Origin of the sequence: Rothia sp. HMSC069C01 (genome assembly GCF_001814655.1) — a bacterium.
In the GTDB taxonomy this organism is placed as follows: Bacteria; Actinomycetota; Actinomycetes; order Actinomycetales; family Micrococcaceae; genus Rothia; species Rothia dentocariosa.
This window is the reverse complement of sequence record NZ_KV817387.1, coordinates 1-57,671: the sequence shown is the minus strand read 5'-3', so window position 1 is coordinate 57,671 and position 57,671 is coordinate 1. Positions and strand designations below refer to the sequence as shown.

The window sequence follows — 57,671 nt, the reverse complement described above, 5'->3', positions numbered from 1 at the left end:
GCAGATGATCACTACGATTGTGCGCTAACGCCCTTTATTATTCCCGAAACCCCCGCAGCGCGTAGACGTTCTCGTGTCTGATGACGAAAACGTCTGTGTCCCTGCGGGATTTGTTATACGGTGGCATGTAATGCTGTATGAGTATGGGGTATTCATGGGGTATGAGCACTATGTGGTACATGGTGGTGATTGGGGAGCCTCGATTGGTCAGCAGATGGCGTTGCGTTATCCGCAGAGTATCCTGAAACTGCACTTGACCGATGTCCCGTTTTCAAACCAGTATTCTCTCGATAAGAGCACGCTTTCGGATGCGGAACAAGATTATCTGAACCGGGTTGCGCGTTGGTCGCAGGTCGAAGGCGGTTACTATATGCTGCTTTCCACGAAACCTTTGACTGTTTCTTATGGCTTTGCCGATTCACCAGTATTTTTGGCTGCTTTTATGGCGGAGAAAATGCAGTCGTGGAGCGAAAACGGGATTTCATGGGATATTATCATCGCAAATACGATGCTGTACTGGATAACGAATACCGGGCACTCTGCCGCAAGGATATATCGGGAGGCTTTGGGGACCGGGAATATACAGCGGGGTAGGGTAGAGGTTCCAACCGCATTCGCGATTTTTCCGCACGATATCAGTAATCCTCCACGCGAATATGCGGAACGGTTTTTCAATGTTGTCAGGTTTACATATCCTGAGCGCGGCGGGCACTTTGCGACCTTGGAGGAGCTGGAGCTTTTCGTTCAAGACCTACTGGAATTTCTGGCAGCCTAATCGGGCTGGTCGTGATCTTTTACCGATTATCTTGCGATGCAGCAAGATATGCTTCCGCATCAGTGCAAAGCATATCGGCAGTGTAGTCCTCCGATAAAAGAATCCGCAGAGCCTTCAGGAGGCGGGATTGCCCTTCACATGCGAAGAACAGCTCGTACTGGGCGCGGGCGACGCGGGAAGCAAGATCAACTTGAGAGTATGCGGGGCTGCTCAATTCACCAAGCGTATCCGCGAGAATGCTGTACTTCTGCATGAGCCGCTCACTGTCGGCAAAAATCTCATTGTCAGACGTGCGAAACAGCTCATGCCAGTCAAGCTTGGGAATACCGACCGGAGTCACCACATCCTCTGAGCCTATTTCCTGAAGGAAGGAACGCAGATCATCCACTGGCCAGGTGACGGATTCAAGAAGACGTATACCAAGGTCCGCGAAGAATGCCAGATCTTTACCCTGATCTGCCAGCTCACGGCAGAGGTCCGGTAGTTTAAGCAGACACGCATGCCGATCAAGGTAATCTTGAAGATCACGTGTGAGGTCTTCAACCGAATAATCTTTTCCCACAAGCCCCTCAATCGCACAGGTAACACGCCTGCGCGGGTCTGGCTCAAAATACGAGCTGTAGTGGGCATTGACGATTTTCCACAGGATGCGAAGATCGTATCCTGCCAGGGTCGTATCTCTTGGCGCGGCAGTGGATATGTGATGGGAAGTTACCGCCTCATCGAAAGCTTCTAGAAGGACAGAATATTTGCCCATAAGCCATTCGCTCTCCAGAAACTTTGGGTTTGTTCGGAGCTCGGCAGGATCGTGTGGAGCTGCCATATCTTCGGGCTCTAAACCCCGCATAAAAGCCCTAACATCCCAACCATGCTTTGGAGACCGCGCAAGCAGACGAAGACAGAGACTTATGTAGAAACTAAAGTCTTCTCCACGCTCTACAAGCTCTTGAAGAAGAGACTCTAATATATCGTGTGATGTTTCCTGCTGTGACTCCATAGAATCCCTTTGATATTGGGTATAGGGGCGGTGCTTTTATGATAGAGATTATCGTGTACAGCTTTCACGAGTTTCTCATGAGGAGATTCCTCCCTGTTTCACTTTATCCTTGTGCTAAGGTTGAGAGAATTCGCGAAAGGAACCCCGCTATGTTCACTATCGTTGTCCCTCCCGACTATACCGAAGAACTACAGCAAATCTGCGGTCTAGATGCATCACAACGTGAGAAACTTATCAGCCTTTTAGCATTGGCGTGGCTTGACTGGAAACAGCAGCACCTTTCAGCGCTTGAGGTGGCTGAGGATATTGTGCGTATAGTGCGTGAGCAAGAAATATTCTCCCACGCCGAACGTCTCCAACAGTGGGCAGAGAGCATGGACGAGATGTACCTTGAGGAGCTCGACGCCGATAAACCGTACGATATTGTACAACCGCTTTTCTACCGTGCCCGGTTTGCCGCCTCTTTATCGTATGCTCAAGACGCTCTTATGGAGGATAAAAGCCTGGATTATCTGCTCTACGAGTACTCCTTCTCACAGGAGACCGATACGGATCACCTGATGCTTGATGCCTTGCGGGTAGCTCGTCAAGGCTCTTAGCGGTAGAGAACTTTCTGAGAGATTTTTAGCGACATCACCGTCTAAGAGACAACTAACATCACCGCTGGCGTATTTTCAGCATGTCAGAGAGAAAACCTATAACTCATGATGAACTTCGAAGATTTTGATCAAGCTTATGATTGGTTTGCGCCGCGTCATGAGCCGATACCATTCAAGGAAATGACTAGAGCCCAACTGCGACAGGTCGTTAAACTATTCAAAGAGGATCAAGGGCCAAGGACCGCGTATGTTGCAGAGTATCTAGGCTCTACAAGTGGCAAAGATTTTCCTACTCTCAGTGATTTAGAACAGCTGTTGCGGTTGGGGAGGGAGTCCTTAGATAGGACAGGGCCGCAGATGGATGATATTTCTGGCACTTTTTTCAGCCTGGCCATTGATTTTGCTTTCTGCCTGTGTACATTCTTGCAGAAATACCGGAGTGATGTGGAATGGGCGGCGTCGAAAACCTCGAAGAAGACACTTACATATAATCGGCCGTTGATAGCTCGTCCTGATTACGAGGCTTCAGAAGGGTATATTGATGGTCTGCAATTTTTCTCTGACTCGTTGAGGTCATCTGTTCGACGGGGGAAAACGGTGGACGATGTGATGAGGCAGTTGAAACGTTCAATAAAAAGGAATTTTGACATAGATTTCAGCTAACGCCTTCAGGCAGCAGGAGGGAAGACACATGCCAGACTTCAGTGAGATGATGCGCCGCAGACCAACCACCCAGGAATTCTATTTTGAGTGGGAGGGTCTGCAGATTTTCGGAGCGATTGATATCACGGATGTCCCGAAAGAGCTGGAAATACGGTTCACGTCACCGCACCCGGCTGGAGAGGTAGCTTTACGATTAAATGCCTTTGGCTGTAAGTTTACCCATCCAGACGGAAAGCTATCGGAGAGAATCAGGCTGGTTCATGGTGATGTGAACCCGACACCGGGCGACGAGAATTACGCCCGAATACCTATTCGTGGTGCCACTCAAGAATCATCAATCCTTGTGTACAACGAGTATTTAGCTGGTCCTCGGGGACTCACGGATGTAAAGCAACTAGAGTCTTTCACTGGTGATAGCGGAATGCTAGTTGAGCGCTGTGAAAACGACATTTTGTTTCGCTGCAATTCGTGGAAACCTGCCGATAGGAAGGCTTTTGTTGATATGCAGGGGAGTATTACTTTGTTGTACTAAGCAAACCAAAGCTGGATCCCGAAGACGTCTTGACGATGCGGAATAGATTTAGCTGGTTATGTAGTTTTATACATGATAGTACTCCAGGTACGTGAAGTTCTTGAAAGGTTCAATTACTTTCAAAACTCCCTACTTCAGCCTGCCAGTATCAAAACGGTTTGATTTTCTTGACCCGTAGTTTGAGGCGTGTGGATTCAAAAGGTTTAAAAAACGCCACCAATACACTACACGTACGATTTCCTCCTAACTTTGTGCCCGAGCAACCGCCTCCGTCAGAATACGGGCGTAGAGCATCTGCCCCTTAACCTCCGGATGCACACCGTCCGAAGTCATCAGGCTTGGATCGCTCCGCACCGCCTGCGTTATTGCACCGTTCCAGTCTGCAATATAGACGCGGGAAGAATTTTTCTGCGCAAACTCACGAATCAGATTATTTGAAGAATCAATCCAGGTGAGGGTTCGCGGACCGTACCCCGTTGCGAGCACCAACTTCGTGTCTGCCGGAAGCGCCCGCAAAACCTCTTCAAGCTGACCGGGCATCAGCGTCGAGTTAGCGGTTACCGAGAGTACTAAAACTTTCCCAATTTTTCCCTGCGATGACCAGGATTTAACCATGGGCAACGCCTGAACAATGGTGCGTCCCTCTGCCGCGTCGATCGTGGCGTCCGGCATCGCATCATAAATATCGGGCTCTGCAGAAAGCACTACAGAATCGCCGATCACGGTTACATCAGCAGAATTCACCTGCGGATATTCATCTGGCACCGCAGAGGTCGCAGCGCTAGGATTTGCTGCTGTCGAACTTGCTGTTGGCGAGGCGCTAGCATGTGCTCGTTGTTCCTCACGCGCTTTTAAACGTTCCTGGGCGCGCTTTTTGCCTTCTTCAACGGCGCGTTGTGCACTAGTTTGATCAGGAGCAGTTCGTACCGCGACAGCAGTCGCTGAGCCTGCGCCCATCACAAGGACTAAAGCAATAACGGGTAGAGCACGATACCTGCCGTAACGAATGCTTCCAAAAAATTGTGCGAACGAGCTACGGAAACCATATCGCCGTACTGGAGTTTCAAGGTAACGATAAGAAAGCTCAGCAATAATGACGGTAACCAGCAGAACAACGACGTTCCACAGCGGTGAACGATCCACACCCAGAAGATAATGCGCCATAACGGCAAGCGGCCAGTGCCAGAGGTAAAGTCCGTAGGATCGCTGCCCAATCCAGGTGAGGGGGCCGAAAGATAGTACCGAACGTAATAGAGACGATGCCCCGGCGAGCATATCCGGCAGGATTCCTTGAATAACTCCAAGTGTCAGCAGCGAAGCGCCGAGGAGCCCCCAGGGGATAGTGCCCGGCGCCTTCTCAGGCATAAGAAGAGCAAGCGGAATGAGAGCAACCAAGCAGAGCCAGCTGAGAATTACACGCAGGAAAGTCACCGCTCCAAAGGGTTGCGCCACTCGATATATAACGTGTTTATCACGAGGTGGATAGAGCGACCACGGGATAGAAAAAGCTAGTAGAACGCCTAGAAGCAGACCGTAAACATGGGTATCGGTACCGTAGTAAATACGGCTGATGGGCGCTCCAAATGCCAGCATAACCGTGCCGCTTGTTAAGGATGCAATGATAGCTATAAAGATAATGAGGCTGAATCGTCTCCACCGTCTGCCGAGGATAACACCCGCCGCCACTAGGAGAAGAGGCCAGAACAGGTAGAACTGCTCTTCAACGGCAAGCGACCAAAAGTTCGTGAAAAGTTCGGGAGAAGTCTGAGCAAAATAGTCGTTACCGCTGAAAATAGAGAGCCAGTTAGATGAGAATGTGCCTGCGCCAGTAAGTTGTCTGCCCAGATTGACCTGTATATCGCCGCCTATGGCTAGTGCGATGGGTCCGGTTATTAAAATAAGCAGCGCGATCGCGGGAAGGAGCCTGCGAGCGCGGCGCTTCCAGAAAAGGAGTAGGCTGATACGCCCGGTTACCGATCCTTCGCGGAGTAGGAGGGCGGTAATCAAATATCCCGAGATGACGAAGAAAATATCAACCCCGATCATACCGCCCGGCACCGAAGTAGGCCAGAGATGATACACAATTACCAGGAGTACGGCGATGGCTCTCAGGCCGTCGAGCCCGGGCAACATAAAAGAGCGGTTAGCCTCATGGGGGCTGACCGCGGACGGAAAAAGTTGCTTCATGATGTGTTGTTACTCCGGGGTGATGAAAGAGTGAAGAAAAATACTGTTTACTAGTATAAAAGTTTATTTGTTATATAGAGACGTTTGGAGCCATCGGGAAGTTTTGTGAAATTTAAGAAACGCGGTTACCAGATATTTTGGTATCTATAAGGGTGTTGTGCTGGTGCTTGAGCGTTGATGGGGCGTAGTACATAAGCAACATAGTGTCTCAATTCGTGCTGTACACCACATGCGATAATAGGGTAGAGATAACTGGGCTATTCGTAATTTTTGGAGGCAACAGAATGGTAGAAGCAACGCAGACTAAAATACGGCGGGTGGCGGTTCTCGGAGCATCGGGGCGTATGGGATCGGAAGCGGTCAAGGCTATTACCGATGCCCCCGATTTTGAATTAGTTGCCGCTTTAGGGCGTGAAGATTCTCTCGAAAAGCTCGTTGAAACTAATGCTGAGATTATGGTTGATTTGACCGTGCCGAGCGCTACCGAGACGAACGTCCGTTTTGCCGTAGAGCACGGAGTGCATGCTGTTGTGGGTACTACCGGCTGGACTGAAGAACGTGTGGAATCCTTGCGTGAGCTTCTTGATGAGTACCCGCAGGTGGGTGTGCTGATTGCACCGAATTTTGCGTTGGGATCCATTTTGGCGACGGAATTTGCGGCTAAGGCGGCACCGTATTTTGAATCGGTTGAGATTATCGAAATTCATCACCCCAATAAGGTCGATGCCCCCTCGGGAACAGCCGCTCACACAGCACGTCAAGTTGCGGCTGCGCGAGAGGAAGCTGGGCTTGGAAACAGCCCGGATGCCACCGAGAGTGATCCTCTGGGGTCTCGCGGCGGTAAAGTTGAGGGTATTAATGTGCATGCGGTGCGGCTTCGTGGCATGGTTGCGCATCAGGAAATTCTGCTGGGCGACCCCGGACAGCTTTTGACAATCCGCCACGATTCTTTCGACCGCGCATCCTTCATGCCTGGGGTGCTTTTGGGCGTTCGGCGGGTCGCGGCGCATCCGGGGCTGAGCGTTGGACTCGATAAGTATATGGATCTGTAGATCGTGCGGATACCGACTCCAATGACCTCAGAACAAGAAACGGTAAAACCCGTGCGGGGCACCTCATGGCTGACATCGTTGAGATTATGGGTTGCGATTGCCTGTCTCTTATTAGTCTGTACCGTGCTTCTGCTGCCTCTGTCGCTGGGTATTCGTGCGTCAATACTGGGCGTGCTGATTTTCAGCGGAGTATTTACGCTGGTGGATGCGGGCGGTAAAGGTAAAATCTTTGCGGCGCTCACAGTGGCGCTCTTGGGGCTGTATCTGCTGTTTACGGCACAGCGTGGGGTCGTGCTCATTGCGTCGGGGAATATCGCAGGTATTCTGCTCGGGGCGGGACTATTGCTTTTGCCCGCAGTGGGTGCATGGGCGCTTGTGCGCGAGGTGATATTTGGTGCGCGTATACAGCGGATGGCTCAGGAGCTTGATGCCCAGGGCAAACTTCCCGAAGATACGCTGCCGCGAAGTCCTTCCGGAAGGGTCGGTCGTGAGGCTGCTTCAGTAGAACTTGAAAAATTTGCCGATGTTCTCGAAGCAAATCCGGACAGCTGGGAAGCCTGGTTTAATCTCTCGTGCATGTACGATGTCTGCGGTGAACGTAAACGTGCCCGCGCCGCTATGCGAAATGCGATTTCTCTGCGCCGCGGTCGTGGTGTGACCGACCTGAAATAGCGTGGCTGTTAGGGGAGTCCATGCGTTTTCATGAAGAGCGCTTGAAGTTGCGTTTTGAGCTCAAGAACGCAGAACTCCACAAAAAAAGTGAAAATTTTCGGGACAAAAGCAAAATTAATGTAGCGTAAGAATAGCTTAAGATAGTACTCTGGGGTGTATGGCTGAGAACGTGATGAACCCCGGTACTTTTGTAAACCCGCCCTTTGGGCGTCTGCTCACGGCGATGGTAACGCCCTTCGCTCAAGACGGATCTGTGGATGAAAAACAGGTTGCACACCTGGCGGAATACCTCATTGACAACGGTCATGACGGGTTGATTGTCTGTGGCACCACAGGAGAATACTCGACCATGACCGATGATGAGAACGAGCGAGTTTTCGCCATCGTCAAAGAAGCTGTAGGAGACCGTGCTTCTATCGTTGCTGGCGTGGGCTCGAACGACACCGCGCACACCATTGAGCTTGCCCGTCGCGCCGAAAAGGTTGGTGTTGACGGTTTGCTTGTGGTGACTCCCTACTATAACAAGCCCACTCAGCATGGCGTTTACGCGCACTTTAGCACCGTAGCAAAAGCCACCAGTACACCCATCATGCTCTACGATATTCCGGGGCGTGCCAGCATCCCGATTGCCCCCGACACCTACCGTCGGCTGGCAGAACTTGATAATATTGTTGCTGTTAAGGATGCGAAGGCTGACTTTGGCGCCGCAACCGACGTTATGGCAACCACAGATTTGCATTACTACAGTGGTGATGATGGTTTGACTCTGCCTTGGATGGCAGTAGGAGCCGTAGGCTTAGTTTCAGTTACCGCGCATGTGGCACCCATGCTCTTCCGTGAGCTTATTGATGCCGTTGTAGCGCAGGATCTTGTGAGTGCGCAGCGCATTAACCTGCAGCTCGTGCCCATTGTGAACGCCACCATGGGACGAGCCCCCGGCGCCGTTGCTGCCAAAGAAATCCTGGCTTGGCAAGGCGTTCTTGGAACACCTGTTGTACGCCTGCCTCATGTACTTTCCGAACCCGAGGTGGCGGAGGCTATCCGAGAGGATCTGCTTTCCTCCACTATCGCGCAGACTCTTAAAAACGCATAAGACTTTCTGCGGCTAGTTTCGGGCGGACCCAGCGTGACTCGTATGTAGCGAGAAGATCACGCGGGTCCGCTTTCCGTGCAGAAGCGGAACGTGAAGGCGTGGACCCCTCCTCTAGAGGCGAGATGCGTCCACGACCTTTAGCGAACGGACTCTCAGCCTCTCAAGCCGCATGAGCAGCACCCGCGAAGCAACCCGATACGCTTCGGAGTTTGATACTCACAGCGGGTGCGCCCTTAGACGACACGAAAAATAGAATCATAGAAAATAAGGAGATACGCATGAGCGTTTTTGAAAATGATCTGCCGGCGCCTCCCAAACTGCAGAAAGACACCCTGCGCGTGGTGCCTCTCGGTGGTCTGGGTGAAGTCGGTCGAAATATGACCGTCTACGAAATCAACGGCAAACTGCTGATTGTAGACTGCGGTGTGCTCTTCCCTGAAGAGTCCCAGCCCGGTGTAGACCTAATCCTGCCCGACTTCAGCTATGTGGTCGATCGCCTGGATGATGTAGTCGCCATGGTTCTCACTCACGGGCACGAAGACCACATCGGGGCGGTACCTTATCTGCTTAAGAAACGTCCCGATATTCCCCTCATTGGTTCCGAACTCACTCTCGCGCTGGTAGAAGCGAAGCTTGCCGAGCATCGCATCAAGCCTTATACGCTCACCGTAAAGGAACACCAGATCGAAAAGTTTGGTCCTTTTGAATGCGAGTTCATCGCGGTTAACCACTCTATTCCGGATGCACTCGCCGTATTTATCCGAACCGCTGCAGGAACTGTGCTGCACACCGGCGACTTTAAGATGGATCAGCTTCCACTGGATGGGCGCATCACCGACCTGCGTCACTTCTCGCGTCTGGGCGACGAAGGTGTGGATCTATTCCTGCCTGACTCCACAAACGCAGAGGTTCCCGGGTTTACACCCACCGAAAAAAATATCGGACCTGTTATATCGAGCGTATTCCGCGATGCGCCCGGTCGTATTATCGTGGCCTCGTTCTCCTCACACGTTCACCGCGTGCAGCAGGTGCTCGATGCTGCAGTCGAGCGCGGGCGCAAAGTTGTGCTGGTCGGACGCTCCATGGTGCGCAACATGACCATCGCTGAGAAACTGGGTTACCTCAAGGTACCCGAGGGCGTTCTTGTAGATTTGAAGAAGGTCGATGAATACCGCCCCGATGAGCTTGTACTCATGTGTACCGGTTCGCAGGGCGAGCCGATGGCGGCTCTGTCGCGTATGGCTAATGGCGATCACAAGGTTCAGCTTGAACCGGGCGATACCGTCGTGTTGGCTTCATCGCTGATTCCGGGCAACGAAACCAGCGTGTACCGCATTATTAATGCCCTGATGAAACTCGGCGTGACTGTTGTGCATAAGGGCAACGCGAAGGTTCACGTTTCCGGTCACGCGGCGGCGGGAGAGCTGCTGTACTGCTACAACATTCTGGAACCGAAGAACGTGATGCCTGTTCACGGCGAGGTTCGTCACCTGATTGCTAACGGGGAACTGGCGAAAGAGACAGGCGTTCCTGAAGAGGGCGTGCTCCTGTGCGAATCCGGTACCGTTGTGGATCTCAAAGACGGCGTAGCGAAGATCGTTGGCGAAGTTCCCTGCGAGTACCTGTACGTGGATGGACGTTCTGTTGGCTCGGTGACCGAGGACGATCTTAAGGCACGCCGCGTTCTGGGCGAAGAAGGATTCGTTTCTATCGTGACGGTCATCGATCGTGCTACCAAACGTGTGGTAACCGGGCCAGATATTCATGCCCGCGGTATCGCCGAAGACGATTCGGTCTTCGACGAGATCACCCCCAAAATTACCGCCGCCCTTGAGGATGCGCTTCACCGCGCGCCCGAGAAGGTGCATACGGTACAGCAGCTTCAGCAGATTGTGCGCCGTACCATTGGTGCATGGATCTCCCGCCGCCTGCGCCGTAAGCCCATGATCGTCCCAGTGGTCGTTGAGACTAAAACGGATGAGGAACCTAAGCCGACGGTGTAGCGAGCGCATAGCCCACGGCGAAAGGCGGTGCGGGCACGCTCTGTGCGAACGTACCCCGCACAATACACGACAAACGGGGCCGATAGCTGCTTGAGCGGTCGGCTCCGTTCCCGTGTACGGTAGCATATGAATACTATGGATGCGTGTCACGTTCTTGCCCCGATTGCATCGGTCGCGAGAGAATGACGGCATCTAGCCCCAAGCACATGGAAGGTTGCTAACCTAGTAAATATGGCTTCACGGAGTAATCAAGGGCGTAAAAGCAAAGCCGGATCAGCTAAGAAAACCTCGGCACGCGGTTCCCGGGGCACATCTAAGCGCGCGAATACCCCCGAAACCAACCCCGTAGCAAATGCTATTGCGAAAGTGTGGTTAAGCATCGCCCACACGGTGGGCGGCGCTGTGCGTGCTCTTGGGGTGCATCGCACAGATTTAGATCCACAGGCACGCCGCGATGGTGGAGCGCTCTTCATTCTGCTTTTCGGCATTATTACGGCTGGGGTCGAATGGTATAGCTGGCGCGTCATGTCTGCACCGGTCGTTATCCATGCCCCAATCTCGGCATGGCACACCATGCTGGGCGGCGTTTTCGGTCAGGGCGCCATTTTGGTACCGATTCTGAGCTTTATCTTGGCATGGTGCGTTTTCCGTACGCCGGATGATGTTCGCCGCACCAATCGAGTCTCGCTCGGCCTGCTGCTCATCCTTATTGCAGCGTCGCTTTTCTTCGCGATGAACGCCGGATACCCCAGTTTTTCGGGCGGTTTTGAGGCCGTATGGGCCGGGGGTGGCGCCATTGGTGCGCTTCTTGGACCTCTCATGCAACGCATAGTATTTGTGCAGTGGCTCGTTATTCTGGCTCTCTTCGTCATGGGGCTCATGGTATTGACGGCTACTCCGGTGCGTCAGGTTATTCCGCGACTTACACATCTCGTTCGCATGGCCTTGGGCGAAAAGCCGGTTGCCTCCACCGATGACGACCCGACCATCGCATACCCGCAGGACGGCTATGATGCGGATTCCACGGCAGCGACTCAGACAGTCGATTTGAGTGCCTCGGAACATGATCGTAGCTATCTTTACGGTGATGAGGAAGAACGCCGTACGCCTCGCGGCGGTATCTTCGGGTCAATTAAGCGGTGGTTCGGATTCGGCCGTTCCCAACAGGCCGATCAGGGATTGGATGAATACGTTGGCGATGAGGCATTCGCCAGCCCCGTGGTTAATACTCATGAAGAGTTTTCCGCAACCTCTGCGGATGTCCCAGCGCCGCATTCTTCGGCATCGTCTCAGGGTAGGTTGAGCCGCCTGCCCAAACGCCGCACCGAGAACACCGTGTTCGATCATGAGGCTTCGGATGCGCCCTCGGCACGCCTGGCTCAGGCGCAGCGTGCCGCCGTTGAACACGGTCGTGTGGCACCAGATGCGCTCTTTGATGTAGAGGCTTTTGATGACACATCGGTTCAGTCGGTTGTGCCCGCCGCATCCGAGCAGAGCGTTGCGACAAAGCAGATAGCAAGCCCTCAGACGCAGCCTCCTCAACGGTCACAGCCGGAAGCAGTGCAGCAGCAAGGTACACCGGCTAAACCGCAGCAAAGTAGTGGTGCATCCCGCATGCCGCAGACGAAGCCGCAAGCTACGGTCAGCGGAGCAGTGGCTGCCGGTACGGGGGCGTCACGACCCCTGCAAAACAATACGCGCACCGCGCATACCGAGCAGGCCCGTCCCGAACAATCCGTCGAGTCTTCGCAGGGCACTTATAACCTGCCCGCAGAACAGATGCTGGTGGCGGGTCCCCCTGCTAAGGAATCATCCGAAGTGAACGAACACGTGGTCGAAGCACTGACCAACGTTTTAGAGCAGTTTAAGGTTGATGCGGTTGTCACCGGATTCTCACGCGGTCCGACCGTGACCCGCTACGAGATCGAGCTGGGTGCCGGTACGAAGGTTGAACGTGTGACCGCGCTGAGTAAAAATATCGCCTATGCAGTCGCCAGCCCGGATGTGCGTATCCTATCGCCTATCCCCGGTAAATCGGCGATCGGTATTGAGATCCCAAATACCGACCGCGAGACGGTATCTCTGGGTGATGTCTTACGGTCCCCGCAGGCTCACTCGAACCCGCATCCGATGGTTATGGGCGTGGGCAAAGATGTCGAGGGTGGTTTTGTGCTTGCGAACCTGGCGAAAATGCCGCATATGTTGGTTGCGGGTGCAACCGGTGCCGGTAAGTCTTCGTTCGTGAACTCGATGATCACCTCGATTCTTATGCGTTCTACACCTGATCAGGTGCGTTTGGTGATGGTGGACCCCAAACGCGTGGAGCTTACTGCCTATGAGGGAATTCCGCACCTGATTACGCCTATTATTACTAACCCGAAGAAGGCAGCAGAGGCGCTTCAATGGGTAGTACGTGAGATGGATGCACGCTATGACGACCTGGCGCATTACGGGTTTAAGCATGTGGACGATTTCAACAAGGCCGTACGCGAGGGCAAGATTCAGCCTGAGCCGGGGAGTAAACGAAAAATTCACGAGTACCCGTACCTGTTGGTTATCGTGGACGAGCTTGCCGATTTGATGATGGTTGCCCCGCGTGACGTTGAAGAGGCGATTGTTCGTATTACGCAGTTGGCGCGTGCAGCTGGTATTCACCTAGTGCTTGCAACCCAGCGTCCTTCGGTTGACGTGGTGACCGGTCTGATTAAGGCGAACGTTCCTTCGCGTATGGCGTTTGCGACATCATCGGTCACGGATTCGCGTGTGGTGCTGGATCAACCAGGCGCTGAAAAACTGATCGGTCAGGGCGATGCGCTCTTCCTGCCAATGGGTGCCTCGAAGCCGATGCGTGTGCAGGGTGCGTGGGTCTCTGAATCCGAGATTCACGCGGTTGTTGAGCACGTGAAGCAGCAGGCTCCGACAATTTACCGTGAAGACGTTATGGTTTCTGCCGCGAAGAAGCAGATTGATGAGGAAATCGGCGATGACCTTGATGACCTGCTCCAGGCGGCTGAAATCGTGATTACCACGCAGTTTGGTTCTACCTCAATGCTTCAGCGTAAACTCCGCATGGGCTTTGCGAAGGCGGGGCGCATTATGGACCTGCTGGAGTCTCAAGGCATAGTTGGTCCCTCCGAGGGTTCGAAGGCGCGCGATGTGCTGGTGCGCCCGGACGACCTACAGAATACCTTGGCACGCATCCGGGGTGAAGAGGTGCCCGAACCCGTTGAGGAAACTTTTGAAGACCCGTATGCGCAAGCGGTGAACCCCGCAGAACCTGCCGAATATGCGGTGGAAGAGAGCGATGAGGGCTCGGAGGACGCCTGGCAGCTCACGGGGCGATAACCCAAACAGTCGTATTCAAAGTAGTTCTCACACCCTAGAGAGATTCCCGCTTCTGCTGGCATATCGTGCTACGGAAGCGGGAATTTTTCTATTACTGCGAGCCCGAACAAGGATTTATCGGAATGCCATTCTTATAGGAACGATACCTCGTATACTGGAAAGATATGAGGCAAGGGCTACGCTCTGGGAGTTCCTTGCAGCCAACAGCGAGTCGTTGGTACCAGACTGTAGAGACGAAGGGTAACAGTGAGTCAGGAATCAGCATCGGCGGTATCGCAGACCGAGCGTCATGTATCTAACTGGAATCTGCCGAATATTCTGACGGTTGTGCGTATTATTGCAGTTCCTTTTTTCGTTGTAGTGCTCCTTGCAGGCGGAACATTCGGAGCTGAAGATATAGCGCAGCGGTGGCTTGCTTTTGCCCTCTTTATCGCCGCGATGATTACAGACTGGGCGGACGGTTACCTGGCTCGAAGCCGTAACCTCATCACGAGCTTTGGGAAGATCGCTGATCCTATTGCTGATAAGCTCCTTACCGGTGCGGCGTTTATTACCCTTTCTTGGTTGGGCGAGCTGTGGTGGTGGGTGACCGCTGTAATTCTCCTTCGGGAGTGGGGAATCACCATCATGCGTTTTTTCGTTATCAAATACGGGGTTATGGCGGCAAATAAGGGCGGAAAGATCAAAACCGTTTTACAAACCGTTGCTCTCGTGGTGATGCTTTTACCCTTAGGACTCCTCGGCAAACCTTGGTTGGTTCCCGGATGGGTTCTTATGGCGGCGGTAACCGCTATTACCGTCTGGACAGGGGCGGTTTATGTGCGTGATGCCCATCAGCTGCGCCAGACATGGCTGGCGCAGCATCCCGCACAGTCATGAGGCTGGGGACGGTTCTAGATGGACTGTCCCGGTATTTTATACGCCGGATATATCTCGTTGGGAGGAGTACTTATGGATGTACTCAAAACGGTACCGCATAGCGCGAAGGAAGCCTCTCAGATGCTTCACGATGCGTTGGTCGGTACAGGTCTGACAATCGCTACGGCGGAATCTCTAACGGGAGGAGACGTCGGGGGTACTATCTGCACCGTTGCGGGAGCCTCGGAATACTACTGCGGCGGGGTTATCTCATATGCGAGCGCGGTCAAGGCATCCGTTTTAGGCGTAAACGAGGAGCTTTTAGCTAAGAATGGTTCAGTTGATCCGGAAGTTGCCCGGCAGATGGCGCAGGGAACCGCACGGATCTGTGGAGCTGACTACGGGGTTTCGACCACTGGAGTTGCAGGGCCAGAGCCGCACGATGGTAAGCCCGTTGGTACCGTATTTTTGGGTGTGCACACTCCAGAGGCAACCTATGCCGTACAGCGGCACTATGAGGGGGATCGGGTACAGATTCGCGCCTCGGCAACGGCGGATGCAATTCTCCTGCTGACCCAGGCTGTGCACGGTACTAAGGACGCATCGTAGTCTTATCTAGAGGTCAGCTGAAGTATCTTTTCACGGGATACTTTAATCAATTTTCCAGGGATTTCCCAGGTGCATGGGAATAAAACTATAGCTTGGTAAGTTTGAATATATACTAGCCAGGCTCATATAAACGGTACAGCACCCGAGGCTAGCCGAGAACTAAAAAATGAGTTAGGCTTAATAACTGTAAGAACCGAACACTGGTTGACCTACGTACGAGGAGGAACAACGCATATGACCAAGAAGCGTGTATCTATTAATGGTATTACCCGGTGGAAAGAAATTAACCCAGCTCCGCAGCAGGTAGCTCCTGTTGTGGAAGAGGCAAAGACTGTACCTCTGCGCCAGGCTATTGGCGAGGTTCTTCGTGACGTTCGTCAGCGCCAGGGTCGTACCCTACGCGAGGTTTCACAGAGCGCACGTGTTTCCCTGGGTTATCTCAGCGAAGTCGAGCGTGGGCAGAAGGAAGCTTCTTCGGAGCTTCTGGCATGGATTTGCCAGGCGCTTGATATCCCGATGTACCAGATGCTCCGTGAAGTTGCCGATCGTATGGCAATTCTAGAGGGTGTACACGTTCCGGATACCGTTCCCGCCGAGCTTGCTGAGCAGTACCGTAACGATTACATGATGGCTTCGCTCTAAGAGACCTATGTGAGCGAACCGCGCATCCGTTATGATGCGCGGTTCGCTTTTTTGTGCACTGACAACGGTAGGGGTCTACTTTCGTAGGGGACTCTGATGAAGCGTTCTCATGATTTTTTCTCGGATGTGCTCTGAAACAGGAGAGCGTAAGGAGGGACGATGAAACTCAGTGAGTTTTGGACCAATATGGACTACGAATTCGGTGCTGGGTATGCCCGAGTTTTGGCGGGAGATTTGGTGCTTGGGTCGCTTGGGAATATGACGGCTTTAGAGGCACTTGAAGCTGGGGTTGCGCCGAAGGATGTTTGGCTTGCGGTCTGTGAGACACAGGATATTCCGGAGGTTCGCCGTTTGGGACCCGACCGTGAGCCGCGCAGGTAGCCGGAATCCATGAATTGCTGCGAGATAAGCCCGGTTAGGGGCTGTTGAGATACCACATGGGGAGAACCTGAGATGGACACGGCGAGCATAAATTCGAAAAAATTTGCCGAAAATTTGTGCGATTTATAGGATTTTTGTTCGAGTCATGCTAATCTATCCACAGAGTAAAAATATCTGTACTTTCTGGGGGATTTTTCCACATTCTTCCGCCGCCGGTCTTAAAGTGTCAGGCGGACTTCGTAGAGTAGTGTGCAGAGGGTGGCGAGAAGCACCTCCCGAAGAATCATTGAGACCTTCTATTGATAGAACGAGGTAACTAACCGTGGCAAAGAACAGCAAGGCACAGGGCGTCGCTCGTGTTCCTGAAGAAGGCCGTGCCAAGGCACTCGAAGCCGTGATGGCTAAAATTGACAAGGATTATGGTAAAGGCGCGATTATGCGTCTAGGCGATAAAGAGACCGTGAAAACGGAGGTTATTTCAACCGGCGCTATCGCTTTGGATGCTGCTCTCGGTATCGGCGGACTGCCCCGCGGCCGTGTGATCGAAATTTATGGTCCTGAATCTTCCGGTAAGACCACTGTCGCTCTGCACGCTGTAGCGAATGTGCAGAAAGCGGGCGGTATCGCGGCGTTTATTGATGCTGAACATGCGCTCGATCCGGTCTATGCTGCCAAACTCGGCGTTGACACCGATGCCCTCTTGGTATCGCAGCCCGATACTGGGGAACAGGCACTCGAAATTATGGATATGCTGGTTGGTTCCGGTGCTGTAGATATCGTTGTGGTCGACTCTGTAGCGGCTCTCGTTCCCCGCGCCGAGATTGACGGCGATATGGGTGATTCTCATGTGGGCTTGCAGGCGCGTTTGATGAGCCAGGCTCTCCGTAAGATTACGGGTCGCCTGGCGTCCACCGGCACTACAGCAATCTTCATTAACCAGCTTCGTGAGAAGATCGGCGTGTTCTTTGGTTCTCCCGAAACCACGACCGGCGGTAAGGCCCTGAAGTTCTACGCCTCGGTGCGTATCGATATTCGACGTATTGAGACCTTAAAGGACGGGGCGAACCCCATTGGCAATAAAACTCGTGCCAAGATCGTGAAGAATAAGATGGCTCCTCCCTTCAAACAGGCCGAGTTCGACATTCTGTATGGTGAGGGTATCTCCGTTGAAGGCGGTATTCTTGACCTCGCGGTAGAGCATGACATCGTCAAGAAGTCTGGCGCCTGGTTTACCTATGATGGCGAACAGCTGGGGCAGGGGCGCGAGAACGTGCGTAAACTGCTCAAGGATAACCCTGAATTGACTGAGGAACTACAGTATAAGGTCCTCGTAAAACTCGGAATTATCGATCCTGAAGGCGAGGAATCTTCGGAAGAAGCTGAAGCCACACCGGTTGAAGCCGATCCTCTCGACGAGCTCGCAGAAGAATTCTAAATAAGATGGCGTGTGCCGTGCATCCACAATAGCTTAGCTTTGAGGATACGCGACACACGCTCTAGCATATCTGAGAACTCTACGCCTTTTGAGGCGTTGTACCTACAGGATTACAGCATCGAACCAGCACAGGAAGGCGGCATGGGTAACGATTGGTTGGCGGATGCCTGGGGTGATAACCCGTTGAGTGACCCTGCGATTTCTGACGCTGAAACAATTTCTGATGCTGCAGAGGACAAAGCCACAGGATTTTCTGATTGGCATCCCGCCGCACACGGATACGTGGAAGACAAACCCGACCCCGATTCTGCACCCTATCGTTCTTCCTCATCGCGCTCGTTCCCACGCACACGAGGGGGAGGGGCGGCAGCTCAACATGATGCAGAACCCCGTACACAAAACGCTTCATCAAAAACCTCAGTAGAGCGTACATCGGGCGCCCGTAAGAAGCGTCGAAACCCGGACTGGAAAAAAGGATTCCGGCGCCCCAAGAACACCGAAAAATCGCCCTTCGCCCCGGCTATTGGGGCTCATCGTGCAGAGGAAGAACATACAGAAAAAGTACGGAAGAAGAAACGGTTATCAGGTCCATTATTTCGTGAGGGGAGTGCCCTCAACGAACCTTTGAGCACAGAAGAAGAAGCTCTTATTCGAGGTATCGCTGCCGAAGAAAAGACGAATGTTCCGGGTACCAATCGCTCAGGACGTTGGAAACAGCGTGAAGAGCCAGATCCGTACACGCAAGCAAAGACTCTGATTTACAATCAACTGGCGTATTCTGCTAAATCCCGCGCGCAGCTGCATAAAAAACTTGCTGATAAAGGGTTTGAAGAAAGTCTTATAGAGCCGCTACTCGATAAGTTTGAGGCGGCTCACCTGATTGACGATGCCGAGTATGCGCGTTCCTTTGTGGAACAGCGGGGAAAACATAAGAAACTTTCCCGAACCGCTCTGCGCCGTGAACTCAAAGAGCGAGGAATTACCGGAGAAATTGCTGAAGATGCGCTCGCTGCACGCACGGACGAAGATGAGCGTCAGGACGCGGCGGAGCTCGTGCGCAAAAAACTGCGTCCTTCTATGAATTTCTCAGATCGTACCGAGAAGGAGAAAATCATGCGTCGGCTAGTAGGTATGCTGGCACGTCGAGGATATTCTTCATCCGTAGCGTTTTCGGTGGTAAAAGAAGAAATCGAGAGGTACTGCAGCGAGTGGGAAGAAGACAGCTGAGCTGTCTCACAAGAGCCGTGACCGATACGAGATCATCTATGCAGCCGTTACAAGAACTTCGTGCCAGGCGTATGATCGCCCAGCTCCTCGCCCCAAGCGCAGCGCATCGCGATATAGGGGTAGACGCTGACACTCTGCGGCAAGAGACGAACGCTGCGGTATATGCCTTAGACCATCTCTACGCTGTTCAGGGGCAAAACTATAACGCCGGTGTGCGCGCCATTGCACTACGAGCTGGGTGCAGTACTGACACAGTTCTTGAAGGCATTCACGACTACAGCATTGTGCGTTCGTGGCCCATGCGCGGGACACTCCACTTTTTGACTCTCAATAGTGCAGATTCGCTGTATGCTGCTGTCGCCGGCCGAGGCGCGAAGCCTCAGCCCGCCTATATGCGTCAATGTAACTTTACGCTCAAAGACTTCGAACGGTGGCGTGAGCACCTTCATGACGCTTTACAAACCAGGGGACATCTTGAGCCGCTCACCCGCACTGATCTCTACACCATTCTGTGCGAATACGGCTATAGCGGGCCAAGATCGCGGCGCAGCCACCTCATTCGACTCTACGGCGGTGAGGGCACGGTTCTCCAGGGGCCGCTTCGGGAAAAAGAAGAAAGCTTCGTGCACCGTGACTCCATACCTGTGCCCCGCACAAAATACGAGCGAAAACAGGCACTGGCTGAACTGGGTACACGTTATATATGCGGTCACGGGCCGGTGACCGCGGAGGATCTGCGCTGGTGGGCTGGGATTACAATAACCGATGCCCGGTATGCATTTGAACATGCTCGCCGTACCCAGACTATTGTGCTGGGTGGACAAGAATATGCGGTAGGTTCCTGGCAAGAAGGCGTTACCCGTTCGGAGCTCAGAGATGCGCTCAACCGCGAGCTTAGTCTCCCGGCCTTTGACGAGTATCTGCTGGGGTACGCCGATAAGAGTTTCGCATTGCGTGAGGAACTGCGTCCGCAGATTCTCACCTGGAACGGAATTAGTTGGGATTTTACGCTTGCCGTCGGTGAGGCAACTGGACGTGCCGTCTAATCTATTTTTCGAGGTTCATGCCGTAATCGCCAAGGCGCTGGATGAGATCGTAAAGCGCGGGGTCTTGAGTGTTCCCAAGAGTAAGCAGGATGCGCATCAGTTCAACACCCTGGCGGCAAATGCGGGGAAGAACCCGCGCCCGAGCTCCGTCAGCGTAAAGTTCCAAAAGCGTACACACCGTAATAGCTGCGCACACCGCGATGTCTTCTGCAAGCCTGGCATCTAAAGGTATTTCACCGAAGAGGACCGTATAAAATTTAGGAAGCTCCTGTTCCCTATCTACCCGGTAAAGCGGGTACTGGGGCGACGAGGGAAACCCGAGCATCGCCTCCACAAAAGGGAATCCGCGATGGTGAATACAGGTTCCCTCCGTATCAAAGGCGCGGGTGCCCATACCGCGAGAAGGTGCCGTATCGGCCGGGGAGTACAGCACGTTATGCGGCGAAAAATCTCCCGACGAGAGCATATAGACCTGCCCGCGGCTACGTTTAAACTGCTCGGGTACTGGCGGGCGTTTGAGGAAAAATGGCTGAGTAATGCGATGGAACCGGAAGATTAGTTCTTGGAGATCGTTTGTAGGTTCTTCGGCATCTTCGCTCCGTTCTGCTGGGAGATCGGGATATAGGCGTTGAAGCCCCTTCTCGGCAAGTTTCGGGGAGGGCATTGCCCCCGGGAACTGTGCCCTGCGGTCCGCCTTCGCGAGCGACGCGCGATATTGATCGACGGTGTCGTCAAAAATTCCTTGTCGGGCGAATTCACCCCATACTGCCGCGTAAGCCGCAAAAGCGCGTGCCGTATTGTTCTGGTTGAAAAGCTGCGTGGAGGTATCAGCTATGAGGGAGTTTGCAACGGGTACCGACCCTTCAAAAGCCACGTCTTCGAGTGCTAAGCAGCGTAGATCATCATCAACACCGTAGAGGGCAGGGTAGATATCTGGAACCATTTCATCGAGGGCAACCGCACCGTATTTTTCCCGAAGGTATCCAAAACCGCCTGCGTTAGTCGCCGAGTCTCCGCGGCGATAACGTTTTAAGATGACAGATTCGGGCTGCCAGGGCGTATGCGGGTTAGATCCATAGCGTACTCGCAGCACTACCGAGCGCATTCCGGTTGAGAGAATCGTCAGCGAGAAGGGAATCCGATCTCCGATAGCCGGTAGGGTTGCCGCCCACGAAAGCATCTTGAGAACACTGACCCGGAACGCCTCAGAATCGGCGGGGGAGTGCGTGGGCGCGGGATGGTATTCCGCGATGGCACGCTCAAGAATAGTCGCGAGGGGATCATCAGGATACTGGCCGGAAGAATTACTAAGGGATACCTGCATAGAGCCATTATCCACCATCCGCTACCCTAATGGCGTGAGCATGACCCTAAATGATTTTTCTGCTGAATCCGCAACGTCCGCTGAAACTCCCCGAACCTATGAAGTTCGCACCTTTGGCTGTCAAATGAACGTTCACGATTCTGAACGTATGTCTGGTTTGCTAGAAGCGAACGGGTATGTACGCGCCGCCGAGGGAGAAGAACCCGACCTCGTGGTGTTTAACACATGCGCGGTGCGCGAGAACGCATCAAATCGTCTCTATGGGCATTTGGGACAGTTGGCCTCCGTGAAGCGGCGCCACGAAGGCATGCAAATTGCTGTAGGCGGATGCTTGGCCCAAAAAGACCAGAACACTATTATCGAAAAAGCCCCTTGGGTAGATGTCGTGTTCGGTACCCACAATATTGGCTCGCTCCCCACACTCCTTGAACGCGCCCGCCACAATCACGAAGCGCAGGCGGAACTGCTCGAATCGCTTGAGGTGTTCCCCTCGACTCTGCCCACTAAACGCGATCATGTGTACTCGGGCTGGGTGTCAATCTCCGTAGGATGCAACAACACTTGTACCTTCTGCATTGTGCCGTCACTGCGCGGTAAAGAGAAAGACCGCCGACCTGGCGATATCCTCGCTGAAGTTCAGGCGCTCGTCGATGACGGTGCGATCGAAGTAACTCTGCTTGGGCAGAACGTGAACTCCTATGGCGTGGAATTTGGGGACCGTCAGGCATTCTCCAAACTATTGCGCGCCTGCGGTGATATTGAGGGACTGGAACGAGTACGGTTCACATCACCGCATCCGGCTATGTTCACCGACGATGTGATAGAAGCGATGGCAGAAACCCCGAACGTCATGCCTGTTCTGCATATGCCGCTTCAATCGGGATCGGATAAGGTGCTCAAAGACATGCGCCGCTCATACCGATCCAAGAAATTCTTGGGTATTTTAGAGAAGGTGCGCGAGCGCATTCCGCACGCTGTCATTACCACCGATATTATTGTGGGATTCCCTGGTGAGAGCGAAGAAGACTTCCAGGATACGCTACGCGTGGTGGAGCAGGCCCGATTCTCGTCAGCGTTTACCTTCCAGTACTCAATTCGTCCCGGCACCCCGGCGGCGACTATGGAAAACCAGATTCCAAAAGATATTGTGCAAGAGCGCTACGAACGCTTAGTGGCTCTGCAGGACCGTATCGCGGGTGAAGAGAACCGTAAACAGTTGGGTAAAACCGTTGAGCTGATGGTTGTCGCCGAGTCTGGGCGTAAAGCGCAGCAGACGCATCGTCTGGCGGGCCGCGGACCGGATCAGCGCCTCGTGCATTTCTCAGTACCTGCTGGGTGCGAAGAGCCTCGCCCTGGCGACATGGTAACCGTTCCTATCACTGAGGCAGGGTCATTCCATCTGATTTCAGATCCCACCGCTGAGCAGTATCAGCTTCGCCGCACCCGAGCCGGGGATGCCTGGGACCGTTCACAGGCTGAATCCTGCGGTGCCGGAACTACTCAGGCTTCGGGCGGTCCTGTGGGACTTGGCATGCCCACTCTTGGACCTAAATCCTAGATACCGTAGGGTGTGCGCGCGGCCTCATATTATCTGTAGACCCGTACAATAGACCCATGACGTACCCCTTAGAGCCTCCTATTATCGCTATTGTCGGTGCCACTGGTACCGGTAAGAGTGCGCTCGCAACTGCTCTTGCCCGGCATCTTGGCGGTGAATGCGTAAACGCGGATTCCATGCAGTTCTATCGCGGTATGAATATCGGAACTGCCAAGATTACCGCTGAGGAAATGCAGGGGGTTCCTCACCATCTGCTCGATATTTTGGATATCACGCAGGAGGCTTCGGTAGCGGAATTTCAGCATCAAGCTCGGCAGCTCTTTGCGGATATTAGAGCGCGCGGTAAGCACCCTATTCTGGTGGGCGGATCCGGTCTCTATGTTCGGGCGGCTCTCGATAAACTCGAATTTCCCGGTATGGATTCGGCGGTTCGGACTCGGTTGGAGCAGGAAGCCGCCCAGCAGGGGATCGGTGTTTTGCGTACACGCCTGGCTCAGGTCGATCCTGACTCTGCGGCGCGTGTTCACGACGAGCGGCGCGTTATCCGTGCCCTCGAAGTTTTTGAGGTGACGGGGCGTCCCTTTTCTGCCTTCATGCCAGTACGCGAATATGTCTCACCCGCCATACAGATTGGGCTGGATATGAATCGTAAGCGTCTGCACGAACGCCTGTACCGGCGGGTGGTGAACATGGCAGAATTAGGGCTTTTAGACGAAGTACGAACGCTGGAACAGCATGGTCTACGCGAGGGAAAGACTGCCTCACGTGCCATCGGGTACGCCCAGTTTTTGAAGGTTTTGGATGTGCAGTCCACCGACCCCGATTCCGCGTTGAGTGCGACGTATACTCTGCACGATGCGATCGAAGACACCGCGACGGCAACCCGACAATTTGCGCGCCGTCAGATAACCTGGTTTCGCGGGGACGACCGCGTACACTGGTTTGACGCCGAATCGAAGAACCTGCTCAGCCAAGCGCTTGAGGTCGTGCACCAGGCGAGCCAAGGCTGTAAAGGACCGAAACCCGCTTAAGCAGCGCATCCTCTGCGGTAAACCGGTAGAATTTACAGAGATTTAGTCACGAAGAACGAAGGGTAGAGAACGAGCATGACCGATGGCGTATCCACGTGGGGAGAACTAGCCGGGCGTACTCTGACAAAGGGGCATGGAACGGGTAATGACTTTATATTTCTGACCGACCCAGCCTCTGAGATCCCGCTCGATGCTGACCTCATCGCGCGTGTCTGCGATCGTCATTTTGGAATCGGTGCCGACGGCTTTATCCGTGCAGCGTATACCGAAAATTTCAGGACCGGGCAGAATCTGCTGGAAGAGCATCCAGACGCTATCTGGTTTATGGATTACCGTAATGGCGACGGCTCGATCGCTGAAATGTGCGGGAATGGCGTGCGTGCATTCGTCGATTACTTGCGTACTGAAGGGATGATTGACCTTGAGGTGGGTGAGACCGTCAAGATTGCTACGCGAGGCGGCGTCAAAATCGTGGCGCGCACTGAAGAAGGATATGCCATTGATATGGGTCCGTGGAGTTTTATCCATGGAGACACAGCACGCGAAAGTGGTGAAGATTCGCATGTTTCGGCGCGTGGACTGATGACTCCCCGAGCCGGTCTGTCGATTTCGATGGGTAACCCCCACACCGTGGTGATGCTGGGTCAGGAAGGCAAATTGGACGGACTCGATCTGAACAGCCAGCCACAGGTAAATCCAGCCCCGGAAAAAGGGACTAACGTTGAGTTTGTGGTTCCGGTTGATCTAGAAACGTCTGACGAGAATAAAAACGTTGGAGCCATCAGGATGCGCGTATACGAACGCGGCGTAGGTGAGACTCTATCCTGCGGGACTGGCGCATGCGCGGCTGCGGCGGCAACCCGTTTTTGGGGTGGCGAAGAGGCGCCCGATGAATGGCTGGTTCATGTTCCCGGCGGCACGCTCGCAGTAACCTTCGTTCTAGGCCCCGACGACCTCGAACACGTCGTTCTAGCAGGGCCAGCTCAGACGGTTGCCAAGATTGAGCTCCACTAACCCAGGATTTTTGAGAACTTATGCCTGTCAATCTTCTTCTGAGGCGAAGAAGCTGGCGGGCATTATCGCGTGAGCATCCACCTGAAGCCTTTAAGAACCTTTGGGAGAACGTACAACCTCCAAGATACGGAAACCCTTCGACATGGCATATCGAGATACCGAAAACTCGGGTCCAAAACGTTCGGTGAGCTGCGCATCCAGCCATTTTTGCAGGGAATCAGAACCCAAATTCTTTTGAACGACCAGATAAGCCGCGCCGCCGGGGGCTAGCCGCGGAAGCCACGTGAGCAGAATATTGTGCAAAACCTCTTTACCCACGCGAATCGGAGGATTGGACCAGATAGTATCGAAACGTAACGTGGGATCTATCTCATCGGGGGTGCTCACCGAGACGTTATGCAACCCCAAAGCGCGGGCATTCTGTTCCGTGAGCGAAAGCGACCGGGAATTGACGTCAATCCCATAAACCTCAGATTGCGGAGCAAGCATAGCTAAAGATAACGCGATGGGTCCCCAGCCGCATCCAATATCGAGCATATATTTTCCGTGCGGCTCAGGTACCTGCGCGAAAAGAACCGTAGTTCCCTTGTCTATTCCCGAAGGACTAAAAATACCGTTCGCGGTCGTCACGGAAACCTGACGACCCGCCAACTCAACCTGAACCGTTCGAGGTTTGAACTCGGCTTCGGGAGACGAGGAAAAATAATGCTGTTCGCTCATGAATCCAGTGTACCTGGATGTGCCCCGCATCATCGCTGCTACGCTGATGCGCCCACAGCGAGAGATACCCGAAAACCGCGACAACTGTGGCATGCGACCGCTAAAATAGAGGAACATATGAAATTAACAAATACCTCTTTTTCCAGCGAAAAGTTGCCCAGTGATGAGCAGCTACGCCGAACCGTAGAACGAGTCCTGGGTCGTGCAGACGCAGCGGCACAGACCACTATCTACCCCGAAAGCACCGGTAGCACCGCACAACGCCGCGTGCTCGATACCCGTGCCCGAGAAATTTCCGATAATCAGCGGGAACACTCAGAATTTGACGGCGAGCAGGAAGACCTCGCCGAACGCCGCGCATTACGCCGAGTCGCCGGGCTATCTACCGAGCTCGACGATGTGACCGAAGTCGAATACCGTCAGCTGCGCCTAGAACGCGTGGTTCTCGCCGGGCTATGGACCGAAGGGACCGTCGAAGATGCCGAGAACTCCCTGCGAGAACTCGCCGCACTCGCCGAAACCGCAGGATCTGAAGTGCTGGACGGGCTAGTTCAGCGCCGCCTCAAACCAGACCCCGGAACTTTTCTTGGCTCCGGAAAAGCCCTCGAACTCAAAGACATTGTTGAGGCAACCGGTGCTGATACCGTGATCGTCGACTCTGAATTAGCACCCTCACAACGACGAGCCCTCGAAGACATCGTCAAAGTCAAAGTGATCGATCGTACCGCCCTGATTCTAGACATCTTCGCTCAACACGCGAAGTCTCGTGAAGGCAAAGCACAGGTCGAACTTGCCCAACTCGAATACATGCTCCCGCGTCTGCGCGGCTGGGGCGCATCCCTGTCACGCCAGGCAGGCGGGCGTGCAGCATCCGGTGAAGGCATTGGTTCACGCGGACCTGGTGAAACCAAAATCGAGATGGATCGCCGCCGTCTGCGTGCCCGTATGGCAAAGCTCAAGCGAGAAATAGCCGCTATGGCGCCCGCACGTGAAACAAAACGCCTAAGCCGTAAACGCAACAGGGTACCCTCGGTCGCTATCGCGGGGTATACGAACGCAGGTAAGTCGTCGTTGCTGAATCGTCTGACCGATGCCGGTGTTCTGGTGGAGAACGCACTCTTCGCAACCCTGGATCCGACCGTACGCAAAGCACAGACTCCGGACGGCATCGGCTATACACTTTCGGACACTGTAGGATTCGTGCGCTCGCTACCCACCCAGCTCGTGGAAGCATTCCGTTCCACGCTCGAAGAGGTAGCCGATGCAGACGTGATTCTGCATGTGGTAGACGCATCTCACCCAGACCCTGAGGGGCAGATTCGCGCCGTGCGGGAGGTTATCGCAGATTTAGATGCTCGTCGTATACCCGAGATTATTGTGCTCAATAAAGCGGATGCGGCTGATCCCTTTATCCTCGAACGCATGCGACAGCGCGAACCGAACCACGTCATCGTCTCGGCGCGCACAGGGGAGGGCATTGACGAACTCAAGCAGAAGATCGCGGATACAATTCCGCGCCCATCGCTTGAAGTTAAGTTACTGATCCCCTACAACCACGGTGAAGTTATTTCCCGTCTTCATGCCTGGGACGCTGAGATTAAAAGTACTGCGTTTGTCTCAGATGGAACCTTTGTCACCGCTTTGGTGCGTGAGGATGTCGCCGCAGAACTCTCCGACTATGTGATCGACGGCGAGCTCCTTGAAGTGCTTGAATTGGAGCTTCAAGACTCTGCCTCTGAGCCAGAAGCCGTCTGTGAACTCGCGTAATGAGAGCGTGAGTGCCCGTGACCGATAATATTACTGCGCCCACCGGGATGGAGCTTGAAACTCTGCCCGGTGCAAAACCCGTGTTAGATTTGCTCGATCGTGCGATTGAAAAAACGGGCGGGCAAAAACGCCTCGGACAACGTAGGATGGCAGCCCATGTTGCGCAAGCTTTCGACCTCGAGCGGCATCTCCTCGTGCAGGCAGGCACCGGAACCGGTAAATCCCTCGGATATTTGGTGCCAGCCCTGCATCATGCGGGTGCAAGCACAAAACCCATTGTTGTGGCAACCGCAACCCTAGCCCTCCAAGCGCAGATCGTAAAACGAGACCTTCCAAAACTTATGGAGGCGCTCTCTTCTGAGCCCGAATCTGAAGCTCAGGTCGCAATCCTCAAAGGCAGGAACAATTACCTGTGCCTGCACAAACTCGACGGCGGATACCCCGAAGAGGAACCTGATACTCTCTTCGACATGCCTCAGCGTAGTACGTCTCGCATCGGTGAAGAGGTACTGCGGTTAAGGTCCTGGGCGGAACGAACCGAGACCGGCGACCGCGATGAACTTAAACCTGGTGTATCGGATCGTGCCTGGGCGCAGGTATCCGTGAGCGCCTCAGAGTGTTTGGGAAAACGCTGCCCCCTCGTTGAGGAGTGCTTTAGTGAGCGGGCGCGCCAAGAAGCATATGAAGCCGATCTCGTGATTACTAATCATGCGCTGCTTGCCATCAACGCTTTTGAAGGTTTAGGTGTACTTCCCGAACACGATATCGCTATTATTGACGAGGCGCATGAGCTCGCAGATCGCGTGACTGGCGCGGTGACGGATTCCCTTTCTGCTTCCTTAATTAGACGTGCCGCTCGCGATATCCGCAAGAACTCCAAAGCAGACTCCAGCGCGCTCGAACAAGCCGCCGGTTCTTTAGAAACCGCATGTGAAGGTGTTTCTGAGGGCTTAATAGAAAGGCTCGAAGGGCGACTTCTGAACGCACTCGCGGCTGTAGCCGATGCCGCACGGGCGGCGCTTTCCGACTCTAAGAGCGACAATAAAGAGGCGGATGCCGGGCTTCAGATGGCTCGTTCACGTGTTTCTGAGGTACATGATGCTGCAACGCGCATTTTAGAATCTGCTGAACATCGCGAAGTGCTGTGGTTATCACGCCAGGGCGGTTGGGAAAACGGACGATATACCGCAGCTTCTGATCAGGATCCCGCCACACTCCACGTTGCTCCTTTGAATATCGGAAGCCGTTTACGTGAGGGGCTTTTTGAGGATCGTACCGTTATTCTTACGAGCGCAACGCTTACTGTGGGGGAATCCTTCGATGCAGTAGCCGGCTCCCTGGGGCTGGCTGGGCCGCAGGCTCCGCGCTGGGAAGGTCTTGATGTAGGCTCTCCGTTTGATTATCCGCGGCAGGGCATTATGTATGTGGCTTCCGATTTGCCCAAACCGAGCTTTGGCGTGAATCCTCAGCAGCTCGAACGATTACGCGAATTATGTGAAGCTTCTGGTGGTGGGGCTCTGGGGTTATTCTCGTCGAAGCGAGGTGCCGAACAGGCGGCTGAATATGTACGTCAGCACACGGATCTGAATATTCTCTTGCAGGGAGAGTCCTCATTGCGGGCTCTTGTCGAGGAGTTTACTGAAGATATAAATGCTTGTCTTTTCGGCACCATGAGCCTTTGGCAGGGAGTGGATGTTCCTGGGGATTCCTGTCGTCTGGTACTGATGGACCGTATACCGTTCCCGCGCCCAGACGATCCTCTCGCTCAAGCGCGTACCCGTGCCGTGGCAGAAAAAGGCGGGAATGGGTTTATGGCTGTTTCGGCATATCATGCGGCAATCCGCATGTCTCAGGGATCAGGGCGATTGATACGTTCCGTCCACGATCGCGGGGTAGTGGCGATCCTTGACTCTAGGCTGGCGACTCAGCGATACGGCGGGTACCTGATGCGGGCGATGCCTAACCTTTGGACCACCCAGGATAAGAATGTTGTTTTAGGCGCTTTGGAACGGCTTTACCAGAGTATTGACTAAAAACAATAAGATACGCGGGTTTTAATACACGTTGTATTCCGGTACTGGTGCCGAGACATGAACGTAGCGAAGCGTCCATAGATGTAATGTGGGAAAGGGAGGGTACCGTTCGACGGTACCCTCCCTGATGTATTTTGCGCTTATGGCTGCCTATAGTAATTAGTTAGTCTATCGGGGCAACTCGGATACGGTTCCCATCTAGATCACTTGCTACGAAAGTCATCCCAAATACATCACGATGGGGCTCTTCCAATATGACAACCCCTTGTTCCACCCAGGCTTGGTACTGTCTGAGGATTTCTGCATCGGAGCCCTTGAGATTTATACATACCTCAGACGTACGTGTTGAAGTTTCATGAAGAGTATTGCTTGCTCCGGTCCACAACGCTAGCGAGACTCCCGGCGCTAAATCCATGGTGACATAGCGTGGCGAGGTAAAACTGACCTCAAGATTTAGAATGCTCGTATAGAAGGACACTGAGGCCTCGATATCCGATACATAGACAATAAAAACGATCTCACGGTCAATCATTGTGCTGTTATTCCTTCTGGACATGAGACGGCTGAATACGCAGGAAAGGAACCTCTAGCGTTGTGTCTTTTGAGAAAAACGCGCGCAGGTCAGAAGGTCCCCGTTAGATGCTTCGCAGAACAGAAACTACTTTACCCATCACCGTGGCGCGGTCGCCGAGTATGGGCTCATATTGGGAATTTCGGGGGAGTAGCCAGGTATGACCATCTACTTGGCGGAATACTTTGACGGTCGCTTCGTCGTCAAGAAGAGCCGCAACAATGTCTCCATTATCGGCGGTGTGTTGTTCACGTACAACAACCCAGTCACCGTCGCATATGGCGGCGTCAATCATCGAATCCCCTTTGACGCGAAGCATGAAAAGCTTCCCACTGCCCACGAGCTGGCGGGGGAGAGAGAGAACATCCTCAACGGATTGCTCAGCCGTAATAGGACCACCAGCAGCAATGCGACCTACGAGGGGCACGGGAACCATATCCTCATCGCTCACCTCAAATGTAGGCAGCTCCGGAAAATGGGCTGAAGCGCCCTCAGACTCTATATCGTCAAGAATCTCGATGGCACGCGGTAGTTTTGGATCGCGGCGAATATATCCCATCTTCTCAAGACGACCGAGCTGATGAGTCACCGAAGAAAGTGAAGCCAATCCAACGATATCGCCAATCTGACGCATCGAAGGGGGATATCCCTTCTGCTCGATTTCTGTACGAATCGCATCCAAAATTTTCTGCTGACGCGGAGTCAGCGGAGGGCGCTGAGCTTCGGGTGTCATGCGGAGCCTTCTTTCTAACTATTTACGCACGCCATGGTTCCTGGAGTATTGACTGGATCCAGGTAAGCATAACGATGAACCGTCTCGTTCTCAGTCTAAAGCATCAGAGGGAAAACTTCAAACAAATATTCTATGACCCTCGAATATAATCGAAGAAATATTTAGTAACTTTCTACTAGACTATCGAAACTAGATTCGATATAGTTGGTGTCTACGGAAGACATATTCGATAAAAGTTGAGGTTTTTCGGTGAGGTGTTCTAGTTCAAGCTCTTGCTATGCAGGGATTATTGGTCTTCGAAGTACTTCGGTATTTCTAGAGCATCTTGAGAGAATCCGAAAGCAAAATATGTGCTTTCTGCAGGAATATGAACTCATGTCAACCGCATTATGAGCACTGAGAATGGTGTGTAACGGCGAGGATATGAACTGGTCACACACCAGCGGAAAGGAAAATACTATGGCAGCGGCTACTTCTTCCTCCCGAATTCCGGCGGGGTTAACCGTTATTCACCCAGCTCGTGTTCGACAGGACTCTTATCAAACACGTTCACACTATGCTTCATCACGCCGTTCCCGTATGTCGCATCCTCGGCTGACTTCTTCCCAATCACGTGCTGTATACGAGACTTCATTCTCGGCTACACCACAGAAAGTGAACGTCACATCTTCCTCTCAGACTCAGCAGAGCGTAAACGGTAAAACATCAAGCGGACAGCGGCGGGTTCCAGAAAAACTTAAAGGTGTGTCGGTGGTTAATAAGCGCAATCCCTCATATTTTACACGTGCTATGCATCGCTCTAGGGCTCTGAAAAATTGGGTTTTTGGCATTCCGCTGATAACGTTGGCGGCCCTTGTCGTTCTTGGGGCGCTCATTCTTATATCGCCGCATACAGCAAACGCTGGAAATGAATCTCATGGTGCAGGAACCCGATACGTGACCGTTCAATCTGGAGATACGCTCTGGGATATTGCACAAGAGGTAGACCCGAAGACTGATCCACGCGACACCATGGTGCAGATCAGTAAACTTAATGATCTGCAGGGTTCAACTGTCAAAGTCGGGCAGCGTCTAGAGGTTCCAAACGTGCAATAGCAGGTGTAGCTGTCTCTTGAGCTCCTAGAAACTGTGACTGTATGCATGCGTTGTAGGGGCTGCGGTTCTCTGCTCTCATTGACTAATGTGTGATTATTAGCAGGTAGCTTTTAGAAGAGAGAGGATCTGTATCGCGTAGAGTCTTTTTGACATATGGTGCTCAATACAGGCGACGTAACATGCGGTATGCGATGATAGCGTGAGATTAGGGACAGAAACCTTGGAGTTTGTACCCTAGAGATACATGACGTTTGTATGCTCGCCCGGTTGTTCGTCTGGAATCCGGCGGGAGCGGAACTAAGGAGTCTCTATGACCACACGTCCCACCGTAGCTATACTTGGCGAATTCGGCACATATGGCGAGCTCCAGCAAGCGTGCGAGCGTGTCGGTGCCCAAGCGTTCGTTACCACAGATCTCGATTCTCTACGAGACGCTGATGGTATGGTGATTGCTGGTCATAAGAAATCTCTTGAAACATACGAGGCTGTGCGGAAACTCCACGGTGATCGGGTGCTTGGCAGGCGTGTTGCAGGCGGCCGTCCTGTCCTTGTTGCGGGGGCTGGTTTTGGGATGCTGTTTGAAGTTATCCGAACCGTGAACCCAGATCTTGGAGACCTTGATATTTCTGCATTGGGAGAGTGGCCGGGTGCTGCACAAGCTCTGGCCACCGCTGGGGCTCATCCAGGACACTATAGGGTTGAGGCTGCTGCGTCCAGTAAATTTTTACAGGATCTTCCTGAACCCTTGAATTTCAAGGCAGAGGATGCCGTGTTTACCTGGGATTTTGACCAGAGTATAGACTATATGGAGCCGCCTGCTGTCAGTTGGACTGATGCAGATCCGCGTTATATTGCAGCTGTCGAGAACGGTCCTCTCACAGCAATTCAATTTTGTCCGGTAGCTTCGGGTGCTGCAGGTGAAGAATTTCTTCGCCGCTGGGTTGCGCATCTTCCCGTCATGAACCGTTTGTAGCATCATAAATTTTACGAAAAACTGCGAAGGAGCATCACATGTCACCTCTATACTCCGGACTTATTCTTATGACTGTTGGGGCATTCTTTGCCGGTGGGGGTATATCTTTCCGTAAACAGGGCATATCTCTTGGCGCGCAGATTGTGCTGTGGATTATTGCTTTAGCCCTCTTTGGGTACGGGGCATATGTAACTTTCGTATACGGGTCACAGGGATAAGAATATGGGTACTCTAGAACTTCTTCCCGCAGTCGATATTGCTCAGGGGCGTGCAGTGCGTCCCGTAGGCGGTCGCCTCTCCCAACAGAGTGAGGGTACAGATCCAGTGGAAGCGGCTCTATCGTGGCGCCGCGCGGGGGCACGATGGATTCACCTTGTTGATCTGGATATGGCGTTTGGTCGTGGTAACAACACCCGCATTCTTCGAGAGGTTATTGATCGAGTTCGTGCGACAGCTCAGAATCCTATCAAAATACAGGTCAGTGGCGGTGTTAAAGATGAACGTTCTTTGGAATTCGCCTTGAGTCTTGAACCCGATCGCATCAATGTGACGTCGGCGGCGCTGCAGCATCCGGCATGGTTAGAGAAAACACTAGGGCACTATGGTGAGCGGATAGCTCTGGGTTTGGACGCTCGCAACGGAACCGTTGTAGCACGTGGGACCGAATGGTGTGGCGATTCCGTGCATAACACAGTGCGATGGCTGCAAACTGCGGGAGCATGCCGGTATATTGTGACAGATGTAAGCCGAGATGGTGCTCTCTCAGGGCCTGGGCTACAGCTGCTTCGTGAAGTTCTCAGTCTCACTGAGCATCCCGTTGTGGCTTCGGGAGGTGTTGCTTCTCTGGAAGATATTCGCACTCTTCGTGCGCTGACGAATCAGGGCTTGGAAGGTCTTGTCCTAGGGAAGGCACTGTACGTCGGCAATTTTACTTTTGAGGAGGCTCTTAAGGCGGCTAATGATGATGCCTCATAACCCACAAGAACAACGGAATCTGTCTGAACCCCAAAAGCGTGCAGCTGCACGGCGCGCGTTGCCAGAGCATATTGCGGCTCAATTGCGCAGCGCTGGGAGGCAAACTGATACTGGCGGACAGCCCTGGAAAGGGAGGAACCTAGGAGAGGGAACGTCACAAACCCATCAATACTATGGAGACGATGGCTTGACGAACCCAGATTTAGCGCGGGTTCTGACCTCTTTTGAAGCTGATGAAGTTGATGAGGCAACAGTTGTTGAAGCGTTGAGTGAAGTGCGAATATTTGCTCCGATTGTTGCTCAGCTTTCACAAGCTCATATAACCCATGATGGTCTGGTATCTGATAAAGAAGCTGACATGGCATTAGTCAGCCTGCAGGCTCCCGACGGTCGAAAAGCTCTTCCTGTTTTTACGAGTGTTGATGCTTTGACGCAGTGGCACCCACAGGCTCGCCCGGTTGCAGCCTCTATGCGTAAAACGGCATTGAGTGCTGTGGAAGATGATAACCAACTCATTGTTGTGAATCCTGGTCAGAACCTCACCTTTGTGGTACGTCGCCCCGCTGTTTGGTCTTTGGCGCAGGGGAAACCGTGGATCCCTTCGTATCTCAACGACGAGGTACTAAATGAACTAAAACGCCTTATCTCTACACAACCCGCTCTGGTAGATATTCAGTGTGATACTGGTGATGGCGTACAGGCACGCACAGGCACGGGGAAGATCCTAAGGGGCGGAGGTGCCGGTCCTGAACTTGCGATTAAACTTGCTGTTCTTCCCGGACTTACCCGCGAACAGCTCAATATGGTAATTCAGGATTTTCAGCGGAGTTTGGCGAGCAGCGACCTTATGTCACAGGTGGTTGATTCTGTGCAGATTAAGCTTCTTTCTGCTTCATAGATTTGTGTAGGCTCAGTTGATGATGTCTTGGTGAACTTTAGAGAGTGTGAGATTCTAGAACCATGAGTAATATGACGAATAGTTTTCAATTTGGCGCATCATCAAATGAATCTGTACCTGTACACGGCGGTACAGAGCTAACTGATGAACAAATGCATGCCGTTAGTGAACAGATGCGGGATATTGCCGATGTGCCAGCCGTTGAGATTATCGGTGCTGCGGCTGTCCATCTCATGAGCGCTGCAGCCGTCAAATGCGGTCTGGCTGCCGAAGATAATGCTGCGGAGTTACAGGACTTGGATGAAGCACGCAAACTTATTACTGCATTGGCGGGGTTTGTGACGGCGGCGGCGCCGGAAATTGGTTCGCAGCATGCCGCCCCGCTGCGTGATGGGCTGCGGACGTTACAGCTGGCGTTTCGGGAAGCATCGTCAATCCCAGATGAGCCGGGGCAAGGGCCTGGCGAGAAATTTACCGGTCCTGTGTACTAATTCTGCGTGCTGAAGTACCTTGAACGATCCGTGAATGTAAATCTTCATATGTTCGCTACACAGGTTTTCAGATAAGATTTTGCCTTGTGCGGGGTAGCGTAATGCGCATAATCGTAGCTGCCCCTCACGGCAGGTTTACTGGGCTGACTGACCGGCTTCACAGGGATAAAACGGGAATATGACGAAGAAGGTTATCGTTCTTGGCATTTTCTTGTGAATTAGCTGTAAACCCGGTAGACTAATGTACTGTTTGCAAGTGGAGTCTACTCCCACCCGCATCCGCCCGCATATGGTGTGAGGCAGACGGGTTAGATAACCGAATTTTCGGTATTCGATGTGTGCCTTCGCTTGTAAACGGCGAGGGCTTTTTTAGTGCTCGCCACGGATAATATTCACGGGGAAACCCACAGAGCACAGGAGCTACTCATTAGCGAACCACGCATAAACGATCGTATCCGCGTTCCGGAGGTCCGACTTGTTGGCCCCGGTGGCGAGCAGGTAGGCGTTGTTCCTCTTAAAGATGCCTTGCGTCTTGCTGAGGATGCCGAACTCGACCTTGTCGAGGTTGCCCCGAACGCGAAACCGCCCGTTTGTAAGCTCATGGACTACGGTAAGTACAAGTACGAAGCTGCGGTCAAGGCTCGTGAATCCCGCAAGAAACAGGTTAACGCCGTTCTGAAGGAAATCCGTTTCCGTCTGAAGATTGATACCCATGACTATGAAACCAAGGTTGGGCACGCTCGTCGTTTCTTGACCGGTGGGGATAAAGTCAAGGCCATGATTCAGTTCCGAGGTCGTGAACAGCAGCGCCCCGAGATGGGTGTGCGTCTGCTTGAGCGTTTGGCAGAAGAACTGGCTGAGGTGAGCACCATTGAGTCTCGTCCTCGTCAGGATGGACGCAACATGGTGATGGTTCTGGCACCGCTTCGCGGTAAAGCAGAAGTGCGCCGTGGACAGAACTCAAGCAACCGCAAGGGTCGCGAGCGTCTCGACACGACTACGGCGAAGCCCGTTAGTAACTCATTGGCAGATGCTATGCCTGCCGAGTTGAAAGCTCAGGCTTCAGCCGAGTAATAGAGCCGAAACACAGCTTGGGGGCGCCCCTCGTGGAGGTGGCGTCCTTGAACTTTGAGTTTGGCACGGCGGGTTAATCCCCGATCGTAATTCGTCCTTGGGGGAGGGCACTCTTCCCCCTCAAGCTACTCCGCTCGCGCGGGGATGAATGTAAGGAGAACGGCAGCTATGCCGAAGCAGAAGACCCACTCTGGTGCTAAGAAGCGCTTCAAGCTCACCGGTAGCGGCAAGGTTAAGCGCCAGCAGGCGAACCGCCGCCACTACCTGGAGCACAAGTCATCTCGTCTGACCCGTCGTCTGGCATCCGACCAGATTGTTACTGGTGGCCAGGCAAAGGTTGTTAAGAAGATGCTGGGTAAGTAAGCTACGCTTACAATTCGCCTAGAGAAGCGGGAAAACCCGCATCACAGACCAAGACTCGCTCCTGCACGGTATAACATGATGGCCGTTCAGGACATAAGACGAAGGAGACACACGTGGCACGTGTGAAGCGCGCGGTTAACGCGCACAAGAAGCGCCGTACTATTCTCGATCGTGCATCCGGTTACCGCGGTCAGCGTTCGCGCCTGTACCGTAAGGCTAAGGAACAGGTCACCCACTCGCTCGTATACAGTTACGACCACCGTCGTAAGAAGAAGGGCGATTTCCGTCGCCTCTGGATTCAGCGTATTAACGCTGCATCCCGTGCACAGGGGTTGACCTACAACCGTTTCATTCAGGGCCTTAAGGCTGCCGGTGTTGAGGTTGATCGCCGTATGCTGGCTGAGCTCGCTGTGAACGAGCCAGCAGCTTTCAACGCTCTGGTTGAGATCGCTAAGAAGAACCTACCTGAGGATACCTCGGCTCCTAAAGCGTAACTGAGAGCCAGGTAATATCTGCAGCAGTGCGGGTATTAAAGCGTAAACGGTCGCCGTGTCTCATGACGGCGACCGTTTTTTACTTACATAGAAATCCTGTAAAACGCAGCCCCACTTCAGTGTGCGCGGGGGAGCGCATCGGTTACCTTTTGCCTGTACCCTTAAAGGGTGAATTTTCTAGAACGCATAAGTTCCCCAACCGTGATGTCGAATCCGTATGCTGATCGTGTACGTGACATCGCCAAGCTGAGCACTCGTCGTGGTCGTACCAAGAAAAAACAGTTCATGGTCGAAGGACCCCAAGCCGTGCGTGAGGCGCTGAAAGCTCATCTGCAATCGCCGGTGTTAGACGCCGTGTACGTTACGGAAAGTGCTTATAAGCGTCACCCCGATATTGCTGAACTTCTGGAACAAGCGCACGGTACCCCTACACCTGAGGAAGGCCGCCGTGTCTTTATGCGTGTCGTGACCGATGAAGTCTTGGCGGCTATGGCGGATTCCGTAACCCCGCAAGGTATTATTGCCATTTCGTTCATGGTGGATACTTCGTTCTCTGTCTTATGGGGTGAAAACGCTCTCAACCCTAAACTTATCGCTGTACTATCCAGGATTCAGGACCCTGGGAATGCGGGTACTATTCTGCGTGTGGCGGATGCGGCAGGGGCCGATCTCGTTATCACCACGAAGGGGGCAGTTGATCTTTATAACCCCAAGACAGTACGTTCAACGGCAGGTTCTCTCTTTCACGTTCCCATTATTCAAGGTGTTGAGCTGGAAGAATTTGCCGAGGATGTAAAATCTCAGGGAACCGTTGTGCTTGCCGCCGATGGGTACGGTACTGTAAATCTTCAAGACCTTATTGACCACGCGGCAGTTCTTCGCGCTGGTCTTGACAGTGAAGCTCCGGCGGGGGTGAAAGGTGCGTTTGACCTTTCTCGTCCTACTATATGGCTTTTTGGAAATGAAGCTCAAGGGCTTAGTGCTGAGGAGAAATCTGCGGCTACGATGCGCATTGCAGTTCCAGTGTACGGCGCGGCTGAATCGCTGAATGTGGGTACTGCTGCAGCGATATGCCTCTATGCTTCGGCAATGGCACAACACCAGACTCGATAGCTTCCGGACCTATTGGCTCACTAAAATAAGAACTTTTGAAACACAGACATGTATTGGAGAAAGAATGTCCGCTCATTCTGGTCACACCGGATCAGGCGCAATTTTTGCGGCTTTAGGCGCGAACCTAGGCATTGCGGTTCTTAAGTTTATTGCCTACCTTCTGACCCGTTCATCTTCAATGTTGGCCGAGGCTATTCACTCGGTGGCAGACTCGGGTAACCAGTTACTTCTGCTGGTAGGCGGCAAAGTAGCGCAAAAAGAAGCAGACGAAGAGCACCCTTTTGGTTATGGGCGTAACCGCTATATCTATGCCTTCATCGTATCTATTATTATCTTCGCGCTTGGCGGCCTCTTCGCGCTATATGAAGGGTACGAGAAATGGCATGACCCTCACGGAATTACGGAATGGCAGTGGGTACCGGTTGCGGTGCTTGTAGGTTCTATTCTCCTGGAAGGTAACTCGTTCCGCGTTGCTATTAAAGAATCGCGCGAGATGAAAGGACAGCAGAGCTGGCTTCGTTTCTTACGTACCTCAAAGAATCCGGAGCTTCCGGTACTTCTGCTGGAGGATGCGGGCGCACTTTTTGGCTTGGTCTTGGCTCTTTTCGGTGTGTCGATGACTTTGCTGACCGACAACGGTCTGTGGGATGCCGCCGGAACTTTGGCTATCGGTATACTTCTGGTTTTTATTGCTATATTCCTTGCTTCTGAGATGAAGTCTTTGATTCTGGGGGAGGCTGCTTCCCCGGAGGATCTCGCGAAAATTCGTGCTGCAATCGAAAACGGGGATCAGGGTCGTGTTATTCATATTAAGACTGTGCATCTGGGACCTGAAGAGATTTTAGTTGCGGCTAAGATTCGCATTCATGATGCTGATACGGGAATTACCGTTGCGAACGAGATCGACAAAACTGAAGAACGTATTCGTGAGGCGGTACCGGCGGCACGTGTTATATATCTGGAACCGGATGTTTACCGTCCCGAAGCGCAGGACTCCACGAGCGTATCCCATTAGCCGGTAGAAATCCCGGACTTATAGATCTTCTTGGTCTGCTGGAATGCTTATTCTCGAAAGGAAAAGATGTCGGAATATTCCGTTCAAGTGGTGGGCGCTGCTATTGTAGACAGCCTTGAATCACCCTCTTGGATGCTTGTTGCGCAGCGGTCTGCACCCGAATCCCTTGCGGGTTTATGGGAGTTTCCGGGTGGCAAGGTTGAGTCGGGGGAATCTTGCGAGCAGGCGCTGGAACGTGAACTGATGGAAGAACTTGGTGTGAGCGTACATCTTGGTTCTGAGGTACAGGGAGATCATCCGCAAGGCTGGGTCTTAAACGAGAAGGCTGCTATGCGGGTGTTCCTTGTCGAGATTAGCAGGGGTGAGCCTTTACCACTCCAAGATCATCGTGAACTTCGATGGGTTTCGGTGAAGAAGCAGAGCGGTCAAGATATTCTTGATTTACCCTGGATTCCTGCCGACTTGCCTATAGTGCGGGAGCTGCTGAGCATACTCCATCAGAGCTGAAATATAACGGTGCGTCTTGTGAGGCATTTCCAGAGCGTAAAGGCATAAGTATCCGTTATTTCTGTAAAAAATGAAAGGTTGACGGATATTTCTTTCTGAACAAGCGTTGGGTCCCTTGTTATTATGCAGACATTCTGTAGGTAAACTATGCCTATCCCAACACTACACTTATGGTGTGCTAAGTCTCACACGATCCTGATGGGGCGTGTAACCCAGGGAACCTTTAGAGTTAAATTAAAGAAAAGAAATTTTGTCTAATCTAACGCGGTGACGAATTATGGGTCTTGATGCACAATCATGGGGAATATTCATTGGTAACTTCCTCATCGGTCTACGGGAAGGGCTAGAAGCCGCGCTTGTCGTGGGTATCCTTATTGCCTATGTGCACAAGACCAAGCGTAATCACCTTCTCCCACCTATTTGGGTTGGCGTTGCAGCCGCCATCGCTGTTTCGCTCATCTTCGGAGCAATCCTGACCTTTGGACCTGAAACGCTGACCTTTGAAGCTCAAGAAGCCATCGGCGGTTCCCTCTCGATTATTGCGGTTGGATTTGTCACCTGGATGGTGTTCTGGATGGCGGAAAACGCTCGCGCCCTCTCTGCGGAACTTCACGGAAAACTTGATGCGGTTCAAACTAGCTCATGGGCCGTGATAGTTCTTGCGACTCTCTCGGTAGGGCGTGAAGGTCTTGAAACCACGCTCTTTATCTGGTCTGCCACTCGCGCCGCTACCCAAGGTACTGAGATTGGTACGGTGCTCCCCGTCATTGGTGCCATTGTTGGTATCTTGACGGCAGTACTCATCGCGTGGGCTATGATGCGCGGCGTTATGAAGATCAACCTTGCGAAGTTCTTCACCTGGACCGGCGCCTTCCTCATTATTATTGCCGCTGGTGTGCTCTCCTATGGTATTCACGATCTACAGGAAGCACGAATACTGCCGGGACTGAACAATATAGCATTCGCTTCTCAAGACTTTATCGAACCGGGCGGTTTCCTTGCCACGATCCTGAAAGCAGTCTTTAACCTTTCAACCACTACCACGTGGGTCGAAGCTATAGCGTGGGTGCTGTACGTGGGTATCGTTATGCCCCTCTTCTTCTGGAAACAAAAGCGAGGTCACACCCCTTCGCGTAAAGCTGCTGATGCGCCTCAAGCATCTGGCATGGTGCACGTATCGAAGGTGGCTAATAAAATCACTGGTGAAACTGCTTCTTCCTCCAACTCTGCAGGTATTAAGACCCCTACTTCCGATGCCGGATAACTGATTTTTCATATTTCTCTGTCCCCGAACAAAGGAAAACACAATGCGAAAGTCCCTATACTCCGCAGGTGCCCTGCTGTCAGTCGGCGCTATTGCGCTGACCGGGTGCACGCCCAATAGCGCGAATAACGCCTCAGGTGGTTCTGGCGGAACCGCTGACGGTTCCATCTCGGTTACTTCAACCGATACCGAGTGCAAGCTTTCTGCCACCGAAGTTAAAGCTGGTAAGGTTACCTTCAAGGTAAAGAACGAAGGCTCGAAAGTGACCGAGTTCTACGTACTAGGCTCCGACGGACTGCGCATTATTTCTGAGGTCGAAAACATTGGTCCCAACCTTTCTCGTGATCTCACTGTTGAACTTCCTGAAGGCTCGTATAAGACAGCCTGCAAGCCCGGTATGGTTGGCGACGGCATCAAGGGTGATCTTAAAGTTGTCAAGAACGAGAGCGCTCAGCCCATCTCTGCTGATGAGCAGGCTATGCGCGATACCGCAGTTACGCAATACTCTTCATACGTGAAAGACCAGGTCGAGGCGCTTAAAACCGATACTGACGAGTTCGCCAAGCTCTACCAAGAAGGCAAGAACGAGGAGGCAAAGGCTAAGTACGCGGCGGCCCGTATACATTACGAGCGCATCGAGCCCATTGCGGAAAGCTACGGTGAGACCCTAGACCTCAAGCTGGATGCGCGTGAAACCGACCTTGAAGAAGGTAAGATTCAGGAGTGGACCGGTTGGCACAAGATCGAGAAAGACTTGTGGCAGCCTAAGGCAGACGCCAACGGCGGAAAGGAATACAAGCCGCTTACCACTGAAGAACGTAAACAAGTCAGCGAAACGCTCGTGAAGGACACCCAAGAGCTGTACGATTACGTGCATTCGGATAAGTTTAAGCTTGATGCTTTCCAGATCTCCAATGGTGCGAAAGAGCTCTTGGACGAGGTTGTCAACACCAAACTGACCGGTGAGGAAGAGAACTGGTCACACACTGACCTCTCCGATTTCCAGGGTAACGTAGATGGTGCGAAGGTGGACTACGAAAACCTTCTGCCGATTCTGCAGAAGAAGAACCCTGAGCTTGCCAAGACTCTGCAAGAGAAATTCGACGCCGTGCAGAAGATCCTGGATAAGTACAAGCAGGGCGACGGTTTCAAGCCCTATGACGAGCTGAGCAAAGAAGAAGTCCGTGAGCTCTCCGATGCCGTGACTGCGCTCGCAGAGCCTGTCTCGCAGATGACTGAGACCGTGGCAGGCGGTGAGTCCGCTGAGGGCAAGAGCGATGATACTTCTTCTTCGAAGCCGGCTGCGTCATCTGAGTCCTCCGCTGGAGCTTCGCAGGATGCTTCCGAGCCAGCGGCAGGTACCTCATCGGCAACAGCTAAGTAACGTATCAGCATTTCAACGTACAGATCCTGATCACACAGGGGATTGATGGCGTTGAGAGATGCTGCCTAGACGCTGAGCCGTCCGTGAGCGTTTCTACATTCGCGAGATAATCGCGGATACAGAGACACTTGCGGGCGGTCGGTTCTCAAATACTCAACTGACACACAGTTGTCATATAATCTCCAAAATATTTAGGGAGAATATCTCATGCGTGAAGAAAAAACACCCACGACACAGGTTCAGCAATCCCACACTGCTGACCAGTCAGACGTATCTCGTGGTACCAGTCGACGGACTCTGATGACGGGCGCAGGTATAGCGGCTGCCTCTGTGGCAACTGTAGGCGCTCTTGCTGGATGTTCCGCAGAAGACCAAAAAAATGCTGAGGCCTCGGGTAAGTCTGCTGTTAAAGACTCATATTCTTTCTTTGGTGAGCATCAGAGTGGTATCTCGACAGATGCCCAAGACCGCATGTATTTCGCGGCTCTCACTCTTAAAACCACATCGAAGGATGAGATCAAGAAGCTTTTTAAAGAATGGTCAGAAGCATCGCGTAAACTCATGGCGGGAGAATTCGTGGGGGAGGACTCCTCCTATGAAGCACCTCCAAAAGATACCGGCGAAGCTATGGACCTTTCTGCTGGGCATCTAACTATCACCTTTGGCTTGGGGCGATCGTTTTTCGTGGATTCAGAAGGCAAAGATACGTACGGGTTTAAAGATAAACTTCCGCCCGCCTTGGTAGACATTCCCAAGATGGCGGGGGATGTCATAGAACCCGAGCGAAGCGGCGGCGATCTGTGTATTCAAGCCTGTGCTGATGATCCCCAGGTGGCTTTTCACGCTATCCGAAACCTAGTGCGTATTGCGGCGGGTCGTGCCGTTGTAGCGTGGAGCCAGCTCGGATTTGGGCGTACCGCATCCACGTCAAGTACGCAGGATACCCCGCGCAACCTCTTCGGGTTCAAAGACGGTACCAACAATATTAAGGTTCAGAATCCAGAGTTGTTGGAAAAGCATGTCTGGGCTTCAAAATCTAATTCGGAGGGGCACCCCGAATGGATGGACGGCGGCACCTACCTTGCGGCACGCCGCATCCGCATGATTATCGAGACATGGGACCGCTCCCGGCTACGGGAACAAGAAGAAATCGTGGGGCGCACCAAAGTAACAGGCGCGCCGCTGTCAGGCGGTGAAGAATTTACCGCTCCGGATTTTAATATGAAGGGCAAATACGGTCCCATTATTCCCGATGATTCGCATATGCGTCTGATGCATCCAGACCAAAACAACGGGGTACAGATACTTCGTCGTGGGTATAACTACACGGATGGCTCTGACGGGCTGGGGCACCTGGATGCCGGTCTCTTTTTTATCGCTTTTATCTGTGACCCTCGCACGCATTTTATTCCTTTGCTCAGTACCATGATGGCATCGGATGCTATGAGTGAGTATCTGCGGCATACCGGGAGCGCGGTCTTCGCTATTCCGGCAGGAGTTAAAGACGAGAACGATTTTATAGCATCAAAACTTTTTAACTAAGCTTCGTATTCAACCTTTAGCGGCTGGTCTACGTTCATATAGCGGACGTTGGCCAGCCGCTATGCGTCATATTGTGGAAATTTAATTTGTTTCCGTAAGCCCTCAGGGTACTATTGAGCTAGAAATCACATATACATCGTGGGAGACAATGATGACTACTCCAGCACCTCAGTACGATCCGAACACTTTTAGACGTGATTCAGCCCCTTCGGATACTCAAGCGATTTACATCCAAGAAGGCGGCGAATCGCACGACAGCCTATTTAATTCACCATCGAAACACCCTAAAATTTTCCGTCTTCAAGAAATCATGATTGTATCGGCGCTTTTGTGCTTTCTTCATGGTGTTATCTCAGCTTTTGCGCCAAACAACTTCAAACCGCTTGAAGGCCTTCCGGAATTTGGGGTTTGGGGCGGTCTCGTGCTTCTAGCCGTGGCAGCGGTCGTTTATCTATGGGTTTATTTCACCATTCAGAAAGGTAAACGCATCGGTCTTACTTTTGGACTGATATTTGCGATTTTGGGCGCTTTTATCGCTATTATGTCGATGATCGGCAATATTCTTAACTCCCAGCATTACGGTCTTGTTCCCATCTATGCTGGCTGGTTTATCACGAACGTCCTATGGATTCGTTCCGCTTTTGACCCCGCTGTTAAAGAGCTCCTCGTCTAAATACATAAATGACGACATAATTCCTGGCTGCATTCACAGAGGTGATGCGGCCAGGATCTATTTAAATTTAACGCTGGTTGCGCTGAGATTTTGTGGAAGGCTTTCGGCTACTCTGATCGGAAAAATGTTCCGTAGTTTTTCATGCCTAGGGCCTATAGACACAAGCTATCGTGAAAGAAGACTCCAACTGCACTAAACTAGAAAGATAGCGCGTGTCTGCGTGCCCTGCGGCGCGCCCGCCTGGTGAGAACAATGCACAAATGCAGAGAAGAGTAGTTATGACCGATTCCGTGCAGGAACATGAGAACGCGCCCGAATCAGCGCACATTCTTGCCCGTATTGCAGAGGTTTTAAAAGAGAACCCTGAGAACGGTTTAGAAACCGTTCGAGAAGCCTTCGAGGCAGAACGTGAACGCGCGCAGAAAGCTCTGCGTGAGCACGCGCAAGACTTTGACTCGCTCAAGGAAGTACGTCTTGGGTTCTTTGGCGATAAAGGCAGCTTAAGCCTTGCCAACCGGCAGATGCGTGACCTTGAAAACCAGCATAAGGGGCCGGTCGGTAAACTTTTAGGACAGGCGCGTGCGGTACTCACCGAGGCTATTGAGGCCCGTACCGCAGAACTTGAAGCAGAGCGCGAGGCGCGCATCCTTGCGGAAGAAGCGGTAGATGTAACCGCTGCCACAGCACGCCATTCATTAGGCGGGCGTCACCCTGTTGCGTTGATGCAGGAAAAACTTACCGATATTTTCGTGGGTATGGGCTGGGAAGTCGCCGATGGACCGGAACTAGAGTCCGAGTGGTACAACTTTGATGCCCTGAATATTAAGCCAGATCATCCGGCACGCGAGATGCAGGATACTTTCTATGTAGAGCCTAAAGAAACGCATCTTCTTTTACGTACCCATACCTCCCCGGTACAGATGCGTTCCATGCTTACCCGTGAGCTGCCACTGTACATTGTGTGCCCTGGTCAGGTTTATCGCACAGATGAGCTTGACGCTACGCATACCCCGGTATTCCATCAGATTGAAGGCTTGGCAGTCGATAAGGGACTGACCATGGCTGATCTGAAGGGAACTCTCGAATATATGGCGCGTGCAATGTTCGGTGAAGAAGCGAAGATTCGTTTGCGTCCGAACTTCTTCCCCTTCACGGAACCTTCTGCAGAGCTCGACCTATGGCACCCCCACGCGAAAGGCGGGCCCCAGTGGATTGAGTGGGGCGGTTGCGGCATGGTGCATCCCAATGTTTTACGTGCCGCAGGCATTGACCCCAATGTATATTCGGGTTTTGCGTTCGGCATGGGTATTGAGCGTACCCTCATGTTCCGTAATAATGTCCTTGATATGCACGACATGATTGAGGGCGATATCCGTTTCTCTGAGCAGTTCGGGATGGAGATTTAGACACTATGCGTATACCCCTATCATGGCTGCGCGAATTTGCGCCTGTCCCTGCGGATGCCTCGGCTGAGGACGTTCTTGCAACTCTCGTGAAGGTAGGTCTAGAGGAAGAGGATGTGCATCGTCCTACCGATGAGATTTCCGGCCCCATCGTGGTCGGTCAGGTGCTTTCACTGGAGCCCGAAACTCACTCCAACGGCAAGACAGTGAATTGGTGCCAGGTGCGCGTAGTTCCCGAAGGACAAACACAGACTCTCACCGGCAAAGGCATTGAAGAATCCGGCGTGCAGGGTATTATCTGCGGTGCCCATAACTTCAAGGTCGGCGACAAAGTCGTAGTAACTCTTCCTGGCGCCGTACTGCCCGGAAACTTCGCCATTACCGCCCGTAAAACCTATGGACATAAGTCTGCCGGTATGATTGCTTCTACCCGAGAGCTGGGGATTGGTGAAGATCACGGTGGTATTTTGGTGCTCTCTACGCTGGGTCTTGACCCGGACCTCGGTTCCGATGCGTTGGAACTTTTGGGTCTGCATGACGAAGCAGCAGAGGTTAATGTGACTCCCGATCGCGGATATGCGTTTTCGATTCGCGGTATTGCCCGTGAATATGCGCATGCGACCGGAACTTCTTTTAACGACTTCGTTCTGGAATACGGCGCTCGCGCCCCCAAGGCTAACTCTGAAGGCATCTCGGTACGTCTAGAGGATTCCACGCCAATTCACGATAACCCGGCAACTATACGCTTCACCATGCGCCAGGTTAATGGTGTGGATGCAACCGCGCCAGTACCCACGTGGATGGCTTCACGCTTGCGCTTAGCGGGTGTGCGTTCTATCTCGCTGCCGGTTGATATTTCCAATTACGTGATGCTTGAGACTGGTCAGCCGCTGCACTTCTATGATGCCGATAAGGTACAGGGAGAAATCGTGGTGCGCCGAGCAGTCGCAGGGGAGAAGCTGACGACTTTGGACGGCGTTGAACGCGACTTGCATCCAGAGGACATTGTGATTACCGATGATTCTGGCGTTATCGGCCTTGCTGGTGTCATGGGTGGTGCTTCTACCGAGGTCACGACCGAGACAAAGAATATTCTGATTGAGGCGGCACGCTTTGATGAAGTTTCCATTGCGCGTACCGCGCGCCGTCATAAGCTTATCTCTGAAGCGTCTAAGCGTTTTGAACGCGGGGTAGATACGAAACTTCAGCCAGCGGCTGCCCAGCGTGCAGTTGAGCTGCTTGTCGAGCTCGCAGCAGGAGTTGCAGATGCGGGGGTGACCGATGTCGTGATTTCTCGCGAGCCGGTGGTCATCGACCTTCCCCAGGATTACGTGGCGAACCGTATCGGGGTGGAGTATTCACCCGAACAGATCGTCAATACTCTCACAGAAATAGGATGTGAGGTTGAGGCGACCGCGACGGGATACACCGTAAAAGCTCCTTCGTGGCGTAATGATTTGCTGGCTCCGGAAGATCTAGCGGAAGAAATTGCTCGTTTGGATGGATACGAGAATATTCCGTACACTCTACCCGTCGCTCCCGCAGGTCACGGATATACCCCAGAACAAGCCGCCCGTCGGCGAGCTGCTAATGCGCTCGCGGCAGCTGGGTTGACCGAGGTTTTCGCTTATCCCTTCGTCTCGGAGGAAGCGAATAATCTTTGGTCTTCGCCAACCGCCGGCGAAAAAGTGAACTCGGTACGGTTAGCGAACCCAATTTCTTCTGCTGAGGGATGGCTGCGTCGCTCGCTCCTGCCCGGTTTAACAGAGGTTTTGCAGCGGAATCTCTCGCGCGGTTTCAAAAACTTGAAGATTTTTGAAGCTGGCCGCGTTTTTATTCCTGGTGAACGACAGGGCTCCGCTAGTATCCCTCCTTTGGGTGAACGGCCCAGTGATGAGGTTCTTGCGGATTTGAATGCGGGTATCCCCGAGCAGCCTGTGTATTTTAGTGGCCTGTTTGCTGGCGCCGAGCACGAGCCAATGCCTGGCACTCAGGCTCGTGCCTATGACTGGCGCGATGCGCTGGATGCGGCGCGCCTCATAGCGGATGTTTTAGGTGTTGAGATTGTGATTGCCCAAGGAACCCATCAGGCATTCCATCCTGGACGAACCGCGCAGCTCCGCACACAGGACGGACAAACTATCGGTTATGCTGGCGAGCTGCATCCGAAGCTCCTGCAGACTGAGAATCTCCCTGAACGTACCTGTGCTTTTGAGGTGAACTTTACTGAACTGTTTGCTTCCCGCTTGGGTGTGCCTCAGGCATCGCCTATTTACGGTTATCCGGCAGCTACTCAGGATGTTGCTCTTGTGGTCGATGAGAATATTCCTGCTTCTGAGGTAGCTCAGGCTCTTCGTGATGGCGCCGGGGAATTGCTCGAAGATTTGCGAGTCTTCGATGATTATCGTGGCCAGGGTGTCGAGAGCGGTAAAAAATCATTGGCGTTTGCTATGCGCTTCCGAGCACCTGATCGCACGCTCACTGCTGAAGAAGCAAGCGCTTCGCGTGAGGCAGCGGTTGCTGTTGCCGCGGAACGCTTTGGGGCTGTGGCGCGTGTGTAGACGCACTATGGCATAGTTCATCACTAGCGCCCCTTCGCCGTTACACGGATCAGAAGGGGCGTTAGCTATGTATTCATACGAGTCATGTACTTGCCAAGCTGTAGGTGAGCGTTAGAAAATCGTCACTCTGTGAAGGTTCTATCACGTCTTAACTTTCCGTAAGGCTAAGGCACCGGTACCCTAGTACAGGAAACACGATAAGGAGAGCGCATGACACAGCGTGATGACGAATACGAAGACGTCGATTACGAGGGTACTGAAGAATCCAGGGATGATTTTTTCGGCATGAGCGATGCCGACGATGAATACTACGAAGAACGACCCCACATCAATTGGGTATCGGTATTTAGCGTACTTCTGGCTATCGTGGTTGCAATCGTTCTGTGCGTTGTGGGTGTTCGTGCGCTTTTCTCCGCGAATCAGGACGCGGAATACGAGGGCAAAAGCTGGGTTATTGAAGGCAGTTACGTTGATTTGACCCCCGATTTAGAAACAGACTCCAATGTAGCGCAATATAAGGGTAATCTGCCGAAAGATAACCGCATCGACGGCATGAAATATCGCTCAAACCTGAAGGACACCTATGAGGTCCATGCGGGTGAAAATATCGATTTTCGTGGTACGCAGACTGGAACCTATGCGCAGGATTTCCCCCGTGAGGTAAGTGCTTTAGTCGCAGAGACCTCTGACCACCAGATTGAGGTTGTGCGTACCGGTGAAAAAGGAAGCGTTAAAGCGATTGAGCAGGGCAGTGTAGGTCAGCAGTACCTCGTTGGCTGGGGTAGTTTTGCGCTAGCTCTTGTTGTGTTGATCGGTGGATGCGCTTTTGGCATATGGTCTAATCGCCGCTCTCGTGTTGATTATGTAGATGTCGACGGATTCGAGGAATCTGACGACTATGAAGAGGACGATGAGGGCTACATCGTTGAGGAAGAATCTTCACAGGACGATGTAGAGTCGCGGCAAAAGTAGCACAGTAGTAGGCGGAACCTGACCTTGTAGAATATGCGAGGTCAGGTTCCGCTTTTGTATGCGGGAATAGAGGATATAAAGTCCACAAAGTATGCTAGAAACGTAAAAGTTTTCAAATAAAGTTGCGCATAATCGATATTTAGGTCGCATAATTATGTGTATATGTATTATCTTTGAGTATTGAGAGCGGTGCGGTACCTCGTGGGGTCCGTGACTAGACTCAACCTGTGGTTGGAACCGAAGGAAGTAGAAGACAAAATGCCTTTCCCCTCGACAAAAATCGCGCGTCAGGCACGTATCGTGGAATTGTTGCAGACCCGCCGTGTACGTTCTCAGGCTGAGCTGGCGCAATATCTTACCGATGACGGTATGAAAGTTACTCAGGCTACGCTCTCACGTGATCTTGTAGAAATTGGTGCTGAACGTATTCGTGATGAGGGCGCTGGTCTCATATATGCTGTTCCAAACTATCCTGCGCGTCGTGGGGGAGGGGCAGCTCCCGATGCACGCATGATTTCGCTCTTTAAAGAGCTGCTTATCACGGCGGAAGGCTCGGGCAATATTGCGGTTTTGCGTACCCCACCCGGTGCCGCGCAATTCCTAGCGTCCTCTATCGATCAGAGCGGCTTAGAGGCAATTCTTGGCACAATAGCTGGAGACGATACCGTAATGGTAATATCCCGCGATCCTGCTGGTGGACAGGAACTTGCAGCTAGTTTCTTGGCATGGTCTACAAACTAATAAAAGACTTTATTGAATATTCAGATACGTTGAATGCCGTGTAAAGCTATGGTTTGCACGAGGCGGTGGGCGCAAAATTGAGACGTGATGGTTTGTTCCCGCTGCCTCTGTGTGCTATTCAGTGGTTGATGCTGCCGCAGCGAGAAGTTCTTGCATACGCGGTAGGTCGAAGAACCGAGCAACATCCGCAGGGGTTTGTGTACCTAAAGACGCATTGGCGCCAGCATCAAGAAGTAACTGAGAGATAGTGAGGTTATCGCGGAATACCGCGCAGACCAACGCCGTTTGCCCACGGTCATTGAGACGATCTGGGTCTGCGCCCGCTTTGAGAAGAACGCGCACGATTTCTTCATGCTCATGGTAAGCGGCAAGGATGAGGAGGGTGTCTCCGTGGGAGTTTGTGAGATTTACCGGTATGCCTTGATCGAGGAGCGACTGGAGCGCAATAGGCTTATTATTGCGGGCAAGGTCGAAGATCGAATTGAGGAATTCGAGCTCTTGGTCTTTTAGTTCGGGGGAGACCTGAGATGATGGTGAAAAGTTATCGGTCATGGAGGCTTCCTGCATAGGAGATTATCGTTTATTTTGATTTATTCATAAATACTATTACGAATTTATCAGAATACAAATTTGTTGAATAAATGTGACAGGTAAAAAGCTCGGTTTATAGGTATGCTGTAAACTTTGCTTGAGATTGACGGGTTTAGAATGGAGAAGACTAAACAAACGCCATATTGTGCTGTTAGTACTACCCCGAGTTAGAGCTTTTTCATGCTACGCAAGAACATATAACAGGAATAAAGAAACGATGCCCGTTACTGTTGAGAATGCCTCCGCCCCTGAACCGGCAACATCGCACAATATTGCACATCTGCTCGCAAGCCGCATACACGAGAACACTCCAGCGCTAGTATTTTCAGCCTCCTCGAATATCGCTACGGTGACATATCGAAAACTGGGGCAGGCGGCGGCTCGGGTACAGGCATATCTGCGAAAATGTGGTGTGAAGGAAGGCGATCGAGTAGCGCTCTCTTTGCCTAATGTTCCCCTGATGCCCGCTCTATACTATGGCATTCTGGCAAGCGGTGCTCTCTGTGTTCCGTTAAACCCTCTGCTGAGTGGTGCCGAGCTTGAACATCATCTGCAGGATAGCGGCGCTACCATGCTCTTTGCCTGGGAAGGAACCCGCCTAGCAGCTGAAGCACACCAAGTGCCCCTCGTGTGTGACGGAACCGTGCATCTTGAGATATTAGGCGGCACGAGTGCAGACCCTCAATCTTCATTAGTTCCCTTTGGAACAGACCATCCGTCTGAACCAGAACTCAAATTATGCCCCGTAAGCCCGGCGGATCCGGCGCTTATTCTCTATACCTCGGGAACTACGGGAAAGCCCAAGGGTGCAACCCTAACGCACGCTAATATTATGAGCAATGCCCAAAGCTGTGCTCAAGTGTTCGGATTTACCGCTGAAGATATTATTTTTGGTGGCTTACCTCTTTTTCATGCTTTTGGGCAAACAGTCACCCTCAACGCGGCATGCGCTGCTGGCTCAACCATCGCTCTTTTGCCAAGGTTCACCCCCGAAGAGGCAATCAAACTCATCGACCAAGCCGATGTGACGGTTCTTGCAGCAGTACCCAGTATGTATGTGGCGCTTATAGCCGCACTCGAAGAAAACCCGTCTAACGCTCGCCAGCTGAAAGGACGCATCCGATTTGGTATTTCTGGAGGCTCGCCCCTGCCCACGTCTGCACATAGTGCATTTGAGGCGTTAATTTCCTGTCCTATATATGAAGGGTATGGGCTGAGCGAAACCTCACCAGTTGTCAGTTTTAATCAGGCCCAGTTTGGGCACGTAATTGGCTCCGTCGGACGTGTGCTTCCGGGAGTGCAGGTGCAGATACGTGACGATGAAGGTCGATCTTTACCTGCAGGAACTCATGGGCAGCTTTGGGTTTCGGGCGAAAATATCATGGCGGGATACTGGAATAACCCTCAGGCTACAGACGAGGTTTTCGACGGTACATGGTTTGCCACCGGAGATATAGCTCGTCTGGATAACAATGGCAATATTTATATTGTGGACCGCATTAAAGACATGGTGCTGCGTAATGGGTATTCCGTTTACCCTCGTGAAATAGAGGATGTTCTTCAAGCGCATCCGCAGGTTCGAGCCGTTGCCGTTATTGGTCTTGATGATGCGCTCGTTGGCGAGGAGATTACATCTGTTGTCGTCTCTCGCGGGCACAAGGATGATGAATCGCTGATTCAAGAATTAGATACTCTCGCGCGTGAGAAACTCGCTGCCTATAAGTATCCGCGCCATTATCGAATTGTAGATTCCATGCCGTTGGGGCCCACTGGAAAAATCCTTAAACATGAACTACGTGCCATGTTTATCGAAAAAAGGTAGAATTCTTGAGGCTGTCAAAGCCACCGTGCCGCATTAATTCTGCGGCGAACATACATCGACTGATCCCAAAACCCGCTGACCTCCGAAAGAGAGAGTAATGAACGTTTCTGCGCTCGCATCCATGCAAGAGCTTATTCCAGCGGCATGCGCAACCATTCAGGATTACCCACATCAGGGAATCCTGTTCTACGACGTCACCACTCTCTTTGCAAACGCTGAGGTTTTTAAAGCATCTATTGACGAGATAGCACGGCTTTTTGAAGGTACTTATGACGTTGTCGCTGGTGTAGAAGCCCGTGGTTTTCTTATGGCGTCAGCGCTTGCTTATGCCTCCGGCAAAGGCATTATGACGGTACGTAAGGCCGGTAAGCTGCCCCGTGAAACATACCGCGAAGAATATGAGCTTGAGTATGGTACTGCAGCTATCGAGATTCACTGTCATGATTTCGCACCGGGAACCCGCGTGCTTCTACTCGATGATATCTTGGCAACCGGTGGCACGCTGGTGGCTGCCACGAAGCTTATTGAACGTGCGAAGCTGAAAGTAGCAGGAATTGGCACTCTCTTGGAGCTCAAAGGTTTGGGCGGGCGTGAAGCTCTGGCGCAATACCGAGTAGAAACTTTAAGTGTAGTTTCTGAGTAACGTCCTGCCTCAAAGCACATAGACATAGCTTTTGAGCGTGCATATAACCCTGTAAAATAGATACTCTGTTTTCGGCATCGCCGTAAATCGTGAGTTAATCGGCGTTATGCCGTTAAAGGAGTTTTTATGCCCGCAGAAACATCTAAGAATGTTTCCGAGAATGTTGCTACACGTGTCTTTGCGCAGCAGCTTGCCCAAGAACGCGAACATGTTGCAAAAATCTATGCACGACTAGATGATTTACGGGAAGAAACCTCACAAAAACTCGCGGATGTTCGCAAGAATCAGGCGGTTGGTGGGCATCAAAACCGTTCCGAACGGGACTCTTTTGCCACCCATTACGAAGATCGCCTGGCCCAGCTTAACGCAGTGGATGCGCGGCTTGTTTTTGGTCGTCTTGACCTTACAAAAGACGGAGCCGATGAGGTTCGGTATATCGGCCGTTTAGGAATTATGGATAGCGACCAGAAGCGGCTTTTGATGGATTGGCGTGCCCCCGAGGCTGGCACGTTCTATCAGGCTACGGCGTTTAATCCGTTAGGGGTTCAGCGTCGGCGGCATCTGATGCTGGAGGGACGTACCGTCACCAACATCGAAGATGAAGTGTTCGACTCCGAATTGCTTCAGGATAGCGACACTTTGCATGGTGAAGGTGCGCTTCTCGCGGCTTTAAATAAGAAACGTACCGGGCGGATGAATGATATCGTCGCGACCATCCAAGCCGAGCAGGATGCGATTATTCGTTCCGAGTTGCCAGGCGTTCGGGTTGTTCAGGGCGGACCGGGTACCGGTAAAACTGCAGTTGCTCTGCACCGTGCGGCATATTTGCTGTATACAAATCGAGAACGCCTCGCTAAAGCGGGTGTATTAGTGGTAGGACCGTCGCATTCATTCATGTGGTACATTGAGCGTGTTCTGCCTTCTCTGGGCGAAACCGGAGTGGTCATGGCTTCCTTGGCAACACTGTACCCTGGGCTTCGCGCTGTACCCGAGAACGATCGTCGTATCGCTGCGCTTAAGGGTGATTTGCGCATGGTAGAGGTAATCAAGAAAGCAGTTGAAGATCGCCAAAAAGTTCCTGAGCGGGAACAGCGCCTCAACGTTGAGGGCACTGATGTTGTTCTTACTCCACAGATGGTACGTTCAGCACGTTCTCGGGCTCGTGCTACTGGAAAACCACATAATGAAGCTCGCGAGACGTTCGTCAAAATTTTGCTTAAGGAACTGACGAGCGTGCTGGACGATCAGCTTAATAAAGCCGCCGGTCGCATTGTGGACCGCCCTTATTTACAAGATGATGTGCGTGCTTCTTTGGATGTACGACGTGCTCTTAACCTTGCCTGGATGCCGCTTTCACCTGAAACGCTGGTGCGTTCCCTGTTCTCGAAACAGCAATATCTAGAGTCTGCAACTCAGAGTTTTACTGAGGCAGAAAGGGAACTTCTCAAACGCCTTGCCGATGCTCCTTTGACTGAGGCTGATGTTCCTTTACTGGATGAAGCTGCGGAGCTTCTCGGTGATTTCTCCCGGGTCACGGGTGCGGCGGCAGCAGCGCGCGCAGAGGCTGAGCATCGAGCTAACCTTGAGAATGCGTCAAAAGCACTTGAGAATGTGCATCAGACACTCGCCGATATTGGTGCAGACGGCGTTGTTACGGCCGAGCAGATCGCCGCTCTCAACGAGGTAGGTATCAATCGTATGACTGCTGCAGCTGCGGCACAGGCGGATCGCACCTGGGCCTATGGGCATATTGTTGTGGATGAAGCGCAAGAGCTTTCGCCTATGCAATGGCGTTTGCTGATGCGACGATGCCCCATGAAATCGTTTACGGTAGTGGGAGATATTGCGCAGGCGTCTTCAGCCTCTGCCGCTTCATCGTGGTCTCAGGCTCTTGAACCTTTTGTGGGGGAACGGTTTACTCTTGATGAATTGACGATTAACTACCGTACCCCGGCACAAATTGCGGATGCGGCGGTCGCCGTTGCACGCGAAGCCGGGTATGAAGTGTCAGCACCTCGTGCTGTGCGTGAAGGACAATGGGCACCTTTTATCCATCGGGTGCCCCAGGAACACGTGGTTGCTGAGACTGTCCAGTGCGTGAGTGATGAGGTTGCCCTAGGAGATGGGGCTCTTATCGGAGTAGTCTGTTCCCCCGCCCAGTACACACAGGTGGCGCGTGCAGTTATGGAAACACATGCGGATCGTACAGGAACCGCTGAGGACGCCGTCGAAAATCAGGTTCTTGTTTTGACTCCTTGGGAAGCTAAAGGGCTTGAGTTTGATGTTGTCATCATCGTGGAACCGCAGCAGCTTCTTGACGATGCACAAGGTGCTGTAGGTGATCTATATGTATCAATGACTCGCCCCACACAGCGGCTTCATCTGGTAGGAACCTCAATGCCCGCAGGTCTAGGTGCTGAAGCAGCCGGATCTGCCCAGTCGTAAAGTAGACCCGTAAGTAGTGTTGGCATGTATCGCAGGTAGCGACGTAGTGCTAGGCTATAACTATCAATCCTGGGTGTACTTACTATGTGCAGGCTGTATTCTGCGCATCAAATATTTTTACACCGTATGTCATGGAACGGAGAACATAGAGAACCATGTCTGCCGACATCCTTAATGCGCAGCACAATGACGACACGTTCGAGAACATCTGGCAGGAGCTCAAATGGCGCGGACTCGTGCATGTGAGTACTGACGAAGAGGCACTTGAAAAAGCATTGAGCGATGAAAAGCTTACATTCTATACCGGGTACGACCCTACCGCCGCATCCTTACATTTGGGGCACCTTGTGCAGCTTTTGGTAATGCGTCGTCTGCAACTTGCCGGGCACTACCCCCTAGGTCTGGTGGGCGGTTTTACTGGTCTGATCGGAGACCCCCGGCAGACATCGGAGCGCGTACTTAACTCCCGAGAAGTCGTTGCTGATTGGGTTCAATCTCTACGGTCTCAGATTGAGCGTTTTCTTTCGTTTGAGGGTGAGAACGCGGCTCGTATGGTGAATAATTTGGATTGGGGCGGGCAGCTTTCGGCTATCGATTTCTTGCGCGATATTGGTAAGCATTTTCGTGTGGGTACGATGGTCAAGAAGGAAATTGTTGCTAAACGCCTAAACTCTGAAGAAGGTATTTCTTACACTGAGTTCTCGTACCAAATCTTGCAGGGCTTAGATTATCTTGAGCTTAACCGTCAGTACGGATGCACTTTGCAAACCGGTGGTTCTGACCAGTGGGGTAATCTCACCAGCGGCACCGAGCTGATTCGCAAGGTCGAGGGAAAAACCGTTCATGCTATTGGAACCCCTCTGATTACAAACTCTGATGGCACGAAGTTTGGTAAGAGCGAAGGCAACGCAATTTGGCTGAACCCCGAGATGTGTTCTCCATATGCTTTTTACCAGTTCTGGCTTAATACCGCTGATGCGGATGTAATAGATCGTTTGAAGGTCTTCACTTTCTTGACTCGTGCGGAGATTGGCGAATACGAGCATAAGGTCGAAGCCGAAGCGTACAAGCGTGAAGCACAGAAACGGCTTGCTTATGAGGTTACGACCCTTGTTCACGGTGTTGAGCCTACGGAACAGGCCATAGCGGCTTCGGAAGCTCTTTTTGGCAAGGGAGACTTTGCGTCCTTGGACGAGAGCACTCTTCAGGCTGTAATGGATGAGCTGCCTTCGGTTGAGCTCTCTTCGGATCGGCTGGATCTGATTACTGCGCTTACGGAGCTTGGTTTTGCCTCTTCCAAGTCTGAGGCGCGACGTATCCTGAAAGAAGGCGGCGCATCTGTCAATGGTGTGAAGGTTCAAGGTGAAGATGCCCTGATCTCATCTGAGCAGCTTTTGCACGGTAAGTATGCAATCGTGCGTCGGGGCAAGAAAAACCAGGGCGCGATTACCGTAGTATAGGGTTTACTATTCCCGTTTACCACAGGATCTTGAAGGGTTTCCACACAGTTCGATGTATGGGAACCCTTCATTTATATCTTCAGTGCGGCGGCCTAAAGAGAAAAGTATATTTTAGCGATTCGAGTTTTTGAGGTGGCATGACGGGAATACGCGCTTTTTAAGAACAGTGAAGAGCTTCATAGCTTCGGGGTATTTCGCACCCCCAACCAGCACTGTAGAATTTATAGATATCTGACTAGTATTTTTATTGGTGTTCTATCTCATCACCCACTGGGTTGCGGTGGTGGGTGTGGGTGTGTATAGTT

General features: G+C 52.5%; 53 protein-coding genes (1 of these 53 running past the window's edge). 46 read left to right on the top strand and 7 right to left on the bottom strand.

What is annotated here, in order from left to right; translation table 11 throughout:
* Both HMPREF2981_RS04220 and HMPREF2981_RS04215 read left to right on the top strand, forming a co-directional pair.
* Positions 1-28, top strand: partial view of a M16 family metallopeptidase gene (locus HMPREF2981_RS04220; RefSeq protein WP_070660997.1) — the final stretch only. It extends 1,304 nt beyond the left edge of the window; the window shows 28 of its 1,332 coding nt (coding positions 1,305-1,332); the start codon falls outside the window, past its left edge; the stop codon is at positions 26-28.
* Between the two features lie 126 nt (positions 29-154).
* A complete protein-coding gene (locus HMPREF2981_RS04215; protein WP_246825257.1) occupies positions 155-775 on the top strand; it encodes an alpha/beta fold hydrolase in 621 nt (206 codons plus the stop codon).
* A gap of 19 nt (positions 776-794) precedes the next feature.
* Here HMPREF2981_RS04215 and HMPREF2981_RS04210 read toward each other — a convergent pair whose 3' ends face one another.
* The gene (locus tag HMPREF2981_RS04210; protein ID WP_004006255.1) at positions 795-1,772 is read right to left on the bottom strand and encodes a hypothetical protein; all 978 of its coding nucleotides are present in this window, start codon (positions 1,770-1,772) and stop codon (positions 795-797) included.
* A 149-nt stretch (positions 1,773-1,921) separates the two neighbouring features.
* On the opposite strand from HMPREF2981_RS04210, the gene HMPREF2981_RS04205 reads away from it, so the two are divergent.
* From HMPREF2981_RS04205 to HMPREF2981_RS04195, 3 genes are all read left to right on the top strand, one after another.
* On the top strand, positions 1,922-2,371 hold the full coding sequence (locus HMPREF2981_RS04205; protein ID WP_246825256.1) for a hypothetical protein: 450 nt from the start codon (positions 1,922-1,924) through the stop codon (positions 2,369-2,371).
* 105 nt (positions 2,372-2,476) lie between these two features.
* The gene (locus HMPREF2981_RS04200) at positions 2,477-3,034 is read left to right on the top strand and encodes a hypothetical protein (protein ID WP_004006257.1); all 558 of its coding nucleotides are present in this window, start codon (positions 2,477-2,479) and stop codon (positions 3,032-3,034) included.
* A gap of 28 nt (positions 3,035-3,062) precedes the next feature.
* Complete coding sequence (locus HMPREF2981_RS04195; RefSeq protein WP_037231919.1) at positions 3,063-3,566, top strand: hypothetical protein; 504 nt, start codon at positions 3,063-3,065, stop codon at positions 3,564-3,566.
* A gap of 243 nt (positions 3,567-3,809) precedes the next feature.
* Here the strand turns inward: HMPREF2981_RS04195 and HMPREF2981_RS04190 are convergent, their stop codons facing one another.
* Positions 3,810-5,753: an acyltransferase family protein gene (locus HMPREF2981_RS04190; RefSeq protein ID WP_004006258.1), complete on the bottom strand. Its 1,944-nt coding sequence runs from the start codon at positions 5,751-5,753 to the stop codon at positions 3,810-3,812.
* Between the two features lie 284 nt (positions 5,754-6,037).
* On the opposite strand from HMPREF2981_RS04190, the gene dapB reads away from it, so the two are divergent.
* The 12 genes from dapB (at position 6,038) to HMPREF2981_RS04130 (ending at position 20,116) form a co-directional block, all read left to right on the top strand.
* Positions 6,038-6,805, top strand: a complete 768-nt coding sequence (gene dapB, locus HMPREF2981_RS04185) for a 4-hydroxy-tetrahydrodipicolinate reductase (protein ID WP_070660992.1) — start codon at positions 6,038-6,040, stop codon at positions 6,803-6,805.
* A gap of 21 nt (positions 6,806-6,826) precedes the next feature.
* Entirely contained in the window at positions 6,827-7,477 is a 651-nt protein-coding gene (locus HMPREF2981_RS04180; protein ID WP_070660990.1) for a tetratricopeptide repeat protein, read from the top strand.
* A gap of 157 nt (positions 7,478-7,634) precedes the next feature.
* The gene (gene dapA / locus HMPREF2981_RS04175) at positions 7,635-8,570 is read left to right on the top strand and encodes a 4-hydroxy-tetrahydrodipicolinate synthase (protein ID WP_080976578.1); all 936 of its coding nucleotides are present in this window, start codon (positions 7,635-7,637) and stop codon (positions 8,568-8,570) included.
* Between the two features lie 278 nt (positions 8,571-8,848).
* Positions 8,849-10,573, top strand: a complete 1,725-nt coding sequence (locus HMPREF2981_RS04170; protein WP_013398755.1) for a ribonuclease J — start codon at positions 8,849-8,851, stop codon at positions 10,571-10,573.
* A gap of 231 nt (positions 10,574-10,804) precedes the next feature.
* Positions 10,805-13,918, top strand: a complete 3,114-nt coding sequence (locus tag HMPREF2981_RS04165) for a DNA translocase FtsK (RefSeq protein WP_070660989.1) — start codon at positions 10,805-10,807, stop codon at positions 13,916-13,918.
* A 246-nt stretch (positions 13,919-14,164) separates the two neighbouring features.
* Positions 14,165-14,797, top strand: a complete 633-nt coding sequence (gene pgsA, locus HMPREF2981_RS04160; RefSeq protein ID WP_070660984.1) for a CDP-diacylglycerol--glycerol-3-phosphate 3-phosphatidyltransferase — start codon at positions 14,165-14,167, stop codon at positions 14,795-14,797.
* A gap of 72 nt (positions 14,798-14,869) precedes the next feature.
* Positions 14,870-15,385, top strand: a complete 516-nt coding sequence (locus HMPREF2981_RS04155; RefSeq protein ID WP_070660982.1) for a CinA family protein — start codon at positions 14,870-14,872, stop codon at positions 15,383-15,385.
* 234 nt (positions 15,386-15,619) lie between these two features.
* Entirely contained in the window at positions 15,620-16,027 is a 408-nt protein-coding gene (locus tag HMPREF2981_RS04150; RefSeq protein ID WP_004006266.1) for a helix-turn-helix domain-containing protein, read from the top strand.
* A gap of 159 nt (positions 16,028-16,186) precedes the next feature.
* Entirely contained in the window at positions 16,187-16,408 is a 222-nt protein-coding gene (locus HMPREF2981_RS04145) for a DUF3046 domain-containing protein (protein ID WP_004006267.1), read from the top strand.
* A 322-nt stretch (positions 16,409-16,730) separates the two neighbouring features.
* Complete coding sequence (gene recA, locus HMPREF2981_RS04140; protein WP_070660980.1) at positions 16,731-17,843, top strand: recombinase RecA; 1,113 nt, start codon at positions 16,731-16,733, stop codon at positions 17,841-17,843.
* A 141-nt stretch (positions 17,844-17,984) separates the two neighbouring features.
* Positions 17,985-19,070 (top strand): regulatory protein RecX, encoded by a 1,086-nt coding sequence (locus HMPREF2981_RS11040; protein WP_246825253.1) that lies wholly within the window; start codon positions 17,985-17,987, stop codon positions 19,068-19,070.
* Between the two features lie 17 nt (positions 19,071-19,087).
* Complete coding sequence (locus tag HMPREF2981_RS04130) at positions 19,088-20,116, top strand: DNA glycosylase AlkZ-like family protein (protein ID WP_246825252.1); 1,029 nt, start codon at positions 19,088-19,090, stop codon at positions 20,114-20,116.
* Position 20,117: 1 nt separating this feature from the next.
* Here the strand turns inward: HMPREF2981_RS04130 and HMPREF2981_RS04125 are convergent, their stop codons facing one another.
* Entirely contained in the window at positions 20,118-21,440 is a 1,323-nt protein-coding gene (locus HMPREF2981_RS04125; RefSeq protein ID WP_246825251.1) for a hypothetical protein, read from the bottom strand.
* Positions 21,441-21,480: 40 nt separating this feature from the next.
* On the opposite strand from HMPREF2981_RS04125, the gene miaB reads away from it, so the two are divergent.
* The 3 genes from miaB (at position 21,481) to dapF (ending at position 25,043) form a co-directional block, all read left to right on the top strand.
* The gene (gene miaB, locus HMPREF2981_RS04120) at positions 21,481-22,998 is read left to right on the top strand and encodes a tRNA (N6-isopentenyl adenosine(37)-C2)-methylthiotransferase MiaB (RefSeq protein ID WP_004006272.1); all 1,518 of its coding nucleotides are present in this window, start codon (positions 21,481-21,483) and stop codon (positions 22,996-22,998) included.
* Positions 22,999-23,054: 56 nt separating this feature from the next.
* Positions 23,055-24,029, top strand: coding sequence for a tRNA (adenosine(37)-N6)-dimethylallyltransferase MiaA (miaA, locus tag HMPREF2981_RS04115; RefSeq protein WP_070660971.1), 975 nt, complete (start codon positions 23,055-23,057; stop codon positions 24,027-24,029).
* Between the two features lie 75 nt (positions 24,030-24,104).
* Positions 24,105-25,043: a diaminopimelate epimerase gene (gene dapF / locus HMPREF2981_RS04110; RefSeq protein ID WP_004006274.1), complete on the top strand. Its 939-nt coding sequence runs from the start codon at positions 24,105-24,107 to the stop codon at positions 25,041-25,043.
* 90 nt (positions 25,044-25,133) lie between these two features.
* Here dapF and HMPREF2981_RS04105 read toward each other — a convergent pair whose 3' ends face one another.
* Positions 25,134-25,763 carry a class I SAM-dependent methyltransferase gene (locus HMPREF2981_RS04105; RefSeq protein ID WP_070660968.1) on the bottom strand — a complete coding sequence of 210 codons (630 nt, stop codon included), beginning with the start codon at positions 25,761-25,763 and terminating at the stop codon, positions 25,134-25,136.
* A gap of 117 nt (positions 25,764-25,880) precedes the next feature.
* On the opposite strand from HMPREF2981_RS04105, the gene hflX reads away from it, so the two are divergent.
* Positions 25,881-27,530, top strand: coding sequence for a GTPase HflX (hflX, locus tag HMPREF2981_RS04100; RefSeq protein ID WP_070660958.1), 1,650 nt, complete (start codon positions 25,881-25,883; stop codon positions 27,528-27,530).
* 47 nt (positions 27,531-27,577) lie between these two features.
* A complete protein-coding gene (locus HMPREF2981_RS04095) occupies positions 27,578-29,563 on the top strand; it encodes an ATP-dependent DNA helicase (RefSeq protein ID WP_070661056.1) in 1,986 nt (661 codons plus the stop codon).
* 163 nt (positions 29,564-29,726) lie between these two features.
* Here the strand turns inward: HMPREF2981_RS04095 and HMPREF2981_RS04090 are convergent, their stop codons facing one another.
* The gene (locus HMPREF2981_RS04090; protein ID WP_048778731.1) at positions 29,727-30,095 is read right to left on the bottom strand and encodes a VOC family protein; all 369 of its coding nucleotides are present in this window, start codon (positions 30,093-30,095) and stop codon (positions 29,727-29,729) included.
* Between the two features lie 103 nt (positions 30,096-30,198).
* Positions 30,199-30,867, bottom strand: a complete 669-nt coding sequence (gene lexA, locus HMPREF2981_RS04085) for a transcriptional repressor LexA (protein ID WP_048753103.1) — start codon at positions 30,865-30,867, stop codon at positions 30,199-30,201.
* A 459-nt stretch (positions 30,868-31,326) separates the two neighbouring features.
* On the opposite strand from lexA, the gene HMPREF2981_RS04080 reads away from it, so the two are divergent.
* The 20 genes from HMPREF2981_RS04080 to HMPREF2981_RS03985 all read left to right on the top strand — a co-directional run bounded on the left by HMPREF2981_RS04080 (position 31,327) and on the right by HMPREF2981_RS03985 (position 50,405).
* On the top strand, positions 31,327-31,962 hold the full coding sequence (locus HMPREF2981_RS04080) for a LysM peptidoglycan-binding domain-containing protein (protein ID WP_048778732.1): 636 nt from the start codon (positions 31,327-31,329) through the stop codon (positions 31,960-31,962).
* 310 nt (positions 31,963-32,272) lie between these two features.
* Complete coding sequence (locus HMPREF2981_RS04075) at positions 32,273-32,935, top strand: imidazole glycerol phosphate synthase subunit HisH (protein ID WP_048778734.1); 663 nt, start codon at positions 32,273-32,275, stop codon at positions 32,933-32,935.
* Positions 32,936-32,973: 38 nt separating this feature from the next.
* The gene (locus HMPREF2981_RS04070; protein WP_004006282.1) at positions 32,974-33,153 is read left to right on the top strand and encodes a hypothetical protein; all 180 of its coding nucleotides are present in this window, start codon (positions 32,974-32,976) and stop codon (positions 33,151-33,153) included.
* A gap of 4 nt (positions 33,154-33,157) precedes the next feature.
* Positions 33,158-33,910: a HisA/HisF-related TIM barrel protein gene (locus HMPREF2981_RS04065; protein ID WP_048778736.1), complete on the top strand. Its 753-nt coding sequence runs from the start codon at positions 33,158-33,160 to the stop codon at positions 33,908-33,910.
* Positions 33,911-34,097: 187 nt separating this feature from the next.
* Positions 34,098-34,808 (top strand): SseB family protein, encoded by a 711-nt coding sequence (locus tag HMPREF2981_RS04060; RefSeq protein ID WP_239668129.1) that lies wholly within the window; start codon positions 34,098-34,100, stop codon positions 34,806-34,808.
* Between the two features lie 71 nt (positions 34,809-34,879).
* A complete protein-coding gene (locus HMPREF2981_RS04055; RefSeq protein ID WP_013398776.1) occupies positions 34,880-35,299 on the top strand; it encodes a DUF1844 domain-containing protein in 420 nt (139 codons plus the stop codon).
* A 372-nt stretch (positions 35,300-35,671) separates the two neighbouring features.
* Positions 35,672-36,373, top strand: a complete 702-nt coding sequence (gene infC, locus HMPREF2981_RS04050) for a translation initiation factor IF-3 (RefSeq protein WP_080972547.1) — start codon at positions 35,672-35,674, stop codon at positions 36,371-36,373.
* A gap of 168 nt (positions 36,374-36,541) precedes the next feature.
* Positions 36,542-36,736, top strand: coding sequence for a 50S ribosomal protein L35 (gene rpmI / locus HMPREF2981_RS04045; protein WP_004006287.1), 195 nt, complete (start codon positions 36,542-36,544; stop codon positions 36,734-36,736).
* Between the two features lie 113 nt (positions 36,737-36,849).
* Entirely contained in the window at positions 36,850-37,230 is a 381-nt protein-coding gene (rplT, locus tag HMPREF2981_RS04040; protein ID WP_004006288.1) for a 50S ribosomal protein L20, read from the top strand.
* A gap of 204 nt (positions 37,231-37,434) precedes the next feature.
* Entirely contained in the window at positions 37,435-38,343 is a 909-nt protein-coding gene (locus HMPREF2981_RS04035) for a TrmH family RNA methyltransferase (RefSeq protein ID WP_246825263.1), read from the top strand.
* A 64-nt stretch (positions 38,344-38,407) separates the two neighbouring features.
* Entirely contained in the window at positions 38,408-39,358 is a 951-nt protein-coding gene (locus HMPREF2981_RS04030) for a cation diffusion facilitator family transporter (RefSeq protein ID WP_070660952.1), read from the top strand.
* A gap of 66 nt (positions 39,359-39,424) precedes the next feature.
* Positions 39,425-39,865: a (deoxy)nucleoside triphosphate pyrophosphohydrolase gene (locus HMPREF2981_RS04025; RefSeq protein ID WP_070660950.1), complete on the top strand. Its 441-nt coding sequence runs from the start codon at positions 39,425-39,427 to the stop codon at positions 39,863-39,865.
* A gap of 277 nt (positions 39,866-40,142) precedes the next feature.
* Complete coding sequence (gene efeU / locus HMPREF2981_RS04020) at positions 40,143-41,129, top strand: iron uptake transporter permease EfeU (RefSeq protein WP_070660947.1); 987 nt, start codon at positions 40,143-40,145, stop codon at positions 41,127-41,129.
* Positions 41,130-41,172: 43 nt separating this feature from the next.
* The gene (gene efeO / locus HMPREF2981_RS04015; protein ID WP_004006293.1) at positions 41,173-42,513 is read left to right on the top strand and encodes an iron uptake system protein EfeO; all 1,341 of its coding nucleotides are present in this window, start codon (positions 41,173-41,175) and stop codon (positions 42,511-42,513) included.
* 207 nt (positions 42,514-42,720) lie between these two features.
* Positions 42,721-44,055, top strand: coding sequence for an iron uptake transporter deferrochelatase/peroxidase subunit (gene efeB, locus HMPREF2981_RS04010; RefSeq protein ID WP_070660944.1), 1,335 nt, complete (start codon positions 42,721-42,723; stop codon positions 44,053-44,055).
* A gap of 151 nt (positions 44,056-44,206) precedes the next feature.
* Entirely contained in the window at positions 44,207-44,728 is a 522-nt protein-coding gene (locus HMPREF2981_RS04005) for an ABC transporter ATPase (protein ID WP_239652978.1), read from the top strand.
* 278 nt (positions 44,729-45,006) lie between these two features.
* Positions 45,007-46,134 (top strand): phenylalanine--tRNA ligase subunit alpha, encoded by a 1,128-nt coding sequence (gene pheS, locus HMPREF2981_RS04000; RefSeq protein ID WP_070660941.1) that lies wholly within the window; start codon positions 45,007-45,009, stop codon positions 46,132-46,134.
* Between the two features lie 5 nt (positions 46,135-46,139).
* Positions 46,140-48,692, top strand: coding sequence for a phenylalanine--tRNA ligase subunit beta (gene pheT / locus HMPREF2981_RS03995; RefSeq protein ID WP_070660938.1), 2,553 nt, complete (start codon positions 46,140-46,142; stop codon positions 48,690-48,692).
* 210 nt (positions 48,693-48,902) lie between these two features.
* Positions 48,903-49,664 carry a hypothetical protein gene (locus tag HMPREF2981_RS03990; RefSeq protein ID WP_004006298.1) on the top strand — a complete coding sequence of 254 codons (762 nt, stop codon included), beginning with the start codon at positions 48,903-48,905 and terminating at the stop codon, positions 49,662-49,664.
* Between the two features lie 258 nt (positions 49,665-49,922).
* Entirely contained in the window at positions 49,923-50,405 is a 483-nt protein-coding gene (locus HMPREF2981_RS03985) for an arginine repressor (protein WP_037231933.1), read from the top strand.
* A 114-nt stretch (positions 50,406-50,519) separates the two neighbouring features.
* On the opposite strand, the gene HMPREF2981_RS03980 is transcribed toward HMPREF2981_RS03985, so the two are convergent.
* On the bottom strand, positions 50,520-50,957 hold the full coding sequence (locus HMPREF2981_RS03980; protein ID WP_070660935.1) for an ankyrin repeat domain-containing protein: 438 nt from the start codon (positions 50,955-50,957) through the stop codon (positions 50,520-50,522).
* A gap of 256 nt (positions 50,958-51,213) precedes the next feature.
* Between HMPREF2981_RS03980 and HMPREF2981_RS03975 the strand changes: the two genes are divergently transcribed.
* The 4 genes from HMPREF2981_RS03975 (at position 51,214) to tyrS (ending at position 57,366) form a co-directional block, all read left to right on the top strand.
* On the top strand, positions 51,214-52,818 hold the full coding sequence (locus HMPREF2981_RS03975; RefSeq protein WP_070660932.1) for an AMP-binding protein: 1,605 nt from the start codon (positions 51,214-51,216) through the stop codon (positions 52,816-52,818).
* 97 nt (positions 52,819-52,915) lie between these two features.
* A complete protein-coding gene (locus tag HMPREF2981_RS03970) occupies positions 52,916-53,461 on the top strand; it encodes an adenine phosphoribosyltransferase (RefSeq protein ID WP_070660929.1) in 546 nt (181 codons plus the stop codon).
* A gap of 126 nt (positions 53,462-53,587) precedes the next feature.
* A complete protein-coding gene (locus HMPREF2981_RS03965) occupies positions 53,588-55,906 on the top strand; it encodes a HelD family protein (RefSeq protein WP_070660926.1) in 2,319 nt (772 codons plus the stop codon).
* Between the two features lie 155 nt (positions 55,907-56,061).
* Complete coding sequence (tyrS, locus tag HMPREF2981_RS03960) at positions 56,062-57,366, top strand: tyrosine--tRNA ligase (protein WP_048751581.1); 1,305 nt, start codon at positions 56,062-56,064, stop codon at positions 57,364-57,366.
* Positions 57,367-57,671 lie beyond the last annotated feature (305 nt).

What these genes read in the sequence shown, in the direction of transcription:
- HMPREF2981_RS04195 (WP_037231919.1), top strand. Translation starts at nt 3,063, where the DNA reads ATGCCAGACTTCAGTGAGATGATGCGCCGCAGACCAACCACCCAGGAA.
- lexA (WP_048753103.1), bottom strand. Translation starts at nt 30,867, where the DNA reads ATGACACCCGAAGCTCAGCGCCCTCCGCTGACTCCGCGTCAGCAGAAA.
- HMPREF2981_RS03985 (WP_037231933.1), top strand. Translation starts at nt 49,923, where the DNA reads ATGCCTTTCCCCTCGACAAAAATCGCGCGTCAGGCACGTATCGTGGAA.
- miaA (WP_070660971.1), top strand. Translation starts at nt 23,055, where the DNA reads ATGACGTACCCCTTAGAGCCTCCTATTATCGCTATTGTCGGTGCCACT.
- HMPREF2981_RS04155 (WP_070660982.1), top strand. Translation starts at nt 14,870, where the DNA reads ATGGATGTACTCAAAACGGTACCGCATAGCGCGAAGGAAGCCTCTCAG.
- dapA (WP_080976578.1), top strand. Translation starts at nt 7,635, where the DNA reads ATGGCTGAGAACGTGATGAACCCCGGTACTTTTGTAAACCCGCCCTTT.
- HMPREF2981_RS03965 (WP_070660926.1), top strand. Translation starts at nt 53,588, where the DNA reads ATGCCCGCAGAAACATCTAAGAATGTTTCCGAGAATGTTGCTACACGT.
- HMPREF2981_RS04200 (WP_004006257.1), top strand. Translation starts at nt 2,477, where the DNA reads ATGATGAACTTCGAAGATTTTGATCAAGCTTATGATTGGTTTGCGCCG.
- efeO (WP_004006293.1), top strand. Translation starts at nt 41,173, where the DNA reads ATGCGAAAGTCCCTATACTCCGCAGGTGCCCTGCTGTCAGTCGGCGCT.
- HMPREF2981_RS04035 (WP_246825263.1), top strand. Translation starts at nt 37,435, where the DNA reads ATGTCGAATCCGTATGCTGATCGTGTACGTGACATCGCCAAGCTGAGC.
- HMPREF2981_RS03980 (WP_070660935.1), bottom strand. Translation starts at nt 50,957, where the DNA reads ATGACCGATAACTTTTCACCATCATCTCAGGTCTCCCCCGAACTAAAA.
- HMPREF2981_RS04070 (WP_004006282.1), top strand. Translation starts at nt 32,974, where the DNA reads ATGTCACCTCTATACTCCGGACTTATTCTTATGACTGTTGGGGCATTC.
- efeB (WP_070660944.1), top strand. Translation starts at nt 42,721, where the DNA reads ATGCGTGAAGAAAAAACACCCACGACACAGGTTCAGCAATCCCACACT.
- efeU (WP_070660947.1), top strand. Translation starts at nt 40,143, where the DNA reads ATGGGTCTTGATGCACAATCATGGGGAATATTCATTGGTAACTTCCTC.
- tyrS (WP_048751581.1), top strand. Translation starts at nt 56,062, where the DNA reads ATGTCTGCCGACATCCTTAATGCGCAGCACAATGACGACACGTTCGAG.
- HMPREF2981_RS04055 (WP_013398776.1), top strand. Translation starts at nt 34,880, where the DNA reads ATGACGAATAGTTTTCAATTTGGCGCATCATCAAATGAATCTGTACCT.
- dapB (WP_070660992.1), top strand. Translation starts at nt 6,038, where the DNA reads ATGGTAGAAGCAACGCAGACTAAAATACGGCGGGTGGCGGTTCTCGGA.
- dapF (WP_004006274.1), top strand. Translation starts at nt 24,105, where the DNA reads ATGACCGATGGCGTATCCACGTGGGGAGAACTAGCCGGGCGTACTCTG.
- HMPREF2981_RS04180 (WP_070660990.1), top strand. Translation starts at nt 6,827, where the DNA reads ATGACCTCAGAACAAGAAACGGTAAAACCCGTGCGGGGCACCTCATGG.
- miaB (WP_004006272.1), top strand. Translation starts at nt 21,481, where the DNA reads ATGACCCTAAATGATTTTTCTGCTGAATCCGCAACGTCCGCTGAAACT.
- pheS (WP_070660941.1), top strand. Translation starts at nt 45,007, where the DNA reads ATGACCGATTCCGTGCAGGAACATGAGAACGCGCCCGAATCAGCGCAC.
- HMPREF2981_RS04165 (WP_070660989.1), top strand. Translation starts at nt 10,805, where the DNA reads ATGGCTTCACGGAGTAATCAAGGGCGTAAAAGCAAAGCCGGATCAGCT.
- HMPREF2981_RS04095 (WP_070661056.1), top strand. Translation starts at nt 27,578, where the DNA reads ATGGAGCTTGAAACTCTGCCCGGTGCAAAACCCGTGTTAGATTTGCTC.
- HMPREF2981_RS04215 (WP_246825257.1), top strand. Translation starts at nt 155, where the DNA reads ATGGGGTATGAGCACTATGTGGTACATGGTGGTGATTGGGGAGCCTCG.
- HMPREF2981_RS04205 (WP_246825256.1), top strand. Translation starts at nt 1,922, where the DNA reads ATGTTCACTATCGTTGTCCCTCCCGACTATACCGAAGAACTACAGCAA.
- HMPREF2981_RS04080 (WP_048778732.1), top strand. Translation starts at nt 31,327, where the DNA reads ATGGCAGCGGCTACTTCTTCCTCCCGAATTCCGGCGGGGTTAACCGTT.
- HMPREF2981_RS04105 (WP_070660968.1), bottom strand. Translation starts at nt 25,763, where the DNA reads ATGAGCGAACAGCATTATTTTTCCTCGTCTCCCGAAGCCGAGTTCAAA.
- HMPREF2981_RS04145 (WP_004006267.1), top strand. Translation starts at nt 16,187, where the DNA reads ATGAAACTCAGTGAGTTTTGGACCAATATGGACTACGAATTCGGTGCT.
- HMPREF2981_RS04170 (WP_013398755.1), top strand. Translation starts at nt 8,849, where the DNA reads ATGAGCGTTTTTGAAAATGATCTGCCGGCGCCTCCCAAACTGCAGAAA.
- HMPREF2981_RS03990 (WP_004006298.1), top strand. Translation starts at nt 48,903, where the DNA reads ATGACACAGCGTGATGACGAATACGAAGACGTCGATTACGAGGGTACT.
- HMPREF2981_RS04065 (WP_048778736.1), top strand. Translation starts at nt 33,158, where the DNA reads ATGGGTACTCTAGAACTTCTTCCCGCAGTCGATATTGCTCAGGGGCGT.
- HMPREF2981_RS03975 (WP_070660932.1), top strand. Translation starts at nt 51,214, where the DNA reads ATGCCCGTTACTGTTGAGAATGCCTCCGCCCCTGAACCGGCAACATCG.
- HMPREF2981_RS04150 (WP_004006266.1), top strand. Translation starts at nt 15,620, where the DNA reads ATGACCAAGAAGCGTGTATCTATTAATGGTATTACCCGGTGGAAAGAA.
- HMPREF2981_RS04190 (WP_004006258.1), bottom strand. Translation starts at nt 5,753, where the DNA reads ATGAAGCAACTTTTTCCGTCCGCGGTCAGCCCCCATGAGGCTAACCGC.
- HMPREF2981_RS04075 (WP_048778734.1), top strand. Translation starts at nt 32,273, where the DNA reads ATGACCACACGTCCCACCGTAGCTATACTTGGCGAATTCGGCACATAT.
- HMPREF2981_RS03970 (WP_070660929.1), top strand. Translation starts at nt 52,916, where the DNA reads ATGAACGTTTCTGCGCTCGCATCCATGCAAGAGCTTATTCCAGCGGCA.
- rpmI (WP_004006287.1), top strand. Translation starts at nt 36,542, where the DNA reads ATGCCGAAGCAGAAGACCCACTCTGGTGCTAAGAAGCGCTTCAAGCTC.
- HMPREF2981_RS04005 (WP_239652978.1), top strand. Translation starts at nt 44,207, where the DNA reads ATGACTACTCCAGCACCTCAGTACGATCCGAACACTTTTAGACGTGAT.
- pheT (WP_070660938.1), top strand. Translation starts at nt 46,140, where the DNA reads ATGCGTATACCCCTATCATGGCTGCGCGAATTTGCGCCTGTCCCTGCG.
- HMPREF2981_RS11040 (WP_246825253.1), top strand. Translation starts at nt 17,985, where the DNA reads ATGGGTAACGATTGGTTGGCGGATGCCTGGGGTGATAACCCGTTGAGT.
- HMPREF2981_RS04125 (WP_246825251.1), bottom strand. Translation starts at nt 21,440, where the DNA reads ATGCAGGTATCCCTTAGTAATTCTTCCGGCCAGTATCCTGATGATCCC.
- HMPREF2981_RS04030 (WP_070660952.1), top strand. Translation starts at nt 38,408, where the DNA reads ATGTCCGCTCATTCTGGTCACACCGGATCAGGCGCAATTTTTGCGGCT.
- HMPREF2981_RS04090 (WP_048778731.1), bottom strand. Translation starts at nt 30,095, where the DNA reads ATGATTGACCGTGAGATCGTTTTTATTGTCTATGTATCGGATATCGAG.
- hflX (WP_070660958.1), top strand. Translation starts at nt 25,881, where the DNA reads ATGAAATTAACAAATACCTCTTTTTCCAGCGAAAAGTTGCCCAGTGAT.
- HMPREF2981_RS04025 (WP_070660950.1), top strand. Translation starts at nt 39,425, where the DNA reads ATGTCGGAATATTCCGTTCAAGTGGTGGGCGCTGCTATTGTAGACAGC.
- HMPREF2981_RS04210 (WP_004006255.1), bottom strand. Translation starts at nt 1,772, where the DNA reads ATGGAGTCACAGCAGGAAACATCACACGATATATTAGAGTCTCTTCTT.